Here is a 49,367-nt window from a genome sequence, read left to right on the forward strand (position 1 = left end):
TCGTGTGGCAGGGCTACGCCCCGCCCGCTATTTGTGCCAGTTGCGTAAGTCCTGACTCTTTCTCGTGCAGCACTGGGTTTAACTTTAGAAGAAATCAGTGATTTTCTGCGGTTAACAGTCAAAGAAAATTTAACTAATGATGGTGTCGTAGTTAGCGCTGATTTTATCCCCAAAGCCGTTGAGTACAAAACTCGGCTACTATCTCAAATGGGTATCGAGTTGGGTAAACCAGCTACCATTCCTTTTGGCGGACTCGATTTGCTGCGCGAGTGGTTAAATCGTCGCCGCCGTCTGTTTACAACTGAGGCACGAAGCTTGAGTTTGCCCCAACCCAAAGGGTTGTTACTAGCTGGGCCTCCAGGTACGGGTAAAACGAGTGTCGCTAAGAACATTGCCAACATACTTAATTTACCACTCCTACAGTTAGACATTGCATCCCTCTTGGGTAGTCTGGTAGGTGAGTCTGAGGGCAATATCCGCCGCGCACTCAAGACCGCCGAAGCAATCGCACCCTGCGTCCTGTGGATTGACGAAATCGAGAAAGCCTTGTCTGGTACTGGTGACACCTCTGGAGTCTCACAGAGGATTCTGGGCAATATTCTCACGTTTATGTCCGAATCTCAGTGTGGTGTGTTTGTCGTCGCAACTTGCAATGACCCCTCTGCACTGCCAAGTGAACTAAAACGGAAAGGCCGCTTCGATGAAAATTTCTTTGTTGATCTTCCCACAGAGCCGGAGCGTGTACAGATTCTAAGTATTCATCTGCAACGTTTTGGCATTCACCTGGAATCCGAATATCTCGAAGCAGTTGCAGCTAATACCGCGAAATTCTCCGGTGCTGAATTAGAAACCCTCGCTTCGGAAGCTGCTCTACTGGCATTCGATGAGGATAGACCGCAGCAGGTAACGCTTAATGATTTGGAGAATTGCCGTCAAACCATTACTCCACTTGCCATCCAGGATGCGGCGGCAGTCGAGCGAATGCAGGCGTGGGCATCGACCGCACGACGGGCTTCTAGTCCTGTGGTTGCGGCGAAAACTCAATCTTTGCGTGCTGCTAAGTTTCGCAATATGAACTAATCAACAATCTTGGGAAAAGGGGAAAGAGAAAATAATTAACACAATTTCTTTTTCTCCTTATCCCTTTTTTATAAGCGACCGCCTGGGCATGGGCGGTTACGAAGAAAGCTTTTTTCTGAATGGTTCGCATCAAAGGGATTGCAAACAATGACGACAGATTTAGTTACTTATTACGGGCAAACTGACCTGATTAACCAGTTTGTTGATAATTATGGCGCACATTTAGAGAAGTTAGATAGAGAAATCAAACTTTTGCTGCGTACAACTTTGTCCCAATATGTTTTCATGCAGCGAATATGTAGTCCTGAAGATTATTCTCTAACAGAAGCTTTGACAGATGGAGGTTTTGAAAGATTTCTTTGGAATGGTATTCCAGAGTTTTTAAAAAATATCTGCTTTCAGTTGAAAGGACTAACAGCAGACGAAGCAGAAACGATACTTGAAGCTTTACAACATCAATTGCGTTGGGGCAATGCCCGAATACAAAGAAGTGTGTGATTGTTAAACACTAATTTACTAATCAAATTATCTAAACCGGAGAACAAAATGAGTAAGCCTTCAAGTTTCGAGGACTTCAAAAACTCTTTGTTGAATAAGGATATTCCACCACCTGCAAAATCCAAGCAAGAAAGTTTTGAAACATTCAAGAACAGGATTTTAGGTATATCTAATCCCCAAACTACGGAGAAATAATCAACATGGAAATCTATTTAGTCTATGTTGATGCTATCCAGAACAGCAATAAGTTCTGGTCTGCCATTGTCAAAGATGGTAATTTAACAGTGCAGTGGGGCAGAGTTGGTTATCAAGCACAAACCAGAGTCCATACATTAGGCAATCATCAAAGAGCAGTTAGTAAATTCAACAATCTGGTAGCAGAAAAGAAATCCAAAGGCTACAGCGAAAGCCAGCCAGAGATTGATGCTAGCCGTAGCGTTGCAGACATTAGACGAGCTATTCAATTATTGAATATTATCCGTCCTTGTATTGCTAATAGAATTTTTCACGATGGCTATATTAACGCCCTAAATGAGTATTTGAAAATAGTACCAACACCTTTAGGGATGCAAATTGATTACCACAGAGTTTACCGCACAGTAGAAGATATTGACTATCAGCGAGAATTACTCAATTCTTTGTTAACGACTCCTGCGCCACAAGCTGTTGCGGTGGCTGTTGATCATGCCCCTGAAGCGACAGCAGTAGCAGAACCCAAGGTAGTCAGTCTCAAGACTATCAGTAAGAACTTTTGGCGACATTTGTGATTTAAAGGTGCAGATGTAAGCTTTTGATAAAAGTAGGAGCAAAAAACAATGTTCAACACAGAAAAACTACATTATGATTATGGCTCTGAATTTGAAGAGGGCGAAGAATCAAGTTGGTTGTGGATAGCAGAAATGAAAGAGCCAGCACTGCCTGAACCTCATTGTTATTCCTTGCTTCTTAGTGCGCGAGGAACTCGTGCGGCAGAGCTAATTAAAAATTTTCAGTCTTTATCCCCAGATGAAGCACAAGAGTATGCAAGAAAATTAGCTTTTGGCTAAGTAAAAAATAGAAGCTAAATATTCCCCAGTGCAGTATGTGCTGGGGGATATTTTTAACTGACTTTCAGCTTAATCACTTGTTTATCCTCTGAGTTTTTTCGTATGACATCGCTTAAGCATAAGAATATCTTTTCTGAATATAGAATTTTAAGTAAATTTAACCACATCTACCTGACGAAAGTTTACAATATAATTACTGTAACTAATTTAGTTACAACCAACAGGCTTTGGTTTGACCCATGACTGATAATAAACAAGTTGTCTGCCAATTCACTCAACAAAAACCGAAACGTGTTTTGGTTGTAGCTCCAAGTGAACTAGCTATCCATCATTGTCACAGACAATCCTTTCAAAGACCGCCTAATTTAAGCAATTGCATTTTCAAAGCCATCGCTAAATTGTCCATCGTCAGCACTATGTTGTTTGGCATCAGTGCATTAGGCTATTGGGGATTAGAAATTGTTGAAGCTAATACAATCCCTACAATAGAAGACAGATACGATTGGCAAACCCAAAAACATATTTGTTTCGGTTGGATGCTGGTTACTTTTTCTAGCTTTCTTGGCAGTGCTTCTTTTGGCGACGAGTTTACGCTCTGAAATTCAGAAGGTAGATGTTTAAATATCGCCTAGTGGTCGATTACTAAAAATTAATGCGACGATAATAGGAGGAAGAATTGCCAATTTCATGAGAAATTATGATTCAAAGCACATTTGCTACCTTAACGAACAAACTTGAGACTTTCGACACTAGAGCTAAACATATCAGTAAATATGCTCATCACCGTCCGTTCTCGCAGTTTAATATTACCACTGACAGACATCCCAGATTGCAGAAGTACTTTACGCCCATTAATCGAAATTGATTGTTGCTCCAGGCGTACTTTAGCAGGAAATCGATAGAAAGGATAAATCTGATCGGGTGGCAAAGCATCAGAGCCAATCCATACTAGCTTACCTTTGACATCGCCAAACTCACTAAAAGGAAATGAATCAATTCTGACATCAACTGTCATACCCTCTTTAACAAAACCAATATCTTTGTTGGTAATGTAAACTTTAGCAATCAGAGCATCATTAGGAACAATTTTGAGAATTGGTTCGCTGGACGTGACTACAAATCCTGGTGTATGTGCCTTAAGTTCAAAAACTGTACCTGAAACAGGGGAATTGATCGACTGATATTGAAGATTCATTTGAGTTTGGCTCAACTGAGAATCATTTTCGGCAATTTTCTTATTATTTTCGACAATGGCTTTAGTAAGCTGAGAATCAATCTCGGAAATTTTTTTGTTATTATCTGCAATTTGGGTGAGCCAATCTTTTCGAGAAATAGCTACAGTTGATTGTAACTTAGCTTGTGCTTGGTTAATAGCAGATTGTAAACGAAATTCTTCTTGGGTAAGCTGGTCAATTTCTGATTGAGCGTTTCTAACTTCCTCTTGTTGCTTAAAATATTGAATTTTGGAAATTGCTCCATCATTCATTAAGGGAGTAATATTGTCAAGAATCCCTTGATTCATTTTGAGAGTATCTTTTGTGCTAACCAATTTTATTTGGCTTTGGTTAAGTTGACGATTTAATTGGTCAATTTCCAGTTTTGCAGCAGTGAACCGTGCATCCAATTCTTCAGAAGTAGAGAATAATCGTTCTTTTTGTTCAATGGAAAGTCCACTACTAGAACCTGTACCATCTAGTTGGGCACGATATAAACGGTTCTCTGCAACTAGAGCAACCCGACTTTTGGTAAGGTCAAGCATTTCATTGGAGAGTGAGGGAGTGAGGGAGTCTGGGAGTGAGGGAGTCCGAGAGCATTTTCCCTCCCTCTCTCGCTCTCGGACTCCCTCACTCCTTTCATTTGAGACTGATAAAATTGATTTTCTTTGAGTAAAGATAGGCGAATTTTTTTCAGAGAGTCGAGTTGAGCATTAGCAGTAGTGGGATCAAGCCCGATAAGATGTTCGCCAAGTTTAACCTGCTGTCCATCTTCAACATAGATTTTTTTTACTACACCACCAACAGGGGCCTGTATTTCTTTAACTGTGCCTGTAGGCTCTAACTTACCAGTAGCGGAAACTGCTTCTTCAATTTTGGCGATGTTTGCCCAGACAATTGTACCAGTTGTAACAGCCATCAGACCCCAAAGAATAGCACGTGACCACTTGCGAGATTGTCTAAGAATTACAGGTTGGTCGAATTTCGGAACATAACGCGGTGCTGTTGAGGGGGGTTTTGCTTGAAGATTAGATATTTCTGGTGATAACTTTTCTAAATCCTGTAAAGAAGTTATCTGTTTTAGTGGAGATGAACCATTTGTATTAGAGCTTTGTTTACCGTTTCCATTCTGACCGTTATGTGAAGACTTACCGTTTCCATTTGTGCCATTAGTATTCATAATTAGTAATAAGTTATTATTTAGTATGTAAGAGGCTAAATAAATTTAGTTAATTCTCTATTAGGTTGCTGATTGCTAAATGAAATAGAAAAATTATTCAGAAATTGCTGACTGCTGTTGATAGAGACAGTAATACAATCCATTCATCCCGATTAATTCTGTATGAGTTCCCTGTTCTGCAATTCGTCCTTGATTCATCATCAAAATCACATCGGCATTTTGAATTGTTCCTAGCCTATGAGTAATGAAAAATACTGTTCTTCCTTTAAATACTTGGGCTAGATTCAAGCACACCTGACGTTCAGTAGCATAATCGAGTGCGCTGGTAGCTTCATCCAGAATCAACAGTGGTGGGTTTTGTAGTACAGTACGAGCGATCGCAATTCGTTGTCTTTGTCCACCAGATAAAGCTGAACCTCTCTCTCCAACACGAGTTTCATAACCCGACGGTAAATTCATGATAAAGTCATGAGCGCAAGCAATTTTAGCAGCCTCTACAATTTCTGATGGTGTGGCATCAGGCATGGTCAGGGCAATGTTCTCCTGCACTGTGGTATCGAATAACAAAGTGTCTTGCAACACCATACCGATTTGTTGACGCAGGGAGTAGAGTTCTACCTTATTAATGTCATAGCCATCAATTTTTATGCGACCAGAGTCTAATTCATAAAGTCGAGGTAAGAGTTTGGTTAATGTGCTTTTACCAGCACCACTTTGACCCACAACTCCAACAAACATACCAGCTTCGATATCAAGATGAACGTTGTTAAGTTGGGGGTTTGGACTTTTAGCGAAGCTGAAAGTAACACTTTCATATTGAACTGCACCAACAATAGCTGGCATCGGGATATTATTACGCCCAGCAATTTCTGTTTCCTGGGGAGTATCGAGAATATCAGCCAAGCGTTCTAGCGATAAAGCAGTTTCTTGAAAGTTTTGCCACAGTTGAATTAGCCGTAGTAGAGGACTTGTGACATAACCTGCGATAATACGAAAAGCAATTAACTGTCCCAAAGTTAGTTTTTGCTGCAAGACTAAATATGCACCTATCCATAATAAAAGTAAGCTTGATAGTTTATTGAGAAAGTTAGAAAGGGAACTAGCGGTATTGCTTGTTAGAACATTCTCAAAGCTAGCACTAATATATTTCCCATAACGAGATTGCCATTGCCAACGAGAATTGAGTTCGATATTTTGGGCTTTGACAGTTTGAATCCCAGAAACCACCTCAACTAAATAAGATTGAGTTTCGGCATTGCGTTCAGCTTTAGTTCTAGTTTGGCTGCGAATAATGGGTGCAAATATAAAGGTTAATAAAGCAAAGAGCGGTACTGTTGCTAGTGCTACTATGGTTAGCAACCAGCTATAAAAAATCATTACTACAATATAAATAACAGAGAAGATAGCATCTAAAACAACAGTCAGGGCAGTACCAGTAAGGAAAGAGCGAATATTTTCTAATTCGTTGATCCTGCTAGATATTTCTCCAACAGGGCGCTTCTCAAAATAACGCAGTGGTAAACGTAACAGATGGTCAATTACTTCCGAACCCAAACTTAAATCAATCCGGTTGGTGGTATCAACAAACAAGTTGGTACGTAGCCAAGTAATAATGCCCTCTACTATAGCCATTGCTATGAGCAAAAAACCCAGAACGTTGAGAGTATTAATCCCGTTTTGAATAATGACTTTATCAATAATTACTTGAGTAATTAAAGGATTTGCTAGCCCCAATAGTTGTACAAATAATGAAGCAATAAATACTTCAATTAAAACAGTACGATGTTTTTTAATTGCAGGTAAAAACCAACTTAAACCAAATCGCTTTTGAGGAGTTTCTTTGGTCGGTTGCAGTAGAAGTACTTGCCCCTCTTCCCCCCAAGTTTCAGCAAAATCGGCTGGCTTTTTGCGGACAATGCCTTGTTCTGGGATGGCAAGAACTAATTCTTTCTCTGTCGCTTTGTAAAGAATTACATAGCTATCTTGCCAGGGAATCAAAACTGGTGTCGGTAGTTTAGATATGGCAACGGCAGGAATATTTACCAGTTGAGATGTCAGCCCCATTAGTTCTGCCAAAGCACCGCATAATTGAATAGAAGTACTGCCTGTACGCTGAAAATTACTGACTAACGCACGGCGCAAGACATCGCGGCGAAAGGGCATTCTTAAGTGTTGCGCTAGCATTTGAAAACAGGCAAGAGTTCCATCCACAGGGCCGCGACCCGATATGTAGGGATATTTAATTCCTTGCCCTGACTCCAGTTCTTCTGCTTGTTCTGGGCGCTCTGGGGCGAATGGAGCGTTTGCCCAAATTCTAGTTTCAGATAATGAGTCGGGGGAGAGTAAGGGAGTGAGGGAGTGAGGAAGTGAAAGAGTAGGGTCAGTAAAACCGACTAAGCGAACTAAGCCAGTGATATAGGCTTGAGTTTCGGCAGGATTTAGCCGCTCGCCTACTGTATAGTTTGAACCTTTGCTGCTAACTAGCCATAGCAAGTTGGGGTCTAATGAAGAGAGTGGTGTTTTACCATTCGGCAAGTTAAGGATAGTAGCTTGTTTTGTTGCAGCAGTCGCAAGTTCTTTAAGATTATCTGGAATTTTGCCCCGACGTTCTAATTCTGCACCCAATAGGTCAAAAACTTCAATTAGGCTGCAATGGTTGCAAAAAGCATTCGCTATAGCAGGTTCGAGTTCTATTAGACTTAAGAAATCGGAGGCTTTTAGTGTTAGGCAAAGAGTTTCAACTGAAGCGATCGCAGTTTCACACGGTACACCACGCAGCAAGCTTGTCCAACCGATGATTGATCCTGGTTTTAGTAGTTGCAGAGTATCTGGGGCAGAAGCACCAGGGGCATATCCCAATAAACGGGCTTGCCCCTGATAAAGAATGGCTACTCTAGCTGGGAGGGTTTCTCTGACCAAAATTGCTTGCCCCATGCGGTAGCGCAAAGGTTCAAGTTTTTCTGCAATTTTCTCAACACTGGTTATAGAAAGCTGATTAAATGGGTAGATGCTGGCGAGAAATTCTTGAATCGTGGTAGTGCTTTCTATCATCTTGTTACCAAGGGGGAGGAGTGAGGGAGTGAGGGAGTGTAGGAGGGTGGGAGTGAGGAAATGTATAATTTTTGGCATTGCTGAATCATGGGATAATTTCGCTCAATTTGTCAGAAGTTTTCAATGGTTTCAACCGCCAATTCATCCCGCATTTATGCAACGCCCAATTTTTGCCTCCCGGATTCCCTCTCTCGCTCCCACACTCCCTCACTCCCTCCCTCCTCTTCAAGTATGGTCAATTGCGCTTTGCTGATTTCTTCAGCTAACCAAGTTTCAAACAGATGATTCAAAAGTGTAGAGCGCATTGCATCATCTAGTTGAGCCGGAATTAGCTTTTCGAGTCGCACAATCACAAACCACTCATCCAATTTCATCGGCGGCCATAACTGTCCTGGTTGGGAAATGGTCAGTTTCTGTGCTATTGCTGGATGCGGTTGATTTATGGGAACAGGGCCTAACATTCCTCCTGTTTGAGCTTCTTGCCCTTGTGAATACAGCGAGGCACAGTCAGCAAACGTCTGTTCTCCTGCTTTGATGCGGAAATAGAGTTCTTGGGCCACCTCTGCATCAGATGTGCGGATTAGGGAATAAATTACTTTGTCTAGCTGAGATTTACATTGCAAAAAATAAGATTCTAGCTTTGTCCCCCAAGTGGCTTGCTTGAACTTCTCAATCCTCAGTTCTCGCATAGCAACAGCTTCTAGTTGCTCAAGACTCATGCTGTAATGCTTTAAGACTTTTGCCTGTGCTTCTGGTGTTGTCAGTTGATTGTTTTGGTAGAATTGCTCAATAACACCGAGTTTTTCTGATGGAGTGAGTTCAAATGGAGCGATCGCTCTTTCAATAATCACCAAACGGCACAATTGTGGCAGCATTTGGTAGCCAGCTAGCAAATGCGTAATTTCTGCTTGGCTAATTATCTGGTTGCCAATTCTTAGGTGAGCCATAGGGTGCTAGAAAGTTAGGGTAGAGGAACCTATGTAATAATTTCCATATCGCATCATGTATTGTAGGTTCTATTTATGACAATGATAAGTATACGTATATTTCCTCAAAAGAATCTGTTACATATACTTAGAAATACTTAGAAAAACTGTTAAAAATTAAATTTTCTAAATATATTAGCTACTTTATCAAAAAAATATACTTAATTTAGTTAGTACTTAAGTAAGTATCGAAGCAATTTTAAGCATAAATTCGCTGGTGTAAATCTGAATAACGAGAGTATAAAGTTACAAGTAACCGTAAAAAACGTGTCTAGTGTCCAGTAATGGATTATGGGCCAAGAGTTTCAAGCCTACGTCAGAATCAATTGGCGCAAAACCTTCGTATTTGAATTAACAGTTATTAGAAAAGCATCATGAGTCAAAGCTTAATCACTCAAGAGTTGGGAATTATTATTGCTGCAAAAAATCATAACCCCACACTCCTCAATTCAGATTTTCTTAAATATAGTGGTATAGTTCCAGCAGAATGGGAATTGGCTCGTCAACCAATATCGACTCAGAATGTATCTCAGGTTGCCTTCACTAACGGTGTGATGATAGTAGCTGAACCGACGCGAGTCATATTTATAGAAGCTATTGAAGGTAAAGTAGCAACAGAAATTATAGTTGCAGACATTGCTAAAAAATATGTCCAAACACTACCAAACGTAGAATACGAAGCTGTAGGTCTTAATCCCAGAAGCTACATAACTTTTGATCGACAGCAAGATGCAGCTAGTCAGTATTTAGCTAAAACGTTACTCTCTCCTGGCCCTTGGCAAGAAGTTGGGACTGCACCTGTACGAGCGACACTAAACTTAGTTTATACAATGGATCGCTGCCCATTCTATCTGACTGTCAGTGAAGCTGCATTAAGGAATCCAGACGAAACTAGTACTCCAATTGTGTTGTTCAATGGCAGTTTTAGCTATGAAGTCAAGAGTGTAACTGCACCAGAACGTCTCGGAAATTTGCATCAAATTATTGATAATTGGCAAGCAGATTTGGCAGCTTATCAAGAGATTATTAACACCAAGTTTCTAGCTAAAGTTCCTGACAATACAACGTTGGTGCCAAATGTATTCACGATGACTGCTAGTGCAGTAGCCTAATATTTATATATAAAATTGACGATGAGGAGAAAACTCTTGGGTGTTCTCCTCGCTTTCCATTATTCAAAATCATCACAACAAGTAGATTTATCGCCTTGTATCTTGAGATGGAGTCAACAATATATTATCGCTATTGACTCCAAAACAAAATCGTCTGAACTTTTTATTAAATTAAAACAGTAAACAATTTACTACTGGCAAGGGGTTAGTCATGGGTAGCTCTGAGAATTTAGTCACTAATAGTGCATCTTCTACTAATGGCGGAATCTTACCACTATCTTTACTAGATAGTGCATCTTTAAGTGCCGCATTAGATGACAATTCTGCCCTAAGTTCTTTGCAAATAAAACTCAGACCTCCTAATGGTTCTGACCCAATTTCTTCAGAGTTGTCACGTCAGGAAAAATTAACAGGTACTACAGATGACTTGGAAAAGTTCAAGTCTTCTGTAGACTTCTCTAATAAGCGTACTAATCCCGTTAATTATCTCAACAATTACTCACCTTTATTCAAAAATCAGCAAAATTCTAGTCTGCTTACATCTCAACAATCAGAAATTACAAAGTCTAACAATAAAACTGGTTTGGATCGACTTACAGGAGTAACAACTAATACACCTCTAATTAACGTTGGCACTAGCGATCCAGTAGTTGGAAGTGTTAATAATTCTCTTTCAATACCGTCCTTGCTGCCTGACATCTTACCGCCTACGCTTTCTGCTACAGTCCTGCCGCTCAATTTACTACCAGGTTCGCCACAAGCGAGAGTTGTTGGCATCGTTAATGGCACTGGTTCCGCCATTGCCTCACTCACAGTTGCCTTTGATAATTTAGCTGCTGGGCCCATATCAGTTAGTCCACTCGGCGCTTTTGACCATGCCCTTAATTTTACTGGACTCAACGATGGGCCTCACACCTTTACTCTCAAAGCTACTGATTTTGCAGGCAATTTCTCTACTGCTAGCTTTTCTGTAACGGTAAATCTTGCTGCCACACCACCTTCTATTTTAGCAGCTTTAGCCCATGATACAGCTCCTGACAACACAACCAACACTGATGGTATTACCTTCGATCCCACTACTACAGGCACAGTTAAAGTTGTTAATCGTGGCATTTTTATTAATGCATTAACAACTGCTACCCCTATTGTCAATGCTGTCGCAAATGTATCGCTTACTGAAACCAATCAGATTATTTCATTGAAAGCAGGTTTCGACAACACACAAGTAGCCAATTATCTAAATGTAATTGCTGATTTGCACTCTGATGGCAGTTTTACCCTCAGCCCCAACCGATTAAATACAATTTATGGCGGGATTTTACCAGACGGTCATCACACTCTACACTTACAAGCAGTAGATAAATATTCTGTTGCCAATAACTTTGATATCTCTTTTACACTTGATACCACTACTGCTGTACCTACACTTAAGCTATCTGCAAATAGCGATAGTGGCTTGAGTAACAGCGATCGCATTACTCTTGACACTACTCCTACTATTATTGGCACGGCAGAAGCTCTTGCTAGAGTCCAACTATTTAATAATGGCCAACTCAAAGGACAGACAACTGCAACCGCAAATGGCACTTGGCAAATCACGACATCAGAATTAACTGATGGAGTTTACGGACTCAACGCCATTGCTACCGACACTGCGGGAAATACCAAAACCTCTGCTGCAATAGATGTCACAATAGACAGTGCCTTGCCACAGGTTAGTTTAACCACTCCTGTCAACCAATCTAACTTGCATTTGGGAGATAAACTTACTGGCAGTGTTGATGGTACCGGTAGTCCAGTCACAGCATTAAGCTATCGCTTCGACAATCTTCAAAATGTATCTTTAAATTTTAATGCCAATGGCAGATTTGACCAAGCTTTAGACTTTACTGGTCTGAGCAATGGAGAACATACTTTAACTATTGCTGCTACTGATACCGCCGGCAATATTAAAACAATTCAGTATACTGTAACAGTTATTATTGATCTGGATGCACCTGTTATTACTGCATCTTTGAAGCGAGACACTGCTCCTAACGGTCAAACCAATAGCGATACCATTACTTTTGACCCCACAATTACTGGAACTGTTATTGATGCTAGCCGTGTAGTTGAATTCAAAGCTGGTTTTGACAGCACACAACCCGCTAATTTTGTAAATGTTCTGGCGCAAAGGATTGCAGACGGCAGTTTTACTTTGACTCGTGCCCAATTAGAGCAGATATATGGTGGTACATTGCCGGATGGATTCCATACTTTGCATTTGCAAGCAGTGGATGAATTTCAAAACACATCCAATATTTTTGACTTTTCCTTCACTCTTGACAGCACTACATCAGAACCTATTTTTAATCTCAATGCTGTATCTGACTCTGGTGTAATCGGGGATTTTCAGACCTTATTTGATACGGTTACACTAACAGGTCTTGCTGAACCTAACTCCACTGTGGTCTTGCAACAAACTGGTGCAGTAACAATTTCAGACAACAATGGACAATTTACCTTTGCCCATGTTTCTTTAGCAACCGGGGATAATTCCTTCATTGCACGCTCAACTGATATTGCTGGCAATCAAAATACTTATTCCATAAATATCTACCGTTTCAGTCCGCCTACAGCAATAAACTTAGCAGGCAATACAGTTGCAGAAAATAGTTCTACTGGAACAGTTATTGGTCAATTAAGTAGTATTGACCCTGATGCTGGGGACACCCACACTTATATTTTAGAAGATAATGCTAATGAGCGTTTCCGCATCGTCGGCAATCAATTACAAGTCGCTGATGGGTCTTTACTCAATTTTGAAAGTAGTACTCAACACTCTATTACAGTTACTAGTACTGATGCTAATGGCTTAAGCTTAACCCAAGTTTTTGCGATCGCTGTTACTAACGTTAATGAAGCTCCCAGCTTTACCAGCACACCCATATTTACAGCCGACTCAGCTAAACTTTACACCTATAATATTGTTGCTGCTGACCCAGATGCAATTGAAAGTTTAAGAATTACTACAGATAATCTCCCAAGCTGGCTAACTTTAGTTGATAACTTTGATGGAACTGCAACTTTGAGTGGGACACCAAGAGACTTCCTCTCCAATTTCAACAGCAACATTCACCTTTTGGTAACAGATGCGGCTGGATTAACAGCAGTTCAAGACTTTATTATTGCTCCTAGTATCTATGATATAGAAGAAAACAATTTTACAGTCTTCCGTTCTCTACCTCTCTTGATTCCATCTACCCCTTCCATCCTTAGCTTTAAGATTGATCCTCAGTTTGACATTACTAGTGTAAATTCAATTAACGATGCTTTTGAAGTGGCATTAGTTGATACCAATGGTAATTCCCTAGTTCATACTGCTGCTGGTGAGCGCGATGCTTTCTTCAATTGGACTGAGGGCGAATCTACTGCTTTAGGTGCAGGTACAAGTTATGATGCTGCAACCCATACTGTCAGCTTAAATCTTACTGGTATTAACCCAGGCACCAATGCTCAGTTGGTGTTTCGTCTGGTAAACAACGATGGTGACATTACTACCAATGTGCGGATTACTGATTTTGCTTTCACAAATGCACTTGATGGTACTCAGGCTCCTATACAAACAGATTTTCCCCAACAAATAAGCCAGACTACAGCACCTAATTTTAACTTATTGGTAGATGTTTCTAGCAGTATAGGTACTGAATATCACCGTACCAGCTTCAACGCTGATACTCACCTTCTGTATGCAGACATCGCTTTACGTAACATCGGCTCTTACAGCGTAGATTCTTCCCTAATTGTTGCTGTCAATCATATCAGTGACCCCACAGTGTTAGTTCGCAATCCTGATGGTTTTACACCAGATGGTGTGCCTTACTATGATTTCAGTAAGTTGGTTGGCGATACCAAGTTTGACCCTAATGAACTCACTTTTGAGCGTTCTTTGATATTTTATAACCCTCAAGGGGTGCAGTTTACTTACGAGCTAACGGTGTTGAGTCAGTTAAACGCTGCACCTGTGATTCTAACTCAAGCAAACAAAGAAGTAATTGCTGGTCATAACTATAGCTATGATGTTGATGCCACAGACCCCAATGGTGATTCTTTAACTTATAAACTACTGGTTGCACCAGATGGAATGACCATTGACCAAATTACTGGTTTAATTGGTTGGAATACAGTTGCTAGTAATATTGGCAATCAAACAGTGCTTGTTGAAGTAGGCGATGGTCGCGGTGGGGTAACACAGCAACAGTACACTTTGTCGGTAATTGATGCCCCACCGAATCGTCCCCCCGTTTTTACCTCCACTCCTGTGGTCGATGCAGCGATTAATACTAATTACGTTTACCAAGCTTTTGTCAAAGATGCTGATGATGATTCTTTGAGCTTTTCTCTACTTAGTGCGCCCCAAGGGATGACAGTAGACGCGAATACAGGGATAGTTCGTTGGACTCCCATTGTCAGTCAGTTAGGAACTTATGATGTAACGCTAGCTGTTACCGATGGGAAAGGTGGCACGGTACAGCAAGCTTTTAAAGTGCAAACGCAACCACAAGCCGGAAACCATGCTCCGATTATTATCAGCACCGCAGAAACAACTGCATATACCGCAACAGGCTATACCTATCGAGTACAGGCACTTGACCCGGATCGCGATTCTCTAAGCTACTCTTTGGCAACAGCACCTGCTGGTATGACCATTGATGCCAGCACCGGACAAATTTTGTGGACTACAAATTCCAACAACGCAGGTACATATAATATCACCGTAAAAGTCTTAGATGCCCAAGGTGGTTTAGATACTCAGAATTTTATTTTAAATGTATTAAGCAACTTGCCAGGACAGATTTGGGGGCGAGTTTCTGGCGATCGCAGTAATCTCCAAACAACTTTATACAACTCACAATCCCGATCAGAACCGATAACTGGTAATCGACTCCCGGCAAATCCAATTCCTCTAACACAAGTTGTTCAGTTGCCTCAAGGTTTTTACTCTTCCCACGGCATAGAATACTACGAAGCAAAAGAGCAAGTTTTAGTTTCAGATGCAGGCTATACTCGCACTACCTCTAGGCTTAATCTTGTTCAGCCTGATGGGACTTTGGTTCCGTTTTCCAAAGTTACACAAGATGTTGGTTATGGCTCTTACGGAGTAGCTATCACATCGCTAAATACATTTACTACCGTGGCAGCAGGCAATCTTGGTGGTTTTACCGCCGGAGACATCTTCGGCAACGCTGGATTTGCGTATTCTATATTTGGATATGATCCCAATATTACAAAAATTACAGATGGGGGGGAAACAATCATTCCAAGATGGGCAACATTACCTACAAATTTGAATTATAGAGCAATCTCGTTCCAAATGGATACAACAGGTATATTTGGCGGAGACTTAATTGTTCAAAGCGATTATGGTGTTGATTCTAGAGGATACTACACGTACAATTCTACACTTTTCCGAATAAAAGCTGATGGAACTGTTACTACCCTTGCAACTCTTGGCTATGACTATGGGGGCCATTTTTCTTTTGAAATAGTTCCTAATGATATTGCCAGATACGGCCCATTAGCTGGCAAGATTCTCGTGGCGCATCGGGAAGGATTTTCTACTGTTGATGTTGCTGGAAATGTTCAATATATTCCTTTGCCAGGAGCAGGTAGTATTCAATTAATCCGTCCAAATGAAAATTTGTTTGCTATACGTGGTTCTAATTCTCAGACTCTCTTTGGTACTACTGCATCTTATTTTCAACCGATGGTCGGAGATTTTTTAATCGATAATGGTTCTTCCCGAATGTATTGGGACGGTCAAGCTTTAAGAATAGAGCGCTTAAACATCCCAGCGTTTACTGACTTGACCTTTGCACCTGTGGGTATTAATAATATTACACCTGTTAACCCTGTAAGTCTAGCTGACTGGACTGTATATATCGACAAAAATAAAAATGGTCGGCGCGACTCAGATGAGCTATTTACTAAAACTGATGCTAACGGTATTTACTCATTCACTCTGCCAGTAGGCAATTACACGGTAGCTGAAGAATTACCAGGAGGATGGAGCCAAACTATACCACTATCCAATCAAGCAATTCAAGTTAGCTTAAGTAGCGGTCAAACAATAACTGGAGTTGATTTTAGTAATACTAAAAATGACACCGCACCGCAAGAAAATCATGCCCCTCACTTCACCAGCTTTGCGCCGACTCAAGCTATTGCCGATCAAAGGGTAGTTTACAGACCATCTGCTTTTGACCCAGATGGAGATGTTTTGAGCTATGACTTACTAGTAAAACCAGATGGCATGGTGGTAGACCCCAATACTGGAATTATTGCTTGGCGTCCGACATCTGAACAAGTCGGAACTCAAGATGTAATTCTGCGGGTTCGAGATGCTAAAGGTGCTTTAGACTTACAATCGTTCCAAATTCAAGTCGGTTCTGCCCAAACACCACCTTTATTTACTGCTTTACCAAAACCTGGTTCAATTGCAGCATTAGGTGTACCCTTCCAATTCCAAATTCAAGCACGCAATCCTCTATTAGACCCTATTACTTTCGAGTTAACCACAAATGCCAGTGGAGCTGTCATTCACCCAACCACTGGATTATTCAAGTGGACACCTACTGCTGTAGGAACTTATAATTTTACGCTCACAGCCAATGATGGCAAGGGAGGAAAAACAACGCAATCTTTCCAACTCCAAGCACTAGCAAATGTTCCGAATGACGCTCCCATTATTATCTCCCAACCTCCTAAAGCTTCATCATTAGCGTTTCCTTATGTCTACACTATTCGTGCTAACGATCCGAACAATGACCCTCTCAACTACAGCTTGGTAACTGCACCTGCTGGGATGACCTTAGATAACCAAGGTAATCTCTTTTGGCAACCTACTGCTTCACAGGTAGGGCAGAATTCTGTCGCTATTAAAGTTAGTGATGGTCGAGGCGGTGAAGTCACTCAAAGCTTCGATATTAATATTGTTAGTAGTGCAACCATTCCTAACCATGCACCTCGCATCACCTCTACCCCAGTTCGTTCTGCTGTTGTTAATAAACTTTACCAATCTGAGTTAAAGGTTAGCGATTCTGACAATGATCTTTTGCTTGTGAGTCTTGACAAAGCGCCAGATGGAATGTTCATTGACCCACAAACCAGTATTCTGCGTTGGACTCCGACTGCAAATCAGTTTGGTGATGCTTCTGTAGTTGTACGCGTACAAGATTCACATGAGGCATTTGATTTGCTCTCTTTTACAGTCAACGTCCGGCTTGTAAATACTCCTCCTCTAATTAACTCTACACCTGGAACCCAAGCTGCTACTGGTAAACTCTACAAATATCTTGTTCAAGCAAGTGATATAGATACTGACTCCCTTATTTACAATCTGGTCAATGCCCCAGATGGTATGACGATTGACCCTCAAAGTGGACTCATTCAATGGACTCCTGCAAGCAATCAACTTGGTCAACAAGATATTACTGTCGCTGTTAATGATGGTTTGGGTGGCATTGCTACTCAGAACTACACCATACAAGTTAGCGCTACTCTTTCTAACTTTGCCCCGATCATCAACTCTACACCTATATATTTGGCAGCAGTTGGTAGTCCTTACCAGTATCAAATACAAGCCACCGACCCCGATGCTGGCGACAACTTGACTTACCAGCTAATTTCCGGGCCAGCTGACATGACTATTAACTCCACTACTGGTTTGTTAACCTGGTTGTCTCCTATCGCTGGTAATTATAAAGTTGTTCTTGAAGCAGTCGATAATCATGGAAAGTCCGCAACACAAGCATTTACTTTGACTGCACAAGTCAATAATGCACCTGTTATTAAATCTAACCCACTGCTAACAGCAACCCCTGGCAGTACTTATAGCTATGATGTAATTGCTACAGATGCTGATGGCGATCGCTTGACCTACTCCCTCGACCAAGCATCCCGTGATTTGGGTATTACCCTCGATGCTTTGGGGCGCTTGCGATGGACACCAACTGCTAATAATGTTGGCACTCACCATGTTGTCTTAACTGTCAGTGATGGCGTTGTGTCCAGACCACAGGAGTATAACCTTGTGGTGGCAGCTGACACAGAAGCTCCGAAAGTTAGACTCATTGCAAATTACGATGTAGTTGACCCTGGCGAAACTATCATTTTCCAGGCAAGGGCTACAGATAATATTAGGGTTGCTGGGCTAAGATTGTGGATCAACGATACACCAGTAGTGCTGGATGGCAATGGCATAGCGCGATTCACTCCTAGCGAGGCAGGAACAGTGATAGCCAGAGCGATCGCTACAGATACAGCAGGCAATCCTTCTCAAGAAGTCACCTTTAATGTACTGGTACGCGACCCTGATGATGTCGCTGCTCCCGAAGTAAGTCTTGATTTGGGAGATAATGCTGGGAAACTAATTACCGCTCCCATTGAGATTAAAGGGTCGATTTCAGACGATGGAGAAATAGACTACTACCGCCTATTAGTCGCGCCTATTAATGGTGGTGAATTCAAAGAAATTGCCTTTGTTAATGATCCAGGTGCGATCGCTAACGGTGTTCTCGGTAAATTTGATCCGTCGCTGTTGCAGAATGACAGCTATATCCTGCGCCTGGAAGTTGCCGATAACGGTGGGCACATTAGTTATGTAGACGAGGTGATTGATGTTGCTGGGGATTTGAAGCTGGGGAATTTCAGACTGTCGTTTACGGATCTTGTTGTTCCGGTAACAGGAATACCTATAATCCTAACACGGACGTATGACAGTCTAAATTCTGGTAGCACAGATGACTTTGGATACGGTTGGCGGATGGAATTCAGAGACACTGACCTGCGGACTTCTCTGCGTCCACCCAGCGAAGACAGCCAACTTGTGGGCTACCAGAATCCTTTTAAAAATGGCACTAAAGTATACATAACTCTCCCTGGTGGGAAACGAGAAGCATTTACATTTAAGGCCAAGCAAGTCGAGCAAGTCGATGGTGGCTCTTTACTCTATTTTTCTAAGTATTTCTATCAGCCAGAATTTGTTGCAGACAAAGGTGTAACCAGTACATTGACCGTTGAAAGCAATTTCATCACCAAGCAACAAGATGCCGACGAATTCTACGGCTTCCAAGGAAACCCCTACAATCCTGCCGATCCGCTATTTGGTGGCAAGTATAAGTTAACCACGAAAGAAGGGGTGGTATATGAAATTGATGCCGCAACGGGCGATTTGCTCACTGTTACTGACACTAATGGGAACAAGTTAACCTATACAGATGCGGATATTACTAGTTCTACGGGGCAGAAGATTACGTTTGGCAGAGACGCGCAGGGCAGAATTGCGACGGTGACTGACCCGGCTGGTAAGCAAATTCGGTATGATTACAATGCTCAGGGTGATTTAGTTAGTGTTACAGACCGTGAGGGGAATACTACAAAGATGGAGTATGACCAAGAGCGATCGCACTACCTCGACAAAATCATCGATCCCTTGGGCAGGACTGGTGTCAAGAACGAGTACGGTGATGATGGGCGGTTGAAGTATTTGGAAGATGTTAACGGTCAGAAGGTGGAAATGTCCTATGACCCCAACAACTCCAGGCAGGTGGTTAAAGATACACGCGGTTACTCTACAACCTACATCTACGACGAACGTGGAAATGTCCTGCAAGAAATTGATGCTAAGGGAGGAATTACCACACGCACCTATGACAATGACAATAATCTGCTAAGTGAAACTGATGCAGATGGTATCACAACTGAGTATACCTATGACAATCGCAGAAATCTGCTGACGATTAAAGACGAAGATGGCAACATTACTCGCATGACCTATAACAGTAGAGGTCAAGCAAATAATATTGTTTCGCCAACAGGTTTAACGACTAGTGCCAAGTACGATCTGCGTGGCAATTTAATCGAAAGCATTGATACAGATGGCTTAAAAACAACTTATACATATAATGCACAAGGTCAACTGCGTTTCCAAACTGCACCAGATGGTCAAGTCACAGAGTTTGACTATGACAATTCAGGGCGTATTAGCCGCATGGTTGATAGCCGAGGTAATGAGGTTAAAGCAGATTATGACCTCAACGGCAGAATTGAAAAAGCGACAACCTCATTCATCCTGAACGGCCAAACATACAGTCAATGGATGGATTACGACTATGACGATAATGGTCGAACCATTGCCAGCAGAACTTCTCAAGGTAATAGCCAATCGATGAGCTATGACGCTCTTGGGCGTGTTTCCTCAATGACTGATGTATTCGGGAACGTCACCTCCTACCGCTACGATTTACAGGGAACAGTTGGACAAGCCAATATTTTAACTACACCTGGATCAGTCGTCGCTCGAATAGATGAAATGACGCTGCCAGATAATACGCCTTTGGACAGCAGCGACAATCCGAAAGTTATCAAGAAGTACGACCAAGCTAATAATTTAATCGCAGAAATATCACCAACTGGGTTAGAAACACGCTACATCTACGATGAATTAGGTCGTTTAGCAAAGACTATTCTACCTGATTTAACACCCGATAACTGGGACGACAACCCAGCAGTAAAAACTGAGTATTCAGCCGCAAGTCGCGTCAAAGCCCAAACTGATGTTTATGGTAATCGGAAAGAATATTTCTACAACGACCTGGGTCAGCTAATTCGCTTAAAGGATGTTCTCACCAATGACACCACCTATACCTATACCAAAGGTGGACAGATTGAGACGGTGACTGATCCCCGCCTTCGCACTACACGCTATGTTTACGATGATAAGGCGCGACTTAAAGAAACAGTTTTCTTCGATAACTCTCACTATCAAGTAAGTTATGACGAGTTGGGACGGGTCAAAACTGAAACGAATGAACTCAATCAAACAACCACTTATGAATACGATGCTTTCAGTCAAGTAAGCGCAGTCATTAATGCTCTGAATCAACGAACAGAGTTTGAATACGACCAACGCAAAAATCTAGTAAAAGTCACTGATGCCCTTGGTCACTCTACCCGTTACAAGTATGACCAATATGCCCAGCAGGTAGAAACTCTCTTCAATAACGGCGATAAAGTTTCAATCGATTATGACCAATTTAGCCGAGTCACTAGTGTTACAGATGAGAATTTAAATACCACTAAGTACACCTACGACAATCTCAGTCAACTAACTCAAGTTGAACAAGCTAATCAAGCAAAAACAAAATATACCTACAATAATCTCGGTCTTTTAACTCAAACTCAAGATGCAAATCAAAATATCACTCAGTATGAGTATGATGACTTTTATCGCTTAACGGCAACAATTTTGCCGATGGGTCAGCAGAATCAAACTGTCTACGATAAATTTGGGCAAGTCAGTAGTCAAAAAGATTTCAATGGCGACACCATTAACTATAGCTACGATTCCATAGGTCGCCTCCAACAAAAGACCTTCACAGACCCCAGAGTTGCAACAGTCTCTTACACTTACGATTCAATTACATCCCAGTTGAAGACTGTGACGGATGGACGTGGGGTAACACAGTACAACTATGACCAGCGCGATCGCTTATCCAAAATTATTCAACCCGATCAACAATTTGTTAGCTACGGCTATGATTTGTTAAGCAATGTTACGTCCTTGACCACTCAAGCAGGAACCACTAGCTACGGTTACGACAAGCTCAATCGTTTGGATACTGTTAAAGATGGCACACGACTCTTAGCAGATTACGATTATGATGCTGTTGGCAATTTAATTCAAACTAAGCTGGCTAATGGTTCTGTTGAATCACGGCAATATGATACACGCGATCGCTTAACCCAAGTGACGACAAAGAATGTCACAGGTACAATATTCTCTGACTTTAAATATACCCTTGATGCAGTCGGAAACCGTAAGAAAGTAGAAGAATACTCTGGTCGCAGTGTTGATTATACTTACGATTCGCTCTATCGCCTGACGGAGGAAAAAATTACTGATGCCACAGCAGGGAACCGTACTCTTGGCTACTCCTATGACTTAGCAGGTAATCGTTTAAACAAAACTGATTCCCTGGAAGGTTTAACTACCTACAGCTATGATGCCAATAATCGACTCAAGGATACAACCCAAGGTAGCGTAGTCACAAACTTTACTTACGATAATAACGGTTCACTCAAGCAACATGCTGATGGTAGCCAGACAATTAACTACGATTGGATTAATGACGGGGAAAATCGTCTGATTGGGGTGACTAGTTCTTCTGCAACTGGTATTTCCCAACAGCAGTATATCTACGATGCCTTTGGTAGCCGAGTTGCCACTATATCTGATGGGGTAAGAACTAATTACTTGGCTGCACCGATTTGGGATTTACCCCAAGTGTTGATGGAATATGACGAGTCCGGGGAAATCACGACTGATTATACATTAGGCATGGGATTGGTGCGATCGCGCCATGATGGTCGAGAAGGTTTTTACCACACTGATGGGCTGGGTTCAACTAGGCTAATTACTGATAATGTTGGTTTGATTACCGACCGCTACACCTATGATGCCTTTGGTGGATTGTTAGATCATACAGGTACTTTTGGCAATTCCTTCGGGTTTGCAGGTGAACAACGGGATGCTGCAACTGGGTTGGATTATCTACGGGCGAGGTATTATGACTCCAGTTTGGGACGGTTTATCTCCAAGGATGAGTTTCCTGGGTACTTAAACGACCCCTACAGTCAACATGATTACCAGTATGCTCACGCGAATCCGGTGAGATATACCGACCCCACTGGCTATTTCACTACTTTAGGAGATGTAATGGCTGCTGTTACCCTTGCAGGGCAATTAGCTACATTTAGCGGTATTGGTTTTGGAGCCGGTTACGTTGCGGGAGCAGCAGCAAGTGGCGCAAGCCTTGCAGAAATAGGGGGTATGTTTGGTGAATGGGGTGCGGGTTTTGCCAGTGGTGTATCTGGTGGTTTCTTAACTGATGTATATGAATTCACTACCGGTCAGAAGATTGAACCAAAACACGCCATGCTCTACAACGCTGGTAATGTTACTGGGATTGGCGTGTCCTTCTTGACAGGGATGAAAGCTGCAACCTGGGCAAAGACTGCAATGGGCCCCCTCAAGTGGGTAGCAGCAGTGAATACTGGGCTTGATGTATATGGTGCAGGTAAAGCTACGAATAACCTTTACCAGAGCTATCAAGATAACGGGAAGTTTGAACGAGAAGATGCTTGGAACTTACTAGCTTATGTACCCTTTGTGGGAGCAGTGTTAGGTGTAGCGAAATTCTTTGCTGCTAATAAAGTAGCCAATGCTGCTGCTGAGGGGATAGATGACGCACTCGGTGCTAAAAATGTCGGAACCACAATTAAGAATTGCTTTGTTGCTGGTACAGAAATTCTAACTACTGAAGGTATCAAGAATATTGAGGATATTAAGATTGGCGATTGGGTAATCGCTGATGACCCCACTACTCCAGGGGAGATTGAGGCACGGCAGGTAACGGATACTTTTGTTAGGGAAACGACTGCTTTGGTTGACTTGTATGTTGATGGGGAGGTGATTTCTACTACTGGAGAACATCCTTTCTGGACACCTGATAAAGGTTGGGTGGAAGCAAAAGATTTAGAAGTTGGGAGTTTATTACAGACGGAAGACGGCAGGGTTATTGATGTTGATAAGATTGAGAAACGCGAGGGGCAGTTCCAGGTTTATAACTTCAAGGTTGAGGGCTTTCATACCTATTTTGTTTCAGATTTAGGTATTCTAGTTCATAATGCTGATTGTGAGGATGTAGCTAAACTCTATAAAAGAGAGATGAAAGGTGGTATGCGAGTACAAATATCTTCTAAGAATGGTGAGTTCCTAAAAGATCCTAAAGATAGTGGTTGGTTTAATCATACAGTTTTTGTGAAAAAAGGGATGGTTTATGACCCTATGGGTATGGGAGACTTAAAGGGCGTTGATCTACCAAATCGCTCATCTCTAAATTGGAGAGATTTCGAGAATTTTGACGCAAATCCAACTCCGTGGTCTGATTGGTTAGAGGCATATGGTGGTCGAGAACGGCTCAATTTCAAAATAGATCGAAGTCCATGGGAAAATATAGATTAGAATTGTTTTCTCCAGAGTGCCTCGACCAATTCCAACCGAGTAAAACTTGAATGTATCTATTTTATTCATTAGGATATTACAAACTTGTTAAATCTTTAGATAAGGAATATAGCTATGCATCAAAAACTCACAGAATTAATCAATCTGTGTAAAAAACCTACCATCGAGCTACTTAGAGAGGCACTTTTGTGCAGACAAGAACTTTCTGAATCTGAAAGTAATTTCATTACATATATGGCTGGATTTTCCCATCATGAATTTGCAGAAAGTTTATTTTCAGATTTTAATTTATTTTTTTTAGAAGGGACTTCGATATTTTTTGATAGAGAAAATAATAAATTTCACTTCAAAATATTATTAAATGACCAATCTCATTACTGTAGTAAGTTACACATGGGAAGGATAGAGCGTGATTACAACTCTCCAATGTTTGGGAGTCGCATGGCTTTCAGGGATAAAAATGGTTTATACATCGATAGCCTTGGAAAGCAGCTACGCGGATGTTCTGGAGAACAGGTAAGAGCATACATCGCACAAGGAACATCAGGTATAGCTGAAAACGTGGTGTCTTATCAAAGAGATTTGCAAAGTTATTGCTTAGTTACTCATTTCGTTGCAGCAGCTGAACCTAATGTAGATATCAATGTGAAAACTGTTTTCAGCAGAGTCACAGCGTGCATTTTTGTGAACCCTTCGGAAGAATCTTTCTATAGAAATCTGTCACTTTATCAATTTCAACATCGAGCCGAGCTATACCCATTACTAAAAAGTATATACTGGTATGTCATAGATGCCATACAGCCTGAAAAGGTTACAGATTTTCTGCACAAAATTAAAGCTGATTTTAAACTAATGCAATATGTTGGTGCAAAGCATGACTATCTTCAAGAAGTCCTACCAGAGATTGAGACAATGGTATTAGAAATTCTTTCCCGTAGTAGGGTTGAGCAAAGCAAAACTCAACATTAATATCTTAAAAATCTTGTTTTCAAGGAAGATGGAAAAACGAAAATATAATAATGATTATTCAACCTGGGAATTAAGCTTGGCATCAACGCATATTTTCTAAAAATCCAACTTAACCTTTTCTTTTAGTAGTGGCTAATGTGTAGACGTAGACGTGAGGCGGCTTGCCATAGATATCGCTACTCATTCCACTTCATCAACACCCCATCCACAATCGCAATCCCCCACTGCGGAAACTTCGCCAGCAACTTTTTAATCACAATTTGCAAAGCCGGATCATCATTCCAGCATTCCTGCAAAAAGTCAAAGCCCGGATTCTCCCTTGAATTCGCCGCTCGATTCAGTTTTTCTCTTCTTACAGGTCGCATATTTGACCGCGCAACAATCGCCTCATGCGACCACTTTTCAGCACTGGGGACAGGCGCGGTGGAACTTTCGCCCTCATGAACTGCTTTGACTTCTCCACCTGAAACTGAATTTTCAACTAACAACGAAGTGGGATTATCCTGTTCTACCTCCTCTTGTGTTTGATTAGCGATCGCAGCAGACTTGGACTGTTGTGCTTCCGGTTTCCTCCCTTCCTTGCAAGCTGCCACAAACACGGCTTCCGTTGACTTGACTCCCTTCCTAGTGCGTAACGTTTCTTTGAGATAGGCGATCGCACAGTTTTAGAATGAGCCAGTGGCAAAGATAACTTTATTTCTTTAGTTCGGTTCCACTCTCAAATAAAATTGTGTAGCTACAAACTTAGTATCTCTCTTGGTTGGATCTGCGTTTTCTACTACCTCAGTTTTACCTACAGCAATCAAACCTTGATCGAAAATTTCGTTTGTTGCTGCGTCAAGTTGTTTTTGTGCTGCACCTGTTTGACTCAAGTCGATTGACGAAACTGGAGAAGTTTTCGGCTTATTTAGAACCAGATTATCTGTGGAGAAGCAAGGAGTTGTGATGCAGCGAATGCCATTGTCTTTTAGTGCCACAAAAGTACCTTTTGCTGGGGCATTTGTTGCAGCATAAAAGGCTTCTTTTACTCTCAAATTCCCAAATTCACCGAATCCAGGAAATGTTACTGGAAGGATGTTACCTCTGAGAATCACCCGGCTACCATCATCATTTTGAATTTTTATTAGTTCGTAAGGTGGGACTTTCAGGGAGTTCCAATCAATTGCAGACACATAACATTCGGAGCGAAAAACACCATCTAAACAAGGAGTCGCTTTCAAGTTGACAAGCTTTATAAAATATCCACCGCATATTGGAGAAGCACATCTGCGAAAATCTCTGCGTACCGTGTAATATCCCCATTGGGGAAACTCTTGATTTTCGACAGTGGCGGCAACAGAATTAGTAGTCTCTGGAGCAGAAATATTTTGCGCCGATACTTTGGAGACAAATCCGTTGGTGACTATTATTACACCTAATAGAGGAATAATTGAGGCTTTATAGTTCAATGATTGTTTGTTCATGGTAGTTTTCGATTTTATTTGAGGGTTAAATACCTTTGTTAAGAGCAGAGTTGACAGCATTTCTGGCAAAACCTGACAGAATACCTGTACACAAGCTCGTAATTAGGCAAAGTAGATTGGACTACCATAACTCTTACATTACTGACAATAGGTTAAAAAACCTTACGGGAAACCTTAAAGGAATTTTAAGGACTCATTGTTTTTGCCAACTTTGTTCCAGAATCACCTGAGTGTACGTCTAATCTCTGCATTTAGCCAAACCTGCGATGGCGCGAGCGCCCGCCGGAGGCGATCGCACAAGAACAACAAAAGCCGACTTAATATTCTGCTTGTAGGCAATCACAGTAAGCACAAGCGCACTAGGTCAGAAATCTTGTGTTACAGTTCGTAAAAGTCCATACTGAAGCTGTATGTAACATAACCCCTCGTTTTTATAAGCCCAGCCATGCCCCAAGACTTCTCTCGCCAAAATCTCAGAGGTCGTTCATTCAAAGGTCAAAACCTTGAGGGCGCAAATTTTACTGGTGCAGATATTCGAGGTGCAGATTTTACTAATGCTACTTTAATAGGAGCAAACTTTAGCCATTCTACTGCTGGACTGCAAAAGCATTGGACTATTTTTTTAGTCTATATTTCGTTGTTGCTATCAGGAATATCGGGATTTTTCTCAGTCTTTACTGGAGCGTTAATAGTTTTTATATTTGACAATTCATCAAGTCTAGAAAATCAGATTGGTGGCTGGACTGCCTTAATAGTAGTAATTGTTGTTTTTATAGTTATCCTTCGGCAAGGATTAAACTCAGCCATTGCCATCGCCATCGCCATTGCCATCGCCATCACCACAGCCATTACCGGAGCCATCACTGGAATCATCATCGCTATTGCCATCGCCATTGCCATTGCTGGAGGCGGACGCGAAGCCGAAACCGGAACTTTCATTTACGGAAACAACACCATCACCGGAACTGTCACCCCTAGCAACGGTATGTATGGATACATCGCTGGAGCAGGAGCCATCACCGCAGCCGTCACCGGAGCCATCACTATTGCCATCACTGGAGCCATCGTTGGAGCTATCGCTATCACCGCAGCCATCACTATCACTGGAGTCATCACCGGAACCATTATCATCGCCATCACCGGAGTCATTGCCGGAGCCATCACCGCAGCCATCACTGGAGTCATCACCACTGCCATCACTGGAGTCATCACCATTGCCATCGCTGGAGCCGGAGCTTTATTTAGTGCTTACATTGCTTGGAGAGCAATGAAGGGAGATAAAACATATTCTTTGATTCGGAACATCGCTGTTGCTTTTGCAGCGAGTGGTGGTACCAGCTTTCGCAATGCCAATTTAACTGATGCTAACTTCACATCTGCCATACTTAAAAGTACAGATTTTAGAAAAGCTAATTTAACTCGTACCTGTTTCAATAAAACTAAAAAACTTGAACGTGTTCGCCCAGGCACAACTTACCTGCAAAAAGCACAAGTGGTAAGCGTGTTAGTAACAGGTCAAAAACCAGAAAAAAACTTTGACCGTCAGGACTTACGCGGGGTCAATTTTCAAGGAGCTAATTTAGTAGATGCCAGTTTTATTGGTGCAGACTTGAGCCAAGCCAACTTACGAGATGCAGATTTATCCAGAGCGAAATTAGTACAGACACAACTTGACGGCACAGACTTTACAGGTGCAACTCTCAGAGGAGCATACATTCAAGATTGGGGCATTACCATTGAAACCAAATTTGATGGGGTACGGTGTGAATACGTTTATATGCGACTCCCCACAAACGATAATCCTGACCCTTTCCGCAAACCCGATAACAATCAAGAAGTGTTTGCAGATGGCGAGTTTGGAGATTTCATTAAACCAATCTTCGACACACTCGACCTGTACCATAATCAAGGTGTTGACCCCAGAGCGATCGCCATTTCGTTTAAGCAGCTAGCTGAAAATCACCCAGAAGCAGATTTGCGGATTGTAGGCATGGAAGTGCGAGGTGAGGACAAGTTTTTGCTCCGTGCCAAAACAGCGATCGCAGCCGATAAATCGCAACTGAGTGCGGAGTATTTCGCTACTTATAATCAGCTAAAAGTTCTGGCAGAACAAGAAGTTAAAGCACTAATCGCTGAAAAAGATAGCAGAATCACTGATTTACAGAATATGGTAGTGACAGCACTACAGCGTCCCAGCTTTTATGCCCAAACTTATCAAAACCAAGGAGATACTATCATGCCAGAAGGTTCTAAAAAGCAATCTAATTTTGATCTCAAAGGCGCTCAATTCGGTGGTGGTCTAGTCAATGCTGACACTGTAAACGCCCAACAAATCGGTGGCAACATCACCAACTACTCCACTGAGGAAAAGCAGAATCTTGCAGAAGCCGCAGCAGAGATTCAGCAGCTTCTCAATCAGTTAGGGCAGAGTTACCCTACTAGCACTCCACTAGAAAAACAGATAGCAGTCACGGAAGCACTCAAGCAAATCGACAGTAATCCCACTTTGAAAGCGCGGGTAATTGGGGCGTTGAAAGCTGGTGGAACTGAAGCATTAAAGGAATTAGTGGATCATCCTCTTGTCAATATACTTTTGGCAACTTTAGAAGGGTGGCAGGATGCTGAATAGTTCAGTCGTTACAGGGGAAGCAGAGGAGAACTAGTGATGGCGAATGAGGAGCATTTGGCAATACTGACCAAAGGGGTGGAGGTTTGGAATGAGTGGAGGAAGAAAAATTCAAATGTAATTCCTGACCTCAGCGAAGCTAACTTTAGCAAGTATAATTTCAGTAAAATTGACCTTTCTAAAGCTATCCTGGTTAAAACCGATTTTAGCGACACTAACCTGTTTAATGCTAACCTTTTTATCGCTAACGTTAAAGATGCTAACTTTAAAAATTCTAACCTTTTTAGAGCTGACCTTAGAGATACTAAGCTTGGTGAAGCAAACCTTAGTTACGCTACTTTAGCCGGAGCTATACTTAGACGAGCTATTCTCTCTGGAGCCAATCTTAGCAAGCATAAACTTATTAGAGCTGACCTAACCAAGGCAGACTTAAGTGATGCAGACCTTAGTAATGCTGATCTGCGTGGAGCATGTTTGAGTAGGACTCAAGCTTTAGGAACAAATTTAACAGGAGTTAAACTTACAGGTGCGTGTTTGGAAGATTGGCATATTAACAAAGCTACAAAACTAGATAATATTGATTGTCAGTATATTTACTTGAGTATTGATAAACAAGAACGCTGCCCCTATAGCGGAAACTTTTCTTTGGGAGAGTTTACCAACTTATTCCAAAAAACTTTAGAAACGATTAACTTAATTTTCCGCAACCGTATTGACTGGGATGCTTTCGCCTACTCGTTCAAAAAGTTAGAAGTTGAAAACCAAGGCGCTCAATTAGATGTCCAAAGCATTGAAAAGAAGGGCGACGGTATCCTTATAGTCAAAGTAGCTGTTGCCCCTGATGCAGATAAAGCGAAAATCCACAGCGATTTCATGCAGGGCTATGAATTTGCGGTTAAGGCATTAGAAGCGCAGTACCAAGCAAGACTTGAAGATAAGGATGCTCTAATTGTTAGGCAGGAAACTCAGATTAACCGCCTATTTGACATAGTGGAACAGCAAGGGTCAGTTCAAAAAGCTCTGGCAGAAAATCCAAGGAAAGTTTCTAACTACAATATGCAGAATCCGCAGTTTGCAAGTGGCATAGTGGATGCTAACAATATTGATGCAGACCAGATAGGTGGTAACATTCAGAACAAAGACGCTTAAGAACGCTCAAGCAAAACCCATGCCGGACTCAGAAGAACCAAAGCAAGCTGACAACAACGACTTACGCAATGCCCAATTTGGCGGCGGGTTGATTAACGCTGACACGGTAAACGCTGGCAGAATTGGCGGCGATATTCTGAATTTTTTCTTTGGGCAGCAGACAACACCAGTAGGCAACCCTGCTCGACCAAAGAACGAGCGCATACTACTTGCCGCAGTTAAGGAAGAAGTGACCTTACGGTTAAGGCAATCTCTACACAATGCCGTGCTGATTAATCTAGGGAAAGAATCACAACCGCAACAGGTAAAACGCCCTTGGGATGCTGAGATAAAAATTGGCTTAAAGCCTGCTGTTCTTCTCCCAGATACCACAACAATTTTATCAGTTTTTGACTCCCAGGAAATTGCAGGTAAACTATTAATTTTAGGTGCGCCAGGCGCAGGTAAGACGACTACACAATTAGAACTGGCTCAAGCTTTAGTTATCCGTGCAGAAGAACAACCTGATTACTTCGTTCCTGTTTTATTCAACTTGTCTTCTTGGAAAGATGACCGACAATCTATAGCTGATTGGTTAGTGGCAGAACTTAAATCTAAATATGGTGTTTCAGCAAAACTTGGTAAAGAGTGGATAGACAGCCAAAAATTACTACTATTGCTTGATGGTTTAGATGAGCTTGGGCCAGTATGGCAAGAACCTTGCATTAGAGCAATTAATAAATTGCTACAGGGAGAATGTCGCCCTCAGTTTATAGTAGTGTGTAGCCGCACCGAAGAGTATACTAGCTATAAAACTCGCCTTAAACTTAATGGGACTGTATGCTTACAGCCTCTAACTACCAATCAAATTTACACGTATCTTGTTGAGGTTAATCATGCAGATTTACACGTTTTAATTAACAAACAACCAGATTTATTAGAATTAATTAAGATTCCTCTGTTGCTAAGTATTGTTGTCTTAGCTTACCAAGAGATATTTATAAATTCATGGGAAAATATGACGGAGGAACGTTGGAATAGCATGACTGCCGAAGCTGGGGATAAAATGCAATCCATCGATTCTTTCAATTTTCAATATTTACTAATATCGTATATTCGCCGGATGCTAGCATGGGATATTGATAGCAAGGTATATACTAATCAGAAATTTCCTACAACTCAACAAACTAAATTATGGCTTACTTGGTTAGCTCAACAATTAGACAGAGAAGCACAAACAGAGTTTCTTTCAGAGAGTATTCAGCCTACTTGCTTAAATAAATATATCCAAAAATGGGTATATCGCATCATATTTATGCTAAATATTTGGCTAACTTCAGGGGTAATTGGTTTTGTATTTGGAAGTATAAGTTTTGGCTTTTTTAAGGGTATAGCGTTAGGATTATTTTTTGCTTTTATAGTTACTTTTAATCTAATCTCTTCATCTTTCTCTAATTTTATTTTTACTAAATACAACAGCAACACTTACAATTTAGGCAAAGTTAGACAAAGAATATTAGATTATTCGTCAGTTTTATTAAGAGATAGTTTTAGATTTAATATTGATGAACCTATTTCACCGATAGGATATGTACATTGGTCATTTAAAAAAGTATTCAACATATTGCTAATTAATTTAGGGCAAGGAGTTTTAATTTGTTGCTTTTTAATTTCTGCTTTTCAGGAAACCGTAATCGGTGGATTGATTTTCGTTTCTGTTTTTATCATAGTTAATCTATTGATTTCAGGTTCGGGGATATTTGAGAAACCAGATATAGAAAATAAAACAGTCTTCAATCAAAGCGTTAAGCAATCAATAAGAATTTCTGGATTAGTTGCTGTTTTTACTTGCCTCAGCTTTATAATTCTTTTTTGGATTAATAGAATTTGGAAAACTACCACTATAACTGAATTGTTCCTAATTTTTGGCTTACTACTCGGTGTATTTCGCTGGCAAGCTACTGGTGGATTATTTTGCATTCAACACTTCTCTTTACGTCTCGTTCTGTACTTCAACGGCTACATTCCCTGGAACTACTCCCGCTTCCTCGACTACTGTACCGAGCGTATGTTACTCCAGCGTGTCGGCGGTCGCTACCGCTTCATCCACAAACTGCTGCAAGACCACTTCGCCCAAATGGAGTTTAGGCGGGATTGAGCCAGATTTTGCACCTGTTGACGTACAAGGTATTGGTGATTATATTGACAATGATAACGCTTAAAACTGCCTAAACTGAACTATGTCAGACTCAAAAGAATTAAATCAAGTCATCAATAACGACTTACCTAACTCTCAGTTTGGTGGTGGTTTAATTAATGCTGAGTCTGTAAATGCTGAAAAAATTGGTGGAGATATCTACAATATTTACCTTGAAAAGCAGCAGGAGGCATTAGATAGGCCAGCCCCATCACCAAATCAACAGCAGCGATCGCAATCCCAAAGAGATGTACTAGAAAAAACTTACACAATCCAAAGCCGGAAAGTAGCTAGTATAAGAAACGCATGGGTAATTGAGACAGATCCATCCCGCAAGTTTCAATATGAACAACAGCTTCAGGAAGAAGAACGCATACTTAAGGAGCTTGGTAAAAAGCTAGATGCAATTGAACAACAGTTACAAGCTACAAGAAATTATACAAAAGGACATGAGCATAATCAAAAATTAACTAAGGAAGCAGATTCTTATTTTGAGCCGCCAGAACCGGATAACGAAAATACTTCTACTGATATTACTGCAAATATGATCGAGAAACTGAAAAAGTTGAAACCTGAAGCAATTGTCAATTCTTGTAGTACTCATCAAGAGGCACTTTCATTAGTTAATGATTTGTGGTTTGAAGGAACGAAAATAGCTAAGAAAGGACGACTTTCAGAAGCTGTCTTTTTACTCGAATTTGGTATTGCTATTGCTAAGATTCTTGATAATATCATTTTATGGCTAGCAATCGACAAAGATTTAGAATTTATAAAAGCTAAACTGCATTAGCAAAGCTGTAGAGATGAATTAGAATTGTTAGCTTAAGCTCGCATTGAATTCACTTCTAATGTAACTTACAGATGGCATAGCCAGTACAAATACTGTTAATAGAGAAGAAATAAATAGTAGCATTTATAACAATAGCTTTTAAACCGCTAAACCCAACTCATGCCCGACTCCCAAGACCCAAAGCAAGTTAACAATAATGACTTATCCAATGCTCAGTTTGCTGGAGGTTTGGTTAATGCTCACACGGTAAATGGGCGCATAGGTGGTGATATCTATAATATTTACACTGGACAGCCTAGCCAGAAAATAGGAATTGACTGGCATCAAGTTAGCTCATTCCTTTTAAACGAGCAGCAGCGACTCACCACAAATCCGCTAACATTGGGCGAGGGGATTACCTACCGAACCGAGCAGGTATATGTGCCATTGGGACTGGTAGAGCGGAAAAAGCAGAGTCGGCGAAGAGAGGATGTTTCACCAGAGAAAGGTTCGGAGCTTTACTGCGAAACAGAAATTACCCAAACGTTTGAGAATAAGCAGTTTCTAGAGCAGGTACTTAAAGATAGACAAAGCCCTAAAAGTCAGGGAAGACGCATTGCGATTATTGGAGAACCAGGGACGGGTAAAACAACCTTATTGCAGCAGATTGCTCAATGGGTATCTAAGGAGATAGAACAGTCGATTGTGATTTGGGTATCGCTGGCTGAGTTGCGATCGCGTGAACTGGAATCATATTTGCTAGAGGTATGGTTGCAAGCGGTAGCCCGGCAAACTGGACAAGCTCAAGCATCTACCCAAGTTCAAGATGATTTTGTGGCTCAGTTTAACCAGGGGTTGGTGTGGCTGTTGCTGGATGGCGCTGATGAAATGCAAACGACTGTAGGAAATCCTTTAGGAGAGATTGAGCAGCAAATCCGCACGGGAAGTTTGCTACAACAGGCGCGAATTGTGGTTTCCTGTCGCTTAAATGTTTGGGATGCTAGTAGTAATGCCCTACATTCTTTCGATAACTACCGCACCCTGGAGTTTTCCTATCCCCAACAGGTAGAACAGTTTATTGGAAATTGGTTTGGCTGTTTACCATCACTGAAAACTTACATTGGGCAACAGTTATGTGTGGCGTTAAGGGAACCAGGGAAAGAGCGAATTCGAGATTTGGTGAAAAATCCGTTACGGCTGACGCTGTTGTGTTTCAGCTGGTATTTGGATAATGGGAAGTTACCACAGACGAAAGCAGAGTTGTACGAGCAGTTTGTAATGGACTTTTATGAATGGAAGAAGGGGCAGATAACAAGAGAGCAGCGTAAGCAGTTGAATGCAGCTTTAAAAGAACTGGCGCGGGAGGCGATTGATAAAGAAGCAACGCGGTTTCGACTGCGGCAGCAATTTGTATGTAATTATTTGGATGAGCCGGATGATGCAGATTCCTTATTTGCGATGGCGTTACGGTTGGGATGGTTGAATAAAGTGGGGGTGGAGGCAGAGAATCCTAGAAGAGCAGTGTATGCATTTTTTCACCCGACATTTCAGGAGTATTTTGCTGCATTAGCGATTGAGAACTGGGAGTATTTTCTAAATCACATTCCTGAAAACCCAAGTGATCCTGATGCCAGCTATAGAGTTTTTGAAGCACAGTGGAGAGAGGTTATTTTTCTGTGGTTCGGACGAGAGAATGTGTCCAAGCAACAGAAGAAAAATTTTATTAAGTCTTTAGTAACATTTGAAGATGGATGGGAAAATTTTTATAAGTATCGAGCATATTTTATTGCTGGTGTAGCAATTGCCGAATTTCAAGATGATAGCTTATTTCATGAAATTCAAAATGCTTTTCTTCAAGGAGAAATAGCCTTTAACAAAGATATTTTAATGTCTAGTAAATTTACTCAAGACTTTGATAAATATCGAAATAGTTTTCAAGCGCTTCCTGGTTATTCAGAGTTACTAAGCTATGAAAATACTAATCAAATCGTTTCTAACATTGCTATACTTGCGTTTGGTCATTATTACACAGATATAAACAAAGGATGGCGTAACTTTTTGATGCCTTTTGGATTTCAAGAAGCCAAAATAGCTTTACAGCAGACTGATCGCAATAGAGTAATTACTCTTTTATGCTGGCTAATCAAAAACAAGCAGCCTAAAGACACAGCTAATTCATCTAATTTAATTATAGAGGAAGCCGCTAGAATGTTAGGTAAAATTGGTGGAAATAACCAAGCTGCTGTCAACTCGTTGGAGTTTTTAGCTAAAATAACTAAAGAAGAAACTCTTCTTTGGATAGTTGCAGATAGCTTAGGAAAAATCAATCCTGGTAATAAAATAGCACATGAAGTACTAAAGAAGCTAATACAGAATGCCAAGCATGAACATACCCGTAAAATAGCAGCTTGGAGCTTAGGAAAAATCAATCCTGGTAATTCAGTTGCCATAAATGCACTGGTCAATATGATTCAATCTCCTAAAGAGAATGGCAACAGGCTAAATGCTATTTTGTATTTAAAGGAAATTGACCCTAACAATCAAAATGTGATAAACATTTTACTGCAATTACTACAAGCATCTCAAACTTTACAAACTCGTTGTGAAGCGGCTATTTGCTTAGGAGAATTTGAATATAATAAAGAAATTGCGATTAAAGTGCTAGAAGAGATAGCACAAAATGAATCAATAGCGTTAAGAGTAGCTATACATTTAGCAAGTATTGACCCTAATAATCCTACTGTAACTAATATTTTAGAGCAAAATATTTCCAACATTAATCGAGAAATAAATTGTATATTCGCTGCTGAAACTTTAGGTAGGCTTAAACCTAACAATCAGCTTTTGATAAAAGCATTAGAGTACATTATTCAAACAACTAAAGATGAACACATCTGTCAGATGGCTGCTGGAGTTTTAGGCAAAATAAATCCTGGCAATGAAATTGCATTTAGAGCTTTAATTCATTTAATACAAACTTTCCCTTACGACCCTGTACATTTAAGGGTTGCCGAAACATTAAACAAAATCCTAGTACAAAATCAATGCCTAGAAGTTGTTAAAGAATTAAAGATTTATTTATTTAAAAAAATCGATAAAAGTGGTGACATTAATCGTTTTCTCGATTGTTACAAAGTAATCTGGTACTGCGCCCAGCTAATGCCTTATTCCAGCTTTTTTGAAGCATGGCACAGTGGATAAGATGACCTCACGATATAGCCTTACACCAGATAACCCAGACCCCCACCGTAAACCCGACAACAGGCAGGAAGTATTTGCTTCGGTTGAGTTTGGGGATTTCATCAAACCAATCTTTGACACCCTCGACCTTTACCATAGCCAAGGTGTTGATCCAAGAGCGATCGCAAACTACTATGGGTGATCACACTCATACTCTGCTGCTAATCAACAATGATCATTAACAAAGAAAGCAATTAAAGTAAGCATCACTTTACTTGACAATAAATACCATGTTACAGTCCGTAAAAGCGTATATTCAAATTGTATCCAGGGTTAACCCATGCTTTTACTAACCTAACTATGCCCTATGACTTCTCCAATCAAAATCTTCGTGGGCGCTCCTTCAAGGGACAGAACCTTGAGGGGGCAAATTTTAGTGGTGCAAATATTAGGGGAGCAGATTTTAGTAGCGCTAATCTAACAAGAGCCAACTTCAGTAATGCAAAAGCTGGATTGAAGTTAATTTGGATTTTTTTTCTACTAATACTATCTTTAGCAATATCTAGTCTTTCAGGATTTACCTCTGCTATAATTTTAAATTTTAATATATATTTTTGGCTTTCTAAAAAACTTCCTGCTGTTGTTGTTATTTGTTATTCAATATTTATCAGTCTGATACGTGGAATTCTAAATAATTTCCTTGATCCTAATATTGTTGTTATCATAAATATTTATTTACCTGTAGGAGCTATCCTAGCAGTAGCTTACTTTGGCGCTACTGCTGCTGTGGATGAACCTAAAGCAAAATTAGGAGGAGTAGCTGTAACTAATTTTGTCGTAATGGCTATTCTTACAGTACTTGTATTCAGCCAAATGGGTGAATTAGCCCAACAGACATTAATAAATACAACTCAAGCAAAAGACATACAAATTATCAAAGTTTTTGCTGAGGGGAAATGGCTTGGACGACTCGTAGGCGGTTTTTTTGGAGGATTTTGGGGTTACTTTTTTAGTCAAGCTGCAATAGAAGGAGATCCGAAGTTTTCTTGGATTTGGAAAATGTGTATTAACTTCGCCGCTAGAGGAGGCACTTCTTTTTATCAAGCAAATTTAACTGGAGCTAATTTTACTAAAGCATTGTTAAAAGGTGCCGATTTTAAAAGTGCAGTTCTGATTTGTACTTTATGGAGAGGAGCTAAATATTTAGGATTAGCCCGACTCAAAAAAACTTATCTACAAAAACCACAAATTAGAGAGCTGGTGGTTTCAGGTAATGGCGAAAACAAAATTTTTGATATAGATGTATTAAATCTTGAAGGCATTAACTTGTCAGGTGCTAATTTATCAGATGCTAGTTTTATTGGAGTTAATCTTAATTACGCTAACCTTAGTCGCACTAATCTATCTAGAATAAAGCTAAAACAAACGCAACTCGACGGTGCTAACTTTACAAGTGCAATTCTTACAGGAGCTTGTATAGAAGATTGGCATATAAACAGTACCACAACTCTTGATGACGTAATTTGCGATTATATTTATCTGCGTCAGAACCAACAAGAACGCTGCCCCAGCAGTGGTAACTTTGCCCCCGGTGAATTCACCCAACTGTTTCAAAAATCCCTAGAAACAGTTGACCTAATCTTTCACAACGGCATCGACTGGGATGCTTTCGCCTACTCATTCAAAAAATTAGAAGTCGAAAACCAAGGCGCACAATTAGATGTCCAAAGCATTGAGAAGAAGGGCGATGGTATTCTCGTCGTCCGAGTAGCTGTTTCCTCTAATGCAGACAAAGCGAAAATCCACAGTGACTTCATACAGGGCTATGAATTTGCGGCTAGGGCATTAGAGGCGCAGTACCAAGCAAGACTTGAGGATAAAGATACCCTAATTTCCAAACAGGAAACTCAGATTAACCGCCTATTTGACATAGTGGAACAGCAAGGGTCAGTTCAAAAAGCATTGGCAGAAAATCCGAGGAAAGTTTCTAACTACAATATGCAGAATCCGCAATTTGCAAGTGGCATAGTAGATGCTAATACTGTTGATGCAGACCAAATAGGTGGTAACATTCACAACAAGGACGCTTAAAAACGCTCAAGCCAAACCATGCCCGACTCACAAGACCCCAAACAAGTCAATAACAACGACTTACGCAATGCCCAGTTTGGCGGCGGGTTAATTAACGCTGGCACAGTTAATGCTGGGCAAATTGGCGGCGACATCTATAACATTCACCTTGGGCAGCATACGCCGGCATCCAGTAATCCAGCACAATCGCAGAATCAACGCCAGCGATCGCAACAAGAAAAAGATTCACTCGAAAAAGCTTACACCCTTCAAAGCCAGAAAGTTGCAAATCTACGAACAGCTTTGGTTATTGAAACCGATATATCCCGCAAGTTCCAATACGAACACCAACTTCAGTCAGAGGAACGCACCTTGAAGGAACTTGGCGACAAGTTAGATGCAATTGAACAACAGTTGCAAGTGGCTGAGAACTCTGGACTAGGGGCAGACACAACTATATATATTGAACGACCACCAATTGAGCAGAAATGTTATAAAGCAATCGTGCAGCCCGGAGCCTTAATTCGCATCAAAGCTCCGCAAAGAATGGGTAAAACTCTGCTGCTAGAGAAAATCTTAGACCATGCAAGACACCAGGGATATGAGACAGTAAAACTAGATTTAAAACTTGCTGATAATTCTACTCTGACTGACTTAAAAACTTTCTTACATTGGTTATGTGTCAATGTTTCTGATAGCTTGGATGTGTCAGATAAGGTAGATGAATATTGGCAAGAAAGTTTGGGTTTAAATACAAGTTGCACTCGTTATTTTCAAAGATATTTATTATCGAATATAGATAGCTATCTTGTTTTTGCGATAGATAATTTTGAACGTTTATTTGAATATGCTAATATTTTCTCAGAATTCTGCCTCCTGTTGCGGAGTTGGTATGAAACAGCCAAACAAGGAGACAGGATGGGAAAAATTTGGAAGAAACTACGACTAGTGGTAGTTAATTCCACAGAAGCTTACCCCACCTTAGATATTAATCGTTCACCGTTTAACGTCGGACTAGCTATCGAGTTACCTGAGTTTAATCAACAACAGGTGCAAGAAATGGTTAAATTGTATGAACTAGGGGGGTACTTTGAGGAAAAGGGATTAAGTCAATTAATCCAGTTAGTAGGTGGACATCCTTATCTGCTAAACGAGGCAATAGCTAACCTCAGAAGCCAGGAAACTTCTTTAGAGGAATTAATCAGCCTAGCTCCAACAGAACAAGGAATTTTCAGCTATCATTTACGGCAGCAACTAGAATCTTTGCAAAGTGATTCTCAGCTAAAAGAGGGTTATACAAAAGTAATAACAGTAGATAAACCAGTGCAGCTTAATCCTGAAATCACTTTTAAATTGCACAGTCTGGGTCTAGTTAAAATAGTGCGTAATGACTGTATTGCTAGTTGCGATTTGTACCGTCGGTATTTTTTGGCACGTTTGGAGTAGTTTATGGTTGACCAGTACATTTTCTCTGGAAGTCTACCTGAAAATGCCAGTACTTATGTCAAACGAGAAGCTGATGATGAATTAAAGGAAGCCCTATTACAAGGGAAGTTTTGTTATGTACTAAATTCTAGACAAAGTGGAAAGTCCAGCTTGCGTGTCAGAACAATGAGCCGTTTGAGTGAAGCTGGTGTAGAGCGTGCATCTATTGATTTATCCTCCATTAATATTCAGACAGCAACTCAAGAAAACTGGTATGCAGATTTGATTGTTAAGCTCATCGATAGTTTTGCCTTGGATGTAGATTTTAAGGCTTGGTGGGAGCAGAATCAATTAAATTCCCCGTTGTTAAGATTTAGTAACTTTCTGACAAAAATACTTCTCGCAGAAATTTCAGAAAATATTGTAATTTTTATTGATGAGATTGATAGTGTTCTGAGTTTGAATTTTCCTACAGATGACTTTTTTGCTTTTATTAGGTCTTGTTATAATGAGCGAGTTGATAACCCCCAATATAATCGCCTCACTTTCTGTTTACTAGGGGTCGCATCACCGACTAGTTTAATACAAGATAAGAACCGTACCCCGTTTAACATTGGTAAGGCTATCTCCCTCAAAGGCTTTCAACTACATGAGGCTGAACCATTAGAGAAGGGTTTGCAGGGAAAGTTTAATAATCCTCAAGCAGTAATACAAGAAATATTGCAGTGGACAGAAGGACAACCATTTTTGACTCAAAAGTTGTGTCAGTTCATGGTTGAAGAATCTGAGCAAGATAACCCTTGTTCAGTGGAGCAAGTTGTTAAGTCACGGATTATCGAAAATTGGGAATCACAGGATGAGCCTGAGCATCTACGGACAATTCAAGCCAGGATTTTGCGGGATGAACAACGAGCAGGGTATTTACTAGAACTGTATCAACAAGTTCGGCTAGCTGAAGAACAATCTGAGCTAACAGCAGATGATACTTTAGAGCAGAGTGAATTACAGTTATCGGGTTTAGTTGTTAGACAGCAAGGTAAGCTGAGAATCTATAACCAGATTTATCGTGAGATATTTGATTTTAATTGGATTGAAAACCAACTAAACAACCTGCGTCCCTATTCAGAGAATTTTCGATTTTGGGTGGCTTCGGGAGAAACTGATGAATCACGGCTGCTGCGAAGAAAGGCATTAGAAGAGGCAGAAGAGTGGGCGCAAGATAAGAACTTGAGTTATCAGGATAAACAGTATTTAGCAGCTAGTAAAGAAAAAGAAATTCAGGAGAAAATAGTTGCCCAAGAACAAGAAGCTGCTTTGGAACGCGAAAGAAAAAATAATGAAGCAGTAGAGAAAAGAAATCAAGTATTAGGTGAAGCTAATCAAAAATTGTCTGAGGCTAATCAGAAAGCTCGAAAACGAATTCGTATTGGTTCTATTGTTTTAGTACTAACGTTAGTAGGAGCAGCAGTTTCTATAATTTGGGCAGGGAAAGACATTCAAGAAATACGGAAAACTACCGAGCAAATATCAAATTTATCTAAACTAAGTGAAGAACTTCATCGAAATAATAAGCTTGCTGAAGCAAATCAAGCCAGACAACAAATTGGTTCAGCTTACGGAATCAAAAATTATCAACTTAAGCAAGCGATGCTGCTTGCTTCTATTTCATATGCAGAGCAACAGCTCCAAAAGTGGAACGAAGCAAAAAAATCAATTATAAAAAGTAGAAATTTTTTAAATAATCAAACTAATATTGTTTCCAATGAAAGCTTACAAGTACAAATATTTGTTAATAAAGTGTATGCAAATCTATTAGTAAAACAAGGGAATAAAAACGAAGCCATTAATCTTTATAAAGAAGCATTTGATATTCTTAAAAAAAATCCCAATGAGACTAACCCATTTTTAAAAAATAATCAATTAATTACAGATAAAGATGTAGAAATAATTCATAGACAATTAATGAATTTACTTTTAACAAAAACAAATGAAAGAAAAGAGGTTGAAACATCACTTAGTAAACATTTATTTGCTGGACTAAAATATCATTTAAACAATAAGAGTTGGGCAGAAGCAGATGAAAAAAATGCTCAAATTATGCTTAATCTCGCTAAAAGGGAAAAAGAAAAATACCTTGATGCTAATTCTCTCAATAATTTTGCTTGCTCGGATCTGCGTGCACTAGACAAACTTTGGGTTGAGTCAGATAAAAGATTCGGTTTTAGTAAACAAACAGAGATATGGAATTATACAAAGAAAAAACTAGGGATTAATCCAGATGAATGGAGTAATTATTCGCAAGAAAAATATATATTATTCACAACGGAATACGGTAAAGCAGTTGGATGGTACGATAAAGAAAAAGTTCAAAATCAAGAAGTGACCAGAAAAGGTGATTGGGTGACTTATGAAGAATTAATGGAAGCTATAAAAACTAATCCTTCATCTAAAATGTATGCTTTACCTACTTACTTAACATACCTGAGAGATGCTCGATGGAATGAAGCAGTAAAGTTGAGGCTGGAACAGTCTTATTATCTTGCACGACGGCTTGTTAAATGTAAAATTTAGATATATATGGAAATAAACACTTAAATTATCAGTCTAGTTAATCTTCGAGAAATATTTGGATAGAAAGAAGATATATAAACCACCTTCCCACTTTGACCATAATTAGTGGAGTATTCGCCATTTAACTCTCCACTCTGTCCAATTAGAATATCTATTCTGGTATCTTCTCCTGGATAAGGGTATTACGCTGAAATTTATCTATTTTAAATAGTTTGCCCTTCAGTTTCTTGTATGGAATCGAATAATAAATAAAATATAATCAAAGCCTATTTTCCTTTATATTCCACTGCTTCTCAAACTTGCTGATTGTTGCCCTCATACTGGCGTAATACTTGCTGTCTAGCAAATATTGAATTACCCACAATGGGGGGCATTCTCCAACGTTCGCTCTATCCAACCATTCAAATATCTCACTTTGATTTAACGACATGGGCGCGGCGGAACCAGTACCTTCATGAGAGACTGCCGCTTCAACGTCACATTCCTGGTTCTCAGCCAACAACGAAACGGGATTACTTTGTTCTACTTGCCCCTGAGTTTGATTAGCGATCGCTTCCTTGTCAGAAAATTCATTTTGTGCGACGGGCGCGGCGGAACCAGTACCTTCATGACAGTCCCTCCCTTCAACGCTACAATCCTGCTTTTCAGCCAACAACGGAGCAGGTTGACTCGGTACATCATCCACAAGCGCCAGAGGGTATGGTGATTGATGCTCAACGGGGAACTCTGCGTTGGCAGCCATCAAGCAATCAAATTGGTGAACATGATGTTAAGGTGCGTCTCACTGATGCTTGGGGTAGTTTTCTAGGACAAGAATTTACTCTTACTGTCACTGGTACTAATATTCCTTCTGCCATTGTCTCCAATCCCATAACCAGAGCCGCCCAAAATCAGCTTTACACCTACACTGTTGTTGCCACCGATCCAGAACCCCCTTACCTTCAGCTTAGGTCGTAAACCTGCGGGGATGACCATTGATAGCAACGGTGCAATTCGCTGGACACCCCAAGCGTCGCAAATTGGTTCTCAACAGGTTGAAGTCTTTGCACGCGATGCTCAAGGTGCTGTCACCACGCAGACTTACACCATTGAAGTGGGTGCAACTGCTATTAACGTTGCCCAAAGTATCACCTCTACCCCTGTGTACTTAGCCGCAGTTGGTAGTCCTTACCAATATCAAGTCGTTGCTACTGACCCGGATGCTGGCGATACCTTGACTTATCAGTTACTTTCTGTTCCTGCGGGTATTACGGGTATCACCATTGACCCAAGCACTGGTTTGCTGACTTGGAATAATCCTGTTGCTGGTAACTACAAGATAGTTGTGGGAGCGGTGGACGCTGCTGGTTTGGGCGCGGCACAGGGCTTTACACTGACTGCACGAGTTAATAATGCTCTGGTAATTCGCTCTACACCTGTGTTAACAGCAACCCCTGGCAGTACGTACAGCTATGATGTAATTGCCAATGATGCGGATGGGGATCGCTTATCTTACACCTTGGATCAGACATCCCGTGATTTGGGAATGACGCTGGATACTCTCGGCAGACTGCGCTGGACACCGACTGCTGGCAATGTTGGCAGTCATACAGTTGTCATTACAGTCAACGACGGCAATGGCAGTACTGGGCAGCAACAGTATAATCTGTCGGTGGCGGCTGACACGGAAGCACCGAAAGTCAGGCTGATTACCAACTATGACCTTGTAAACCTTGGCGAGTCGATAACTTTTCAAGCACGAGCGACTGACAATATCAAGGTTGCTGGGCTGCAATTGCTGATCAACGGTACTGCGGTAGTGCTGGATAGCAATGGCATGGCACGGTTCACGCCAACCACAGCCGGAACGATTACCGCAAAAGCGATCGCTACAGATACGGCAGGTAATATTGGGCAAGCAACTTTTGATGTAGCGGTAATTGACACTAGCGATGTCAGCGCTCCCGATGTCAGCCTGAACTTGGGTGCGATCGCGCAAGGTACAGTTACTGCACCTGTTGAGATTAAAGGCACGGTCAGCGATGATAACCTTGATTACTATCGTCTCTTGGTTGCGCCCATTGGCAGTAGCGATTTCAAAGAGATTTTCCGAGGCACAAGCACTGTTAATGATGGTGTACTGGGTAAATTTGACCCGTCTTTGCTGGAAAATGATTCGTACACTTTGCGACTGGAAGCTCACGATAAGGGCGGAAATGTCAGCTTTGTAGAAGACACGGTTAATGTGTCTGGCGAATTGAAGCTCGGTAACTTTAGACTGTCGTTCACGGATTTGTCGATTCCTGTTACCGGAATCCCAATCACCTTAACTCGCACCTATGATTCTTTGACATCGGGTACTACAGATGATTTCGGCTACGGCTGGCGCATGGAATTCCGGGACACGGATTTGCGGACTTCTGTTGGCAAACCCACTGGAGAAGTTGCGGAATTAGGAGGGCAAAATCCGTTCAAGGATGGTACAAAAGTATACATTACTCTCCCAGGTGGAAAAAGGGAAGGATTTACCTTTAAACCGAAGTTAGATCCACTTTCTCAGTATTTAAGAGGTGCTGGTGGTGTTGATTCTGACCCGAATATATATCACCCCTCCTTTGTGGCTGATGCTGGCGTAACTGATACCCTCACTGTGAAAGATACTCGTATTATTCATGGGGCTGGTACTAATCAGTATTACGGCTTGGGTGGTAGTGCTTATAATCCGGCTGATACTTATTATGGTGGTGTGTATGTTTTAACAACGAAAGAGGGGATTGTTTACGAAATTGATGCAGCAACGGGTGATTTGCTCACTGTCACGGATACGAATGGTAACAAGCTAACCTATACAGATGCGGATATAACTAGCTCGACTGGGCAGAAGATTACATTTGGGCGGGACGCGCAGGGCAGGATTGCGACGGTGACTGACCCGGCAGGTAAGCAAATTCGGTATCAGTATAATGCTCAGGGTGATTTGGTCAGCGTAACCGACCGGGAAGGTAATACTACGCAGATGGAGTATGACCAAGAGCGATCGCACTATCTCGACAAAATCATCGACCCCTTGGGCAGAACTGGTGTCAAGAACGAGTACGGTGATGACGGGCGGTTGAAGTATTTGGAAGATGTTAACGGTCAAAAGGTGGAAATGTCCTATGACCCTAACAACTCTAGGCAGACTGTACTAGACCAACTTGGTCATGCTACTACCTATGAATATGATGCTCGTGGTAACATTCTGACTGAGATTGACGCAGAAGGGCAGATTATCAAGCGTAAGTACGATGATGAAAATAATGTTCTGGAAGAGACTGTCATTTCAGACCGTTCTGGGCCAAATGGTTTTACTACTAAGTACACCTACGACAGTAAGAATAATAAATTAACGGAAGAAGACCCATTGGGCAACATTACCCGTTACACCTATGGTACTTACAATCGGCTGTTGACTCATACAGATCCCTTGGGTCGCACGACTACCAATAAATACAACAGTCATGGCAATCTGCTTTCAACGACTGATGCGGCTGGTAATACTACGATTTACGACTACTCCAATGGTCTTTTGAAGTCAGTCAGCGATGCTAATCAACAGATTATAAGATTTACCTATGACAGTTCGGGTAACATGGCATCTGTAACAGATGCTCTAAACAACACCACGACCTATACCTATGATCTTAACGGCAATAAAAAAACAGAGACGCGTAATGTCACAACTCCTACAGGTGTGAGAGAGTTAGTAACAACTTGGAGCTACGACAATGAGGGTCAAGTCAAGACCGAGATTGATCCCGAAAATCACATAACAAGCTATGAGTATGACAAATTAGGTCGAGAGGTAGCCGTAATCGATGCTCTAAATCGGCGGAAAGAATACGTCTATAACGAAAAAGGTGAATTAATTGAGACTATTTACCCGGACAGCACACTTAATAATCAGGGCGACAATCCGCGCAATAAGACAAAATATGATGCAGTAGGTTGTGAGATAGAGATAATCGATCAATTAGGACGTGTGACTAACTATCTTTATGACAAAGTTGGTCGCTTGACGGAGACGATTTATCCAGACTTTACGCCTGAAACAGATGATGATAATCCGCGCACCAAAACCGAATACTTTACTGACGGTTTGGTAAAAGCAGACATTGATGAGCGAGGCAATCGTACCGAGTACCGTTATGATGTAGCAAGCCGCTTGATTGAAATTATTTACGCTGATACAACTACTAACACCCTAGATGATAATCCACGCACAATTTATAAATACAACAAAGCGGGACAAAAGATTGCGGAATTTGATGCACTCAATCACACTACTAATTATTTCTATGATGACTTGGGACGGTTAAAGAAAACGCAATTCTACGACAAGACATACACCACAAATGAATATGATGCGTTAGGTCGGCGCATTGCTATAACTGATCAAGCAGGCCAAACCACGAAGTATCGCTATGATGAACTGGGTCGTTTGACGGGACTAAAAGATGCTCGCAATCAGTGGACGGAGTATCGCTATGATGAACTGGGTCGTTTAATTGAAATTGAGGACACCAATGACCACAAAACTCGTTATGAATATGATGGAGTCGGGCGGCAAACTGCTGTAATTTTGCCAATGGGTCAGCTTTCTGAAATGACTTATGATGGAGTAGGCAATCTCATTAGTGTCAAGGATTTTAACGGCAAAACGATAGTTTATCGCTATGACGAACAAAATCGGTTAACTGAAAAGGATTTTGAGAATGATCCAACAATCAGCATGACCTATACTCTGACAGGACAGATTGAAACTATTACTGATGAGCGGGGAACAACAACTTTTCGCTATGACGAACGCGATCGCCTTATCTCTCGTACTGATCTCTACATCCTGAGTAATAATGCTACCATCGAGTACGGCTACGATGCAGTTGGTAATCGCACGTTTGTCAAAACCGCCTCTGGAGAAACTACTTACACCTATGACGAGCGCAATCGCCTCAAGATAACTAGCGATGCTGCTATTGGACAAACCACTTACTTCTACGATCCACTGGGCAATTTGCGGCGGACTGAATCGGCCAATGGAGTGGTTGAATTCCGCGAGTACGATGACCTCAATCGCTTGAAGTTTCTCAAGAACACTAAGGTTGATGCAGCTACTGAACAAGAAACAATTCTCACAAGTTATCAGTACACGCTTGACCCTGTGGGCAATCGTAAAGTAGTCATCGACCACACTGGACGCACGGTGCAGTATGAGTACGATGAACTGTATCGCTTAATACAGGAAAAGATCACCTCTGGTAGCACGGTTCACACAATTGAATATACTTACGACAAAGTAGGTAACCGCCTAAGTCGGGTTAATTCCCAGGAAGGCACAACTACTTATGTGTATGATGAAAATGACCGCGTAACAACTGAGACGCACGATGGTGTTGATACAACCTATGACTACGATAACAACGGTAACACCACTTCTAAATGGACGGGCAACCAGCAGACAATTTACACCTTGAATAACGAAAATCGCTTAGTAACAGTGCAGATGCCAGATGGCACAATGATAGGCTACACCTATGACACAGATGGCATCCGGGTTAGCTCCACAGTGAATGAGGTCACAACCCAATATTTAGTAGATAAAAACCGCGACTATGCTCAGGTGTTAGAAGAAAGTACGGGTAATAATATTGATGTGCGATATTTCTATGGGCATGGTTTAATTGCTCAGATGCGCGATGTAGAACAGTCGTTCTATCTGGTAGATGGATTAGGCAGTACGACTGCGTTGACAAATACCCAAGGTAATGTTGTTGCTGCCTATACCTATGAAGCATTTGGTAATCTGCTCAACTCGACAGGCAATACAGATAACAGCTACCTGTTTGCTGGAGAGCAGTATGACCAGAGCTTGGGACAGTACTACCTCAGACAGCGTTATTACGATGCTGAAATTGGACGATTCACTGGGAGGGATAGTTATGAGGGTAGACTAAGTGAACCTTTGACTTTACATAAGTACGTGTACGGCAATCTCAATCCAGTAGTAATGGTAGATCCATCAGGATTAGCTGCTAGATTTCGCTCTAACGATATTTTGGGGGATGAGGTAGAAAAAAAGGTAAATGATAACTATGCTATAGACTTTATAGGTGACGACATTTACTTTAGCCCTCAAAGAGGAGAGGCACCACGTGGCATAGGAGTAGGTCTTAACCCTGATCATCAGCCTGACATCGGAAACTACGATAGAAAAACATTCTATGAGATAAAGCCATTCAATCCTGGGGGGTACAGCAAGGGCAAAGGTCAAATGAAAAAGTATCGTCTATCTTTGCAAAGTGAAGGATGGAGAGGAGAAGGAACATGGAAAGCTCCTCCATTTATTGGAGGACCTGTAAGAGTCCTTGATAGAAATATTATTTACTTCAACGATTTTACTGGTCTTATTTTTTATACCGACCAGCTAAATAATTATCAGCTTATTGCAGAGCTTGCAACATTTGACGAAAAGGAACAAACAAAAAGGTTAAAACAGTTGAGAACAGGCGAATTAGTGGGTGCGGTTGGTCTTAGTGTTGGGATTGGAGTTTCACTTGCTTTTACTCCCAATATGGCGCAACTACTAAACCAATTTGTAGCAACTTTGGGACTAACTAAAGGTTATGCTTAAATACATACGAATTTTACAACAAGAGTTTTTAAAGGGAGCATCCCAATTTTGCAAAAAGAGGGTGAAAAGACCAATTTATTCGCGAGTG

Annotated in this window: 26 protein-coding genes and 1 pseudogene; 20 read left to right on the forward strand and 7 right to left on the reverse strand. The window is 41.0% G+C overall.

Features of this window, described 5'->3' with window-relative positions; genetic code table 11:
* Positions 1–54: 54 nt before the first annotated feature.
* The 6 genes and pseudogenes from RM049_RS31410 to RM049_RS31435 all read left to right on the forward strand — a co-directional run.
* Positions 55–1,080: pseudogene (locus tag RM049_RS31410) on the forward strand (AAA family ATPase); the annotation flags it as partial.
* A 147-nt stretch (positions 1,081–1,227) separates the two neighbouring features.
* Complete coding sequence (locus RM049_RS31415; protein ID WP_322706962.1) at positions 1,228–1,578, forward strand: hypothetical protein; 351 nt, start codon at positions 1,228–1,230, stop codon at positions 1,576–1,578.
* A gap of 48 nt (positions 1,579–1,626) precedes the next feature.
* The gene (locus tag RM049_RS31420; protein ID WP_322706964.1) at positions 1,627–1,773 is read left to right on the forward strand and encodes a hypothetical protein; all 147 of its coding nucleotides are present in this window, start codon (positions 1,627–1,629) and stop codon (positions 1,771–1,773) included.
* 5 nt (positions 1,774–1,778) lie between these two features.
* The gene (locus RM049_RS31425; RefSeq protein ID WP_322706965.1) at positions 1,779–2,345 is read left to right on the forward strand and encodes a WGR domain-containing protein; all 567 of its coding nucleotides are present in this window, start codon (positions 1,779–1,781) and stop codon (positions 2,343–2,345) included.
* A 48-nt stretch (positions 2,346–2,393) separates the two neighbouring features.
* Positions 2,394–2,624, forward strand: coding sequence for a hypothetical protein (locus RM049_RS31430; protein WP_322706966.1), 231 nt, complete (start codon positions 2,394–2,396; stop codon positions 2,622–2,624).
* Positions 2,625–2,863: 239 nt separating this feature from the next.
* A complete protein-coding gene (locus RM049_RS31435) occupies positions 2,864–3,223 on the forward strand; it encodes a hypothetical protein (protein ID WP_322706967.1) in 360 nt (119 codons plus the stop codon).
* Between the two features lie 122 nt (positions 3,224–3,345).
* Here the strand turns inward: RM049_RS31435 and RM049_RS31440 are convergent, their stop codons facing one another.
* The 4 genes from RM049_RS31440 to RM049_RS31455 all read right to left on the reverse strand — a co-directional run bounded on the left by RM049_RS31440 (position 3,346) and on the right by RM049_RS31455 (position 9,016).
* Positions 3,346–4,383 (reverse strand): HlyD family efflux transporter periplasmic adaptor subunit, encoded by a 1,038-nt coding sequence (locus tag RM049_RS31440; protein WP_322706968.1) that lies wholly within the window; start codon positions 4,381–4,383, stop codon positions 3,346–3,348.
* Positions 4,350–5,018 (reverse strand): biotin/lipoyl-binding protein, encoded by a 669-nt coding sequence (locus RM049_RS31445; RefSeq protein WP_322706969.1) that lies wholly within the window; start codon positions 5,016–5,018, stop codon positions 4,350–4,352. The genes RM049_RS31440 and RM049_RS31445 overlap by 34 nt, the downstream gene beginning before the upstream one ends.
* 93 nt (positions 5,019–5,111) lie before the next feature.
* A complete protein-coding gene (locus RM049_RS31450; RefSeq protein ID WP_322706970.1) occupies positions 5,112–8,069 on the reverse strand; it encodes a peptidase domain-containing ABC transporter in 2,958 nt (985 codons plus the stop codon).
* A gap of 152 nt (positions 8,070–8,221) precedes the next feature.
* A complete protein-coding gene (locus RM049_RS31455) occupies positions 8,222–9,016 on the reverse strand; it encodes a peptidylprolyl isomerase (protein WP_322706971.1) in 795 nt (264 codons plus the stop codon).
* A gap of 413 nt (positions 9,017–9,429) precedes the next feature.
* Between RM049_RS31455 and RM049_RS31460 the strand changes: the two genes are divergently transcribed.
* From RM049_RS31460 to RM049_RS31470, 3 genes are all read left to right on the forward strand, one after another.
* Positions 9,430–10,167, forward strand: coding sequence for a hypothetical protein (locus RM049_RS31460; protein WP_322706972.1), 738 nt, complete (start codon positions 9,430–9,432; stop codon positions 10,165–10,167).
* Between the two features lie 211 nt (positions 10,168–10,378).
* Positions 10,379–24,232: a putative Ig domain-containing protein gene (locus RM049_RS31465; protein ID WP_322706973.1), complete on the forward strand. Its 13,854-nt coding sequence runs from the start codon at positions 10,379–10,381 to the stop codon at positions 24,230–24,232.
* 114 nt (positions 24,233–24,346) lie between these two features.
* Positions 24,347–25,201, forward strand: a complete 855-nt coding sequence (locus RM049_RS31470; RefSeq protein WP_322706974.1) for a hypothetical protein — start codon at positions 24,347–24,349, stop codon at positions 25,199–25,201.
* 176 nt (positions 25,202–25,377) lie between these two features.
* Here RM049_RS31470 and RM049_RS31475 read toward each other — a convergent pair whose 3' ends face one another.
* Positions 25,378–25,794 carry a hypothetical protein gene (locus tag RM049_RS31475; protein ID WP_322706975.1) on the reverse strand — a complete coding sequence of 139 codons (417 nt, stop codon included), beginning with the start codon at positions 25,792–25,794 and terminating at the stop codon, positions 25,378–25,380.
* Positions 25,795–25,902: 108 nt separating this feature from the next.
* Positions 25,903–26,664: a DUF6748 domain-containing protein gene (locus RM049_RS31480; protein WP_322706976.1), complete on the reverse strand. Its 762-nt coding sequence runs from the start codon at positions 26,662–26,664 to the stop codon at positions 25,903–25,905.
* Positions 26,665–27,109: 445 nt separating this feature from the next.
* On the opposite strand from RM049_RS31480, the gene RM049_RS31485 reads away from it, so the two are divergent.
* From RM049_RS31485 to RM049_RS31525, 9 genes are all read left to right on the forward strand, one after another.
* Positions 27,110–29,293, forward strand: a complete 2,184-nt coding sequence (locus RM049_RS31485) for a pentapeptide repeat-containing protein (RefSeq protein WP_322706977.1) — start codon at positions 27,110–27,112, stop codon at positions 29,291–29,293.
* A 36-nt stretch (positions 29,294–29,329) separates the two neighbouring features.
* Positions 29,330–30,439: a pentapeptide repeat-containing protein gene (locus tag RM049_RS31490; RefSeq protein WP_322706978.1), complete on the forward strand. Its 1,110-nt coding sequence runs from the start codon at positions 29,330–29,332 to the stop codon at positions 30,437–30,439.
* 19 nt (positions 30,440–30,458) lie between these two features.
* Positions 30,459–32,576, forward strand: coding sequence for an NACHT domain-containing protein (locus tag RM049_RS31495; protein WP_322706979.1), 2,118 nt, complete (start codon positions 30,459–30,461; stop codon positions 32,574–32,576).
* Between the two features lie 82 nt (positions 32,577–32,658).
* Positions 32,659–33,405, forward strand: coding sequence for a hypothetical protein (locus RM049_RS31500; protein WP_322706980.1), 747 nt, complete (start codon positions 32,659–32,661; stop codon positions 33,403–33,405).
* Between the two features lie 159 nt (positions 33,406–33,564).
* Entirely contained in the window at positions 33,565–36,585 is a 3,021-nt protein-coding gene (locus RM049_RS31505) for an NACHT domain-containing protein (RefSeq protein ID WP_322706981.1), read from the forward strand.
* 1 nt (position 36,586) lies between these two features.
* Complete coding sequence (locus tag RM049_RS31510) at positions 36,587–36,766, forward strand: hypothetical protein (protein ID WP_322706982.1); 180 nt, start codon at positions 36,587–36,589, stop codon at positions 36,764–36,766.
* A gap of 158 nt (positions 36,767–36,924) precedes the next feature.
* Positions 36,925–38,655, forward strand: coding sequence for a pentapeptide repeat-containing protein (locus RM049_RS31515; protein WP_322706983.1), 1,731 nt, complete (start codon positions 36,925–36,927; stop codon positions 38,653–38,655).
* 18 nt (positions 38,656–38,673) lie between these two features.
* Entirely contained in the window at positions 38,674–40,080 is a 1,407-nt protein-coding gene (locus RM049_RS31520; RefSeq protein ID WP_322706984.1) for an AAA-like domain-containing protein, read from the forward strand.
* Between the two features lie 3 nt (positions 40,081–40,083).
* Complete coding sequence (locus tag RM049_RS31525) at positions 40,084–42,630, forward strand: AAA-like domain-containing protein (RefSeq protein WP_322706985.1); 2,547 nt, start codon at positions 40,084–40,086, stop codon at positions 42,628–42,630.
* Positions 42,631–42,889: 259 nt separating this feature from the next.
* Here the strand turns inward: RM049_RS31525 and RM049_RS31530 are convergent, their stop codons facing one another.
* Complete coding sequence (locus RM049_RS31530) at positions 42,890–43,315, reverse strand: hypothetical protein (RefSeq protein WP_322706986.1); 426 nt, start codon at positions 43,313–43,315, stop codon at positions 42,890–42,892.
* Between the two features lie 14 nt (positions 43,316–43,329).
* Between RM049_RS31530 and RM049_RS31535 the strand changes: the two genes are divergently transcribed.
* Together RM049_RS31535 and RM049_RS31540 are read left to right on the forward strand one after the other, a co-directional pair.
* Positions 43,330–43,587, forward strand: a complete 258-nt coding sequence (locus RM049_RS31535) for a hypothetical protein (RefSeq protein ID WP_416212674.1) — start codon at positions 43,330–43,332, stop codon at positions 43,585–43,587.
* A 10-nt stretch (positions 43,588–43,597) separates the two neighbouring features.
* A complete protein-coding gene (locus RM049_RS31540) occupies positions 43,598–49,279 on the forward strand; it encodes a putative Ig domain-containing protein (protein ID WP_322706988.1) in 5,682 nt (1,893 codons plus the stop codon).
* Positions 49,280–49,367: the final 88 nt, after the last annotated feature.

Origin of the sequence: Nostoc sp. DedQUE04, assembly GCF_034530995.1 — a bacterium.
In the GTDB taxonomy this organism is placed as follows: Bacteria; Cyanobacteriota; Cyanobacteriia; order Cyanobacteriales; family Nostocaceae; genus Nostoc.

Excerpts from the sequence above, each read along its gene's own strand:
- RM049_RS31500 (WP_322706980.1), top strand. The coding sequence starts at position 32,659 with ATGTCAGACTCAAAAGAATTAAATCAAGTCATCAATAACGACTTACCT.
- RM049_RS31505 (WP_322706981.1), top strand. The coding sequence starts at position 33,565 with ATGCCCGACTCCCAAGACCCAAAGCAAGTTAACAATAATGACTTATCC.
- RM049_RS31430 (WP_322706966.1), top strand. The coding sequence starts at position 2,394 with ATGTTCAACACAGAAAAACTACATTATGATTATGGCTCTGAATTTGAA.
- RM049_RS31450 (WP_322706970.1), bottom strand. The coding sequence starts at position 8,069 with ATGATAGAAAGCACTACCACGATTCAAGAATTTCTCGCCAGCATCTAC.
- RM049_RS31435 (WP_322706967.1), top strand. The coding sequence starts at position 2,864 with ATGACTGATAATAAACAAGTTGTCTGCCAATTCACTCAACAAAAACCG.
- RM049_RS31525 (WP_322706985.1), top strand. The coding sequence starts at position 40,084 with ATGGTTGACCAGTACATTTTCTCTGGAAGTCTACCTGAAAATGCCAGT.
- RM049_RS31520 (WP_322706984.1), top strand. The coding sequence starts at position 38,674 with ATGCCCGACTCACAAGACCCCAAACAAGTCAATAACAACGACTTACGC.
- RM049_RS31485 (WP_322706977.1), top strand. The coding sequence starts at position 27,110 with ATGCCCCAAGACTTCTCTCGCCAAAATCTCAGAGGTCGTTCATTCAAA.
- RM049_RS31440 (WP_322706968.1), bottom strand. The coding sequence starts at position 4,383 with ATGCTTGACCTTACCAAAAGTCGGGTTGCTCTAGTTGCAGAGAACCGT.
- RM049_RS31465 (WP_322706973.1), top strand. The coding sequence starts at position 10,379 with ATGGGTAGCTCTGAGAATTTAGTCACTAATAGTGCATCTTCTACTAAT.
- RM049_RS31510 (WP_322706982.1), top strand. The coding sequence starts at position 36,587 with ATGACCTCACGATATAGCCTTACACCAGATAACCCAGACCCCCACCGT.
- RM049_RS31455 (WP_322706971.1), bottom strand. The coding sequence starts at position 9,016 with ATGGCTCACCTAAGAATTGGCAACCAGATAATTAGCCAAGCAGAAATT.
- RM049_RS31445 (WP_322706969.1), bottom strand. The coding sequence starts at position 5,018 with ATGAATACTAATGGCACAAATGGAAACGGTAAGTCTTCACATAACGGT.
- RM049_RS31535 (WP_416212674.1), top strand. The coding sequence starts at position 43,330 with ATGGTGATTGATGCTCAACGGGGAACTCTGCGTTGGCAGCCATCAAGC.
- RM049_RS31470 (WP_322706974.1), top strand. The coding sequence starts at position 24,347 with ATGCATCAAAAACTCACAGAATTAATCAATCTGTGTAAAAAACCTACC.
- RM049_RS31425 (WP_322706965.1), top strand. The coding sequence starts at position 1,779 with ATGGAAATCTATTTAGTCTATGTTGATGCTATCCAGAACAGCAATAAG.
- RM049_RS31460 (WP_322706972.1), top strand. The coding sequence starts at position 9,430 with ATGAGTCAAAGCTTAATCACTCAAGAGTTGGGAATTATTATTGCTGCA.
- RM049_RS31495 (WP_322706979.1), top strand. The coding sequence starts at position 30,459 with ATGCCGGACTCAGAAGAACCAAAGCAAGCTGACAACAACGACTTACGC.
- RM049_RS31415 (WP_322706962.1), top strand. The coding sequence starts at position 1,228 with ATGACGACAGATTTAGTTACTTATTACGGGCAAACTGACCTGATTAAC.
- RM049_RS31420 (WP_322706964.1), top strand. The coding sequence starts at position 1,627 with ATGAGTAAGCCTTCAAGTTTCGAGGACTTCAAAAACTCTTTGTTGAAT.
- RM049_RS31540 (WP_322706988.1), top strand. The coding sequence starts at position 43,598 with ATGACCATTGATAGCAACGGTGCAATTCGCTGGACACCCCAAGCGTCG.
- RM049_RS31515 (WP_322706983.1), top strand. The coding sequence starts at position 36,925 with ATGCCCTATGACTTCTCCAATCAAAATCTTCGTGGGCGCTCCTTCAAG.
- RM049_RS31480 (WP_322706976.1), bottom strand. The coding sequence starts at position 26,664 with ATGAACAAACAATCATTGAACTATAAAGCCTCAATTATTCCTCTATTA.
- RM049_RS31490 (WP_322706978.1), top strand. The coding sequence starts at position 29,330 with ATGGCGAATGAGGAGCATTTGGCAATACTGACCAAAGGGGTGGAGGTT.